Origin of the sequence: Kosakonia sp. CCTCC M2018092, from assembly GCF_003864115.1 — a bacterium.
Taxonomy (GTDB): Bacteria; Pseudomonadota; Gammaproteobacteria; order Enterobacterales; family Enterobacteriaceae; genus Kosakonia; species Kosakonia cowanii.
Window position 1 is genome coordinate 2747864 of record NZ_CP034225.1, and the last position, 55722, is coordinate 2803585.

General features: G+C 54.9%; 60 protein-coding genes (2 of these 60 only partly in view). 32 read left to right on the forward strand and 28 right to left on the reverse strand.

The window, feature by feature from the left end:
- Window positions 1-669, reverse strand: partial view of an aldo/keto reductase gene (locus tag EH164_RS13090; RefSeq protein WP_124968524.1) — the 5' portion only. The gene continues 186 nt to the left of window position 1, outside the view; 669 of the gene's 855 nt are visible here — the first part of the coding sequence; the start codon lies at window positions 667-669; its stop codon lies beyond the left edge, outside the window.
- A gap of 91 nt (window positions 670-760) precedes the next feature.
- The gene (locus EH164_RS13095; RefSeq protein ID WP_124968525.1) at window positions 761-1507 is read right to left on the reverse strand and encodes a MipA/OmpV family protein; all 747 of its coding nucleotides are present in this window, start codon (window positions 1505-1507) and stop codon (window positions 761-763) included.
- A 434-nt stretch (window positions 1508-1941) separates the two neighbouring features.
- Between EH164_RS13095 and yeaG the strand changes: the two genes are divergently transcribed.
- From yeaG to EH164_RS13110, 3 genes are all read left to right on the forward strand, one after another.
- Window positions 1942-3876, forward strand: a complete 1935-nt coding sequence (gene yeaG, locus EH164_RS13100; protein ID WP_042714617.1) for a protein kinase YeaG — start codon at window positions 1942-1944, stop codon at window positions 3874-3876.
- Between the two features lie 68 nt (window positions 3877-3944).
- The gene (locus EH164_RS13105) at window positions 3945-5219 is read left to right on the forward strand and encodes a YeaH/YhbH family protein (RefSeq protein ID WP_124968526.1); all 1275 of its coding nucleotides are present in this window, start codon (window positions 3945-3947) and stop codon (window positions 5217-5219) included.
- A 282-nt stretch (window positions 5220-5501) separates the two neighbouring features.
- Window positions 5502-5900, forward strand: a complete 399-nt coding sequence (locus EH164_RS13110; RefSeq protein ID WP_124968527.1) for a hypothetical protein — start codon at window positions 5502-5504, stop codon at window positions 5898-5900.
- 167 nt (window positions 5901-6067) lie between these two features.
- Here EH164_RS13110 and EH164_RS13115 read toward each other — a convergent pair whose 3' ends face one another.
- Window positions 6068-6586 (reverse strand): GrpB family protein, encoded by a 519-nt coding sequence (locus tag EH164_RS13115; protein WP_124968528.1) that lies wholly within the window; start codon window positions 6584-6586, stop codon window positions 6068-6070.
- Window positions 6587-7824: 1238 nt separating this feature from the next.
- On the opposite strand from EH164_RS13115, the gene EH164_RS13125 reads away from it, so the two are divergent.
- The 3 genes from EH164_RS13125 to EH164_RS13135 all read left to right on the forward strand — a co-directional run bounded on the left by EH164_RS13125 (window position 7825) and on the right by EH164_RS13135 (window position 11189).
- On the forward strand, window positions 7825-9369 hold the full coding sequence (locus EH164_RS13125; RefSeq protein WP_124968529.1) for a methyl-accepting chemotaxis protein: 1545 nt from the start codon (window positions 7825-7827) through the stop codon (window positions 9367-9369).
- A gap of 250 nt (window positions 9370-9619) precedes the next feature.
- The gene (locus EH164_RS13130) at window positions 9620-10114 is read left to right on the forward strand and encodes a MarR family winged helix-turn-helix transcriptional regulator (protein WP_124968530.1); all 495 of its coding nucleotides are present in this window, start codon (window positions 9620-9622) and stop codon (window positions 10112-10114) included.
- Between the two features lie 337 nt (window positions 10115-10451).
- Window positions 10452-11189 carry an ankyrin repeat domain-containing protein gene (locus tag EH164_RS13135; protein ID WP_241174962.1) on the forward strand — a complete coding sequence of 246 codons (738 nt, stop codon included), beginning with the start codon at window positions 10452-10454 and terminating at the stop codon, window positions 11187-11189.
- A gap of 55 nt (window positions 11190-11244) precedes the next feature.
- On the opposite strand, the gene EH164_RS13140 is transcribed toward EH164_RS13135, so the two are convergent.
- Complete coding sequence (locus EH164_RS13140) at window positions 11245-11571, reverse strand: four-helix bundle copper-binding protein (protein ID WP_124968531.1); 327 nt, start codon at window positions 11569-11571, stop codon at window positions 11245-11247.
- Window positions 11572-11799: 228 nt separating this feature from the next.
- Here EH164_RS13140 and EH164_RS13145 point away from each other — a divergent pair, with 228 nt between their 5' ends.
- From EH164_RS13145 to EH164_RS13155, 3 genes are all read left to right on the forward strand, one after another.
- Window positions 11800-12474 carry a class I SAM-dependent methyltransferase gene (locus EH164_RS13145; protein WP_124968532.1) on the forward strand — a complete coding sequence of 225 codons (675 nt, stop codon included), beginning with the start codon at window positions 11800-11802 and terminating at the stop codon, window positions 12472-12474.
- A gap of 124 nt (window positions 12475-12598) precedes the next feature.
- Complete coding sequence (locus tag EH164_RS13150) at window positions 12599-13105, forward strand: YbaK/prolyl-tRNA synthetase associated domain-containing protein (RefSeq protein WP_124968533.1); 507 nt, start codon at window positions 12599-12601, stop codon at window positions 13103-13105.
- An 11-nt stretch (window positions 13106-13116) separates the two neighbouring features.
- Window positions 13117-13563, forward strand: coding sequence for a DUF441 domain-containing protein (locus EH164_RS13155; RefSeq protein ID WP_054802901.1), 447 nt, complete (start codon window positions 13117-13119; stop codon window positions 13561-13563).
- Here the strand turns inward: EH164_RS13155 and EH164_RS13160 are convergent.
- From EH164_RS13160 to EH164_RS13180, 5 genes are all read right to left on the reverse strand, one after another.
- Complete coding sequence (locus tag EH164_RS13160; RefSeq protein ID WP_124968534.1) at window positions 13546-14238, reverse strand: amino acid ABC transporter permease; 693 nt, start codon at window positions 14236-14238, stop codon at window positions 13546-13548. The genes EH164_RS13155 and EH164_RS13160 overlap by 18 nt on opposite strands.
- Window positions 14228-14986, reverse strand: a complete 759-nt coding sequence (locus EH164_RS13165; protein ID WP_124968535.1) for an amino acid ABC transporter permease — start codon at window positions 14984-14986, stop codon at window positions 14228-14230. Before EH164_RS13165 ends, EH164_RS13160 begins: the two co-directional genes overlap by 11 nt.
- A complete protein-coding gene (locus tag EH164_RS13170) occupies window positions 14986-15807 on the reverse strand; it encodes an amino acid ABC transporter ATP-binding protein (RefSeq protein WP_124968536.1) in 822 nt (273 codons plus the stop codon). Before EH164_RS13170 ends, EH164_RS13165 begins: the two co-directional genes overlap by 1 nt.
- 2 nt (window positions 15808-15809) lie before the next feature.
- Complete coding sequence (locus EH164_RS13175; RefSeq protein WP_124968537.1) at window positions 15810-16634, reverse strand: ABC transporter substrate-binding protein; 825 nt, start codon at window positions 16632-16634, stop codon at window positions 15810-15812.
- 203 nt (window positions 16635-16837) lie between these two features.
- Complete coding sequence (locus tag EH164_RS13180) at window positions 16838-17623, reverse strand: helix-turn-helix transcriptional regulator (RefSeq protein ID WP_124968538.1); 786 nt, start codon at window positions 17621-17623, stop codon at window positions 16838-16840.
- Window positions 17624-17722: 99 nt separating this feature from the next.
- Between EH164_RS13180 and EH164_RS13185 the strand changes: the two genes are divergently transcribed.
- Window positions 17723-18907 carry a CynX/NimT family MFS transporter gene (locus tag EH164_RS13185; RefSeq protein WP_124968539.1) on the forward strand — a complete coding sequence of 395 codons (1185 nt, stop codon included), beginning with the start codon at window positions 17723-17725 and terminating at the stop codon, window positions 18905-18907.
- Window positions 18908-19180: 273 nt separating this feature from the next.
- Here the strand turns inward: EH164_RS13185 and EH164_RS13190 are convergent, their stop codons facing one another.
- Window positions 19181-19888, reverse strand: coding sequence for a CTP synthase (locus EH164_RS13190; protein ID WP_124968540.1), 708 nt, complete (start codon window positions 19886-19888; stop codon window positions 19181-19183).
- A 156-nt stretch (window positions 19889-20044) separates the two neighbouring features.
- Between EH164_RS13190 and EH164_RS13195 the strand changes: the two genes are divergently transcribed.
- Entirely contained in the window at window positions 20045-20392 is a 348-nt protein-coding gene (locus tag EH164_RS13195) for a DUF488 domain-containing protein (RefSeq protein ID WP_124968541.1), read from the forward strand.
- Here EH164_RS13195 and EH164_RS13200 read toward each other — a convergent pair.
- On the reverse strand, window positions 20389-20694 hold the full coding sequence (locus EH164_RS13200; RefSeq protein ID WP_124968542.1) for a hypothetical protein: 306 nt from the start codon (window positions 20692-20694) through the stop codon (window positions 20389-20391). The two genes, EH164_RS13195 and EH164_RS13200, sit on opposite strands and share 4 nt — an antisense overlap.
- Before the next feature lie 78 nt (window positions 20695-20772).
- Window positions 20773-21018: a DUF333 domain-containing protein gene (locus EH164_RS13205; protein WP_023481685.1), complete on the reverse strand. Its 246-nt coding sequence runs from the start codon at window positions 21016-21018 to the stop codon at window positions 20773-20775.
- A 302-nt stretch (window positions 21019-21320) separates the two neighbouring features.
- On the opposite strand from EH164_RS13205, the gene EH164_RS13210 reads away from it, so the two are divergent.
- The 7 genes from EH164_RS13210 (at window position 21321) to EH164_RS13240 (ending at window position 28333) form a co-directional block, all read left to right on the forward strand.
- A complete protein-coding gene (locus EH164_RS13210; RefSeq protein WP_124968543.1) occupies window positions 21321-22349 on the forward strand; it encodes a sensor domain-containing diguanylate cyclase in 1029 nt (342 codons plus the stop codon).
- Between the two features lie 120 nt (window positions 22350-22469).
- A complete protein-coding gene (locus tag EH164_RS22935; protein ID WP_367165960.1) occupies window positions 22470-22526 on the forward strand; it encodes a hypothetical protein in 57 nt (18 codons plus the stop codon).
- 96 nt (window positions 22527-22622) lie between these two features.
- Entirely contained in the window at window positions 22623-24443 is a 1821-nt protein-coding gene (locus tag EH164_RS13220) for a sensor domain-containing phosphodiesterase (RefSeq protein WP_124968544.1), read from the forward strand.
- 199 nt (window positions 24444-24642) lie between these two features.
- Window positions 24643-26211 (forward strand): methyl-accepting chemotaxis protein, encoded by a 1569-nt coding sequence (locus EH164_RS13225; RefSeq protein WP_124968545.1) that lies wholly within the window; start codon window positions 24643-24645, stop codon window positions 26209-26211.
- A 349-nt stretch (window positions 26212-26560) separates the two neighbouring features.
- Complete coding sequence (locus tag EH164_RS13230) at window positions 26561-26800, forward strand: DinI family protein (RefSeq protein WP_023481865.1); 240 nt, start codon at window positions 26561-26563, stop codon at window positions 26798-26800.
- A 183-nt stretch (window positions 26801-26983) separates the two neighbouring features.
- Window positions 26984-27559, forward strand: coding sequence for a YrbL family protein (locus tag EH164_RS13235; protein WP_023481439.1), 576 nt, complete (start codon window positions 26984-26986; stop codon window positions 27557-27559).
- Window positions 27560-27688: 129 nt separating this feature from the next.
- Window positions 27689-28333: a hypothetical protein gene (locus EH164_RS13240; RefSeq protein WP_124968546.1), complete on the forward strand. Its 645-nt coding sequence runs from the start codon at window positions 27689-27691 to the stop codon at window positions 28331-28333.
- On the opposite strand, the gene EH164_RS13245 is transcribed toward EH164_RS13240, so the two are convergent.
- Both EH164_RS13245 and EH164_RS13250 read right to left on the reverse strand, forming a co-directional pair.
- Window positions 28310-29518, reverse strand: coding sequence for an MFS transporter (locus EH164_RS13245; protein WP_124968547.1), 1209 nt, complete (start codon window positions 29516-29518; stop codon window positions 28310-28312). The genes EH164_RS13240 and EH164_RS13245 overlap by 24 nt on opposite strands.
- 115 nt (window positions 29519-29633) lie before the next feature.
- Complete coding sequence (locus EH164_RS13250) at window positions 29634-30167, reverse strand: hypothetical protein (RefSeq protein WP_124968548.1); 534 nt, start codon at window positions 30165-30167, stop codon at window positions 29634-29636.
- Window positions 30168-30489: 322 nt separating this feature from the next.
- On the opposite strand from EH164_RS13250, the gene yjbE reads away from it, so the two are divergent.
- On the forward strand, window positions 30490-30741 hold the full coding sequence (gene yjbE / locus EH164_RS13255) for an exopolysaccharide production protein YjbE (protein ID WP_124968549.1): 252 nt from the start codon (window positions 30490-30492) through the stop codon (window positions 30739-30741).
- Between the two features lie 101 nt (window positions 30742-30842).
- On the opposite strand, the gene EH164_RS13260 is transcribed toward yjbE, so the two are convergent.
- Window positions 30843-31229, reverse strand: coding sequence for a hypothetical protein (locus EH164_RS13260; RefSeq protein ID WP_124968550.1), 387 nt, complete (start codon window positions 31227-31229; stop codon window positions 30843-30845).
- Window positions 31230-31333: 104 nt separating this feature from the next.
- On the reverse strand, window positions 31334-31789 hold the full coding sequence (locus EH164_RS13265; protein ID WP_124968551.1) for a GNAT family N-acetyltransferase: 456 nt from the start codon (window positions 31787-31789) through the stop codon (window positions 31334-31336).
- A gap of 254 nt (window positions 31790-32043) precedes the next feature.
- Here EH164_RS13265 and EH164_RS13270 point away from each other — a divergent pair, with 254 nt between their 5' ends.
- Window positions 32044-33525 (forward strand): PLP-dependent aminotransferase family protein, encoded by a 1482-nt coding sequence (locus EH164_RS13270; protein ID WP_124968552.1) that lies wholly within the window; start codon window positions 32044-32046, stop codon window positions 33523-33525.
- Window positions 33526-33527: 2 nt separating this feature from the next.
- Here EH164_RS13270 and EH164_RS13275 read toward each other — a convergent pair whose 3' ends face one another.
- Window positions 33528-34733 carry an MFS transporter gene (locus EH164_RS13275; RefSeq protein ID WP_124968553.1) on the reverse strand — a complete coding sequence of 402 codons (1206 nt, stop codon included), beginning with the start codon at window positions 34731-34733 and terminating at the stop codon, window positions 33528-33530.
- Between the two features lie 131 nt (window positions 34734-34864).
- Between EH164_RS13275 and EH164_RS13280 the strand changes: the two genes are divergently transcribed.
- Window positions 34865-35326 (forward strand): helix-turn-helix domain-containing protein, encoded by a 462-nt coding sequence (locus EH164_RS13280; RefSeq protein ID WP_124968554.1) that lies wholly within the window; start codon window positions 34865-34867, stop codon window positions 35324-35326.
- Between the two features lie 19 nt (window positions 35327-35345).
- On the opposite strand, the gene EH164_RS13285 is transcribed toward EH164_RS13280, so the two are convergent.
- Window positions 35346-36242, reverse strand: a complete 897-nt coding sequence (locus EH164_RS13285) for a LysR family transcriptional regulator (protein ID WP_124971442.1) — start codon at window positions 36240-36242, stop codon at window positions 35346-35348.
- 100 nt (window positions 36243-36342) lie between these two features.
- Here EH164_RS13285 and EH164_RS13290 point away from each other — a divergent pair, with 100 nt between their 5' ends.
- Together EH164_RS13290 and EH164_RS13295 are read left to right on the forward strand one after the other, a co-directional pair.
- The gene (locus EH164_RS13290) at window positions 36343-37173 is read left to right on the forward strand and encodes an SDR family oxidoreductase (RefSeq protein WP_124968555.1); all 831 of its coding nucleotides are present in this window, start codon (window positions 36343-36345) and stop codon (window positions 37171-37173) included.
- Between the two features lie 90 nt (window positions 37174-37263).
- Window positions 37264-37749, forward strand: a complete 486-nt coding sequence (locus EH164_RS13295) for a cupin domain-containing protein (protein ID WP_124968556.1) — start codon at window positions 37264-37266, stop codon at window positions 37747-37749.
- A gap of 131 nt (window positions 37750-37880) precedes the next feature.
- Here EH164_RS13295 and EH164_RS13300 read toward each other — a convergent pair whose 3' ends face one another.
- The 4 genes from EH164_RS13300 to EH164_RS13315 form a co-directional block, all read right to left on the reverse strand.
- A complete protein-coding gene (locus EH164_RS13300; RefSeq protein ID WP_124968557.1) occupies window positions 37881-38279 on the reverse strand; it encodes a GFA family protein in 399 nt (132 codons plus the stop codon).
- A gap of 281 nt (window positions 38280-38560) precedes the next feature.
- On the reverse strand, window positions 38561-40051 hold the full coding sequence (locus EH164_RS13305; protein ID WP_124968558.1) for a hypothetical protein: 1491 nt from the start codon (window positions 40049-40051) through the stop codon (window positions 38561-38563).
- A complete protein-coding gene (locus EH164_RS13310) occupies window positions 40051-41703 on the reverse strand; it encodes a hypothetical protein (protein WP_124968559.1) in 1653 nt (550 codons plus the stop codon). Before EH164_RS13310 ends, EH164_RS13305 begins: the two co-directional genes overlap by 1 nt.
- Window positions 41704-42136: 433 nt before the next feature.
- Complete coding sequence (locus EH164_RS13315; protein WP_124968560.1) at window positions 42137-42619, reverse strand: glutathione peroxidase; 483 nt, start codon at window positions 42617-42619, stop codon at window positions 42137-42139.
- Between the two features lie 71 nt (window positions 42620-42690).
- On the opposite strand from EH164_RS13315, the gene EH164_RS13320 reads away from it, so the two are divergent.
- The 5 genes from EH164_RS13320 to EH164_RS13340 are packed head-to-tail and all read left to right on the forward strand — an operon-like array spanning window position 42691 to window position 45324.
- A complete protein-coding gene (locus EH164_RS13320; protein ID WP_124968561.1) occupies window positions 42691-42870 on the forward strand; it encodes a hypothetical protein in 180 nt (59 codons plus the stop codon).
- Complete coding sequence (locus tag EH164_RS13325) at window positions 42867-43445, forward strand: cytochrome b (RefSeq protein WP_124968562.1); 579 nt, start codon at window positions 42867-42869, stop codon at window positions 43443-43445. The genes EH164_RS13320 and EH164_RS13325 overlap by 4 nt, the downstream gene beginning before the upstream one ends.
- A 13-nt stretch (window positions 43446-43458) precedes the next feature.
- Window positions 43459-43992, forward strand: a complete 534-nt coding sequence (locus EH164_RS13330) for a tetratricopeptide repeat protein (RefSeq protein WP_124968563.1) — start codon at window positions 43459-43461, stop codon at window positions 43990-43992.
- A gap of 22 nt (window positions 43993-44014) precedes the next feature.
- A complete protein-coding gene (locus EH164_RS13335) occupies window positions 44015-44530 on the forward strand; it encodes a sigma-70 family RNA polymerase sigma factor (RefSeq protein WP_124968564.1) in 516 nt (171 codons plus the stop codon).
- Window positions 44527-45324 carry an anti-sigma factor gene (locus EH164_RS13340; RefSeq protein ID WP_124968565.1) on the forward strand — a complete coding sequence of 266 codons (798 nt, stop codon included), beginning with the start codon at window positions 44527-44529 and terminating at the stop codon, window positions 45322-45324. The genes EH164_RS13335 and EH164_RS13340 overlap by 4 nt, the downstream gene beginning before the upstream one ends.
- Before the next feature lie 12 nt (window positions 45325-45336).
- Here EH164_RS13340 and EH164_RS13345 read toward each other — a convergent pair whose 3' ends face one another.
- The 3 genes from EH164_RS13345 to EH164_RS13355 form a co-directional block, all read right to left on the reverse strand.
- A complete protein-coding gene (locus tag EH164_RS13345; RefSeq protein WP_124968566.1) occupies window positions 45337-45906 on the reverse strand; it encodes a YceI family protein in 570 nt (189 codons plus the stop codon).
- A gap of 82 nt (window positions 45907-45988) precedes the next feature.
- Window positions 45989-46726 (reverse strand): SDR family oxidoreductase, encoded by a 738-nt coding sequence (locus EH164_RS13350; protein ID WP_124968567.1) that lies wholly within the window; start codon window positions 46724-46726, stop codon window positions 45989-45991.
- Window positions 46727-46882: 156 nt separating this feature from the next.
- A complete protein-coding gene (locus EH164_RS13355) occupies window positions 46883-47866 on the reverse strand; it encodes a LysR family transcriptional regulator (RefSeq protein ID WP_206430676.1) in 984 nt (327 codons plus the stop codon).
- A gap of 100 nt (window positions 47867-47966) precedes the next feature.
- On the opposite strand from EH164_RS13355, the gene EH164_RS13360 reads away from it, so the two are divergent.
- The 3 genes from EH164_RS13360 (at window position 47967) to EH164_RS13370 (ending at window position 51380) form a co-directional block, all read left to right on the forward strand.
- Window positions 47967-49289 carry an amidohydrolase family protein gene (locus EH164_RS13360; protein WP_124968568.1) on the forward strand — a complete coding sequence of 441 codons (1323 nt, stop codon included), beginning with the start codon at window positions 47967-47969 and terminating at the stop codon, window positions 49287-49289.
- A gap of 65 nt (window positions 49290-49354) precedes the next feature.
- Complete coding sequence (locus tag EH164_RS13365) at window positions 49355-50554, forward strand: arabinose transporter (protein WP_124968569.1); 1200 nt, start codon at window positions 49355-49357, stop codon at window positions 50552-50554.
- A gap of 55 nt (window positions 50555-50609) precedes the next feature.
- The gene (locus EH164_RS13370) at window positions 50610-51380 is read left to right on the forward strand and encodes an SDR family NAD(P)-dependent oxidoreductase (protein WP_124968570.1); all 771 of its coding nucleotides are present in this window, start codon (window positions 50610-50612) and stop codon (window positions 51378-51380) included.
- A gap of 386 nt (window positions 51381-51766) precedes the next feature.
- On the opposite strand, the gene EH164_RS13375 is transcribed toward EH164_RS13370, so the two are convergent.
- Both EH164_RS13375 and EH164_RS13380 read right to left on the reverse strand, forming a co-directional pair.
- A complete protein-coding gene (locus EH164_RS13375) occupies window positions 51767-53155 on the reverse strand; it encodes a HAMP domain-containing sensor histidine kinase (RefSeq protein ID WP_124968571.1) in 1389 nt (462 codons plus the stop codon).
- Window positions 53155-53832: a response regulator transcription factor gene (locus EH164_RS13380; RefSeq protein WP_124968572.1), complete on the reverse strand. Its 678-nt coding sequence runs from the start codon at window positions 53830-53832 to the stop codon at window positions 53155-53157. Before EH164_RS13380 ends, EH164_RS13375 begins: the two co-directional genes overlap by 1 nt.
- Window positions 53833-54015: 183 nt before the next feature.
- Here EH164_RS13380 and EH164_RS13385 point away from each other — a divergent pair, with 183 nt between their 5' ends.
- Window positions 54016-54852 carry a MipA/OmpV family protein gene (locus EH164_RS13385; RefSeq protein ID WP_124968573.1) on the forward strand — a complete coding sequence of 279 codons (837 nt, stop codon included), beginning with the start codon at window positions 54016-54018 and terminating at the stop codon, window positions 54850-54852.
- 86 nt (window positions 54853-54938) lie between these two features.
- On the opposite strand, the gene cynR is transcribed toward EH164_RS13385, so the two are convergent.
- Window positions 54939-55722 carry the 3' portion of a transcriptional regulator CynR gene (gene cynR / locus EH164_RS13390; RefSeq protein ID WP_124968574.1) on the reverse strand. 104 nt of this gene lie beyond the right edge of the window, so the window shows 784 of its 888 coding nt (coding positions 105-888); the start codon falls outside the window, past its right edge — the gene reads right to left on this strand; its stop codon occupies window positions 54939-54941.

The window sequence follows — 55722 nt, forward strand, 5'->3', positions numbered from 1 at the left end:
CGCGCTGGCGCGATGCGCTTCGGCAATCTGCTGCACCACGCTGTTTTCCATCAGACCGTCGCGCAGCCGACCGGCCTGCGCCAGCGGGCAGTAGGCCATTACCGGCATCGCCTGCTGCTGACACCACGGCAGCAGATCGTATTCAATGCCGCGCGAAGCCAGGTGATAGAGCACCTGATTGGTGGCGCAGGCATCACCGCCGCTCACCTGCATCAGCTCCTGCATATCGCTGTAATCGAGATTGGAGACACCCCAGCGGCGAATTTTCCCCTGCTGGATAAGTTTCTCCATCACCTCAACGGTTTCCGCCAGCGAATAGTTCCCGCGCCAGTGCAGCAGATAGAGATCGAGCGCGTCGGTTTTCAGCCGTCGCAGGCTCGCTTCGCAAGCGGCAATCGCCTTCTCACCTCCCGCGTTCCACGGATAGACTTTCGATACCAGAAACACCTTATCGCGCAGGCCGCCCTGCAACGCTTCGCCAACCACCTCTTCTGCCGCGCCATCGGCGTACATCTCCGCGGTGTCGATAAGCGTCAGGCCAAGATCGATGCCCGCGCGTAGTGCAGAAACCTCCTGCTGCCGGGCGTGGGCGTTTTCACCCATATACCATGTGCCCTGCCCGATAGCGGGTAGAACCTTGCCGCCGAGCCGTACCGTTTTCTCTGCCATCTTCTCCTCCTCGGTTGAACGCACCACCATAAAACAAAACAGGGCCATAGGCCCTGTTGGATTGCACAACATGCACTGTAGACGTGCACAATCAGAAGCGGTAGGTCACCCCCGTTGAGAGCAGGCCGGACCAGGATTTATCCACCATCGGGCTGTCTTTGATCTCATCAGAGAGGTGCGAGTAGCGGCCGGTGCCGTAAATGCTCCAGTTGTCGGCAAAACGATAGCTGACGGTCAGCTCGAGGTACGGATCCCAGCTGCTGTCCGGATCGTAGCTCGACAGCCCGCTGCGGCGCGATTCTGAACGCGATACGCCGTAGTAGTATTCGTTCTGGTTATCGCTGCTCCACTCGACGCCGATACCCGGCGTCACGGTCAGACCGCCGTTGGTGTAGTTGTAGAGCCAGGCCAGATCCCACACCACGCCATTGCTGTTATCCAGCACGTCACCGGCAAGGGTGGTGCGCAGGAAGCCATACTGCGTGTTATGGATATAGCTTAAACCGGCCATTGCCGTCGATTTGCGGCGATCGAGCTGGCGCAGCTGAATGTTGTCGCTATCTTTCGGCTTGAACTGCCAGGGTGAATAGAAAGCCATCACCGACAGTTTGTCCGCTTCGTCATTCCATAAGTAGTAGCCGCCGCCGATGCCGCGGAACCAGAAGTCATCGCTCTCATAAGTCACAACCGGAAGCGGCGTTACGCGCGTGTCGTACTCCTTATAAGGAGACTCCATCACGCCCACACCCGCACCGAGAGAAAAATTGCTTTCTGCATTGGCCGCGCAGGCAGAGATCGCCGTCACTACGCCCAGTGCCAGGAGTTTGAATTTGGTCACAGTCCTTTCTTTCCTGTTCGTCAAATAATTGGCGGATGAAGTGTAGTCGCCCCGCGCACCCCGCCCAACTCTTTTTGTCTGAAGATTACAAAAAATTAACTTTCTACTCTGAAGCGGAGTTATGACACTCCCATTACAGCGTTATGAAACAACGATGAAAGCGCTGGCTGCGGCTTATGACAAAAACAGGATTTTTAGGATGAGTTATTGATATGCCATTGAAATTGGTTTTGGGGCGCATGCAAGATTTGCAAAGCCTTCTACGCTTAAATTAAGAAGATGATTTACCTGATCCGCGCTCAGTTGTTGGCATGCAACCTGGCACAAGGGTTGCTCGGTGACTAAAAGCGTCGTTCAGCTAACGCTTCCGGGAGCCTCCATTACTCATACGAACGGCTCTTAACCTGTGCTAAAAAACGAAAGGACGGCATGCCATGAATATATTCGATCACTATCGCCAGCGCTATGAAGCTGCCAAGGACGAAGAGTTCACACTGCAGGAGTTTCTTGCCATCTGTAAGCAAGATCGCAGTGCCTATGCTAACGCGGCAGAACGGCTATTGATGGCCATTGGTGAGCCCGTGATGGTTGACACCGCTCAGGAGCCACGGCTTTCCCGTCTCTTTTCGAACCGGGTTATCGGACGCTACCCGGCGTTTGAAGAGTTCTATGGTATGGAAGAAGCTATCGAGCAGATTGTCTCCTACCTCAAGCACGCCGCGCAGGGGCTTGAGGAGAAGAAACAGATCCTCTATCTGCTCGGCCCGGTCGGGGGCGGTAAATCCTCGCTGGCTGAACGCCTGAAATCCTTAATGCAGCGCGTGCCAATCTACGTGCTGAGCGCCAACGGCGAGCGCAGCCCGGTCAACGACCATCCCCTGTGCCTGTTTAACCCGCAGGAAGATGCGCAGATCCTCGAAAAAGAGTACAGCGTGCCGCGCCGCTATCTCGGCACCATTATGTCGCCGTGGGCGGCAAAACGGCTGCATGAGTTTGGCGGCGATATCAGTAAATTCCGCGTCGTCAAAGTGTGGCCGTCGATTCTGGAGCAGATCGCCATCGCCAAAACCGAACCGGGCGATGAGAACAACCAGGATATCTCCGCGCTGGTGGGTAAAGTCGACATTCGTAAACTGGAAAACCACGCGCAAAACGACCCGGACGCCTACGGTTACTCCGGCGCGCTCTGCCGCGCCAACCAGGGGGTGATGGAGTTCGTAGAGATGTTTAAAGCGCCGATCAAGGTGCTGCACCCGCTATTGACCGCCACCCAGGAGGGGAACTACAACGGCACCGAAGGGATCTCCGCCCTGCCGTTTAACGGCATCATTCTTGCTCACTCCAACGAATCGGAGTGGGTGCAGTTCCGTAACAACAAAAACAACGAGGCGTTCCTCGACCGTGTTTACATCGTCAAGGTGCCTTACTGCCTGCGCATCTCGGAAGAGATGAAGATTTACGAAAAGCTGCTCAACCACTCTGAGCTTTCCCATGCGCCGTGTGCGCCGGGGACGCTTGAAACGCTGGCGCGCTTCTCTATTCTCTCGCGCCTGAAAGAGCCGGAAAACTCCAGCATCTACTCCAAAATGCGCGTCTATGACGGCGAGAGTTTGAAAGATACCGATCCGAAAGCGAAATCCTATCAGGAGTACCGTGATTACGCCGGTGTCGATGAAGGGATGAACGGCCTTTCAACGCGTTTCGCCTTTAAGATCCTCTCGCGGGTGTTCAACTTCGACCATGTGGAAGTGGCGGCCAACCCGGTGCATCTCTTCTATGTGCTGGAGCAGCAGATTGAGCGCGAACAGTTCCCGCAGGAGCAGGCCGAGCGCTATCTCGAGTTCCTCAAAGGCTACCTGATCCCGAAATACGCCGAGTTTATCGGGAAAGAGATCCAGACCGCTTATCTCGAATCCTACTCGGAGTATGGGCAGAACATTTTCGACCGTTATGTCACCTATGCCGATTTCTGGATTCAGGATCAGGAGTACCGCGATCCCGATACCGGACAGCTGTTTGACCGTGAGTCCCTTAATGCGGAGCTAGAGAAGATTGAGAAACCGGCCGGGATCAGTAACCCGAAAGATTTCCGTAACGAGATCGTCAACTTCGTGCTGCGCGCCCGCGCCAATAATAGCGGCCGCAACCCGAACTGGACCAGTTACGAAAAACTGCGCACGGTTATCGAGAAGAAAATGTTCTCTAATACCGAAGAGTTGCTGCCGGTCATCTCCTTTAACGCCAAAACCTCGACCGACGAGCAGAAAAAACATGATGACTTTGTCGACCGCATGATGGAGAAAGGTTATACCCGCAAGCAGGTGCGCCTGCTGTGCGAATGGTATCTGCGGGTTCGTAAATCCTCATAACAGCACCACCCCGGCCGCGCCCCGTGCGCGGTCTGTTGCAAAGTTGGCATACGCAGCGGGAGGGAACTATGACCTGGTTCATTGACCGGCGTCTGAACGGCAAAAACAAGAGCGCGGTGAACCGCCAGCGCTTCTTACGCCGTTACAAAGCGCAAATAAAGCAGTCCATTTCCGGGGCGATCAACAAACGATCGGTCACGGATGTCGAGAGCGGCGAGTCTGTCTCAATCCCGACGGAAGATATTAGCGAACCGATGTTCCACCAGGGGCGCGGCGGCTTACGCCATCGCGTTCACCCGGGGAACGACCATTTTGTGCCCAACGATCGCATCGAACGTCCGCAGGGCGGCGGTGGTGGCGGAGGCAGCGGCCAGGGCGACGCCAGCCAGGATGGTGAAGGCCAGGATGAGTTTGTTTTTCAGATCTCGAAAGATGAGTATCTCGATCTGCTGTTTGAAGATCTCGCCCTGCCGAACCTGCAAAAAAACCAGCAGCGTCAGATGAACGAGTACAAAACGCACCGCGCCGGGTATACCGCCAACGGTGTACCGGCAAACATCAGCGTTGTGCGATCCCTGCAAAACTCCCTTGCTCGCCGCACGGCAATGACTGCCGGCAAGCGCCGCGAATTGCGCGAGCTGGAGAGCAATCTGGAGACCGTCGCCAAAAGCGAGCCAGCGCAACTGCTGGAGGAGGAGCGTCTGCGCAAAGAGATTGCCGAGCTACGGGCAAAAATCGAGCGCGTACCCTTTATCGACACCTTCGACTTACGCTACAAAAACTACGAAAAACGCCCGGAGCCCTCCAGCCAGGCGGTGATGTTCTGCCTGATGGATGTTTCCGGCTCGATGGATCAGGCCACCAAAGATATGGCCAAACGCTTCTATATCCTGCTCTATCTCTTCCTGAGCCGGACCTATAAAAACGTTGAAGTGGTCTATATCCGCCACCACACGCAGGCGAAAGAGGTGGATGAACATGAGTTCTTCTACTCGCAGGAGACGGGCGGCACTATTGTCTCCAGCGCCCTGAAACTGATGGATGAAGTGGTGAAGGAGCGCTACGACCCTGGGCAGTGGAATATCTACGCTGCGCAGGCCTCCGATGGTGATAACTGGGCGGATGACTCACCGCTGTGTCATGAAATTCTGGCGAAGAAGATCCTGCCGGTGGTGCGTTACTACAGCTATATCGAGATCACCCGTCGGGCGCACCAGACGCTCTGGCGCGAGTATGAACATCTGCAAACGATGTTTGATAATTTCGCCATCCAGCATATTCGCGACCAGGATGATATCTACCCGGTATTCCGTGAACTTTTCCATAAGCAAAATGCAAATTAAGGTATATCTCGCATACAAATCAGCCAGTTAAATAGCTTCCACTGGCTGGTTTCCTCATGTTTAAGCACCAAAAAAATGTCTAACAATATCAAAATCTTACTTGTTGATATGGGGGTTTTGGAATTAAACCGGGGATTTTAAACTATTGTGCATAAAATGCAGGAGTAACACTGGCATGGCTGATCAAACGGGGATAGGTCATCGTATCGGATTAGGAAATAGCGGTGTAATTTTACGTTGTGAGAAACGTTCAAAGATATTGGGTATTAAAGAATGACGGAAATGGACGATGGCTTTTTAGAAAATGATCTGGACTGGTTTTTATCCAGCCCGGATGGGTACCTGGCGCATTTTGCAACAGCAGGCCAGGGGCCGGTTCCTGAAAGGATCAAAGCCTCTGTCGAGGACTATAATTTTATCCTTGATTATGTTTACTCGCTGGCCCCCATGTCGGAGGTCTATGTTATAGAAGCCAATCTGCCTGCATTTTCAAATGAGCAGCAACGTGTTGGCTATCTACGTTCATTTGTTGAGATGTCAAGAAAAGGCGTGTTCAGTTACGATTATAAACAAGGTGGATATAAATTAATTGCTAAACCAAAAACACCGTTGAAATATGAGTCATTGCCAAATGAAGTGAAAGAGGTGATTTATGTTGCAGATGAAGGAATAGACTTATAGAAATGATGTGCTGATGCGACCTGCGCCCATTTTTGACATACAACAGTTCCATTTCTGGCACAAAACAGACCGTTCAATCTCTGACCCCAGTTAAAACAATCACATCCAACCCAGCTGCTGCATGCGGAGCAATGCATTGTATTTAAAAATAGATCGCAGTGACAAACTCAACATCTATCGTTCAAGCCATTCAACGCAAGTTGCAGATGATGCTCTATAAAGGGAGTTTTGAATGCGCTATAACCCTGTGCATCGTTCTTATATAGCAATTGTGCTGTACGCTTTACCTCAGCGTAAGCCATTGCAATATCAGTGTGTTTTCTCAGGTAATCACGAAAAGCAAGATGCCTAAGTACCTGTCTATCCCCTACTGAAAACGCATGCACTTGATGGCTACGCTGATTACCCTCTTTTATGAAGTACCGACGTCCCGCAATACCGTTTTCACCGCGAGCAACGTATCCGGCGTTGACCATTGCAGGGGTACATTGATCCAATTCATTGATATCTGAAACTTCCACCAGGACATCAATCACGGGCTTTGCTGAGAGGCCAGGCACTGACGTACTGCCAATATGATGAATATCCTTAGCCACCTCACCCAGCAGTCTCTTTATCAGAAAACTTTCAGCATTAAACAGCTCAGGCCATTTTTCATCATATGGCACCACAACTATTTCCCGCATAAATAACCTCTTCTTTTTCCAGAAGCTTTTAATATAAAAGTTCCTAAAGCATATTCATCGGAATTGCATGAGGCAAACAACTTATGCTCTCAGCCCAGAGAAGGGTCATAGGCGCAATGTTCGCCTTGAGTTGAATAAGTGAAAAGTTGATGCTGCGCAACGGATCATCCCATAAGGATTGAAAGGTCACGGTACCAGGCGTATCAAGAGAGACGGCAACTTTGCCATTCTTTTAGGAAACGCAAATATGGCTGACAGAAGACCACTTAATCCAGGCGTAGTTGTTCCTAAACCCGGCGGTGGTACACAGCCCCGCGATCGTAACAATGATGGTCGAGTTCGGGAAAAGCGCTCGGATGCTGGTAAACCACGGAAATAATGGCAAGCCGCCTCCGGGCGGCTTTTTCCAAAAATGAACGAGCTTTAGCAGGATTTACCTTTGTCGGCTTAGAGCGAGGAGCGGATATAAATTCTCGCAAGCCGATTGCGGTGCATTAAAGTGCAGACTTAACGATAAACTGAGCAACTTAGGATAGAGCGCTCTTATGTTGGGGCAGAACATGACCCCTTTCGAGCAGCTAAAAAGTGAATTATTCATGAGTAGACGACTTAGCAGAAAGCTTGTGCGCAAGCTTTAATTAATGCATGTTCAAACCTCATTACGGCCACTACTATTATCGAGGCTTCATAACTGAAGGTCGTTCTGAAAATGGTGCTTCCGTTTTGCTCGATGATCGTAGCCTTGCCGCTGAATGGTTCACGGGAGAACGCTTGTATTATGGCCAGGTAACTTAAGGGGGTTGCTTTCATTTAGTAAAAACCAAACTCCCATTTGCTGCAGTCGATGTCAATGTCACAAGCACCGCGAGTAGCAACACCCAAAACTTGATTTGCATCCTCTTCTCCTTTTGTTTGTTGGTTGCTCTGCTCTCCATTAATTAACACAAGCTGCTATTAGCAACGTCTTCTTCTGGCAAATCGCTACCCCCTATCACTTCGGTCTTTTGTTAGGAACGCTTAAAATTAACATCTAAATCAGCCAGTTAAATGAAAATAACCGGCTACTTCCCTGCCTGCCTACGCAGTAACTTAGCTTATTTAACCGCCCTCCATATTTGCAAAATCCGCAATTAACTAACGCACGACACAATTGAACACATTTTGATTGATTTCAACCCTAATGGTTTCTCGTCCTCTTGCCGATAGTGCTCCACACCATAAATATGATGAGAAAACTAATGAAAATTTCTACCCGTCTGAGCGTGGGTTTTGGCCTGCTTATTCTGTTATTTATCATTTGTGCCGCGACCGCCCTGCACGGTCTGTGGCAGGCGCGCGACAGCATGAACGACACCGTAAATTCTAAGATGAAGCGCTATGACCTGGTGCTGGATATGCGCAGCAACGTGCGTGATATGGCTATCGCCGTGCGTAACCTTGCCCTGCTGACAGATCCGGTGCAGATGCAGCCGGAGTGGAAGCGACTGAACGATCAGCGCGAACTCTATATCCACAATCGTGAATTGCTGGAACAGAGCATGGCCTCAAATGTCTCCGACGAAGGCAAAGCGGCGCTTTCACGCATTGTTGCCGCAGAGCCTGCGGCCCTGTCGACGCTGATGGAAGCGGGAAAACTGGGGCTGTCGAACCGTCAGGAGGAGACCACCACCTACCTGATGAACACCGCCCGACCGGCGCAAAAAGCGCTGCTGGATGCCCTTAACGCGCTGACGGATGTGCAGATGAAATTAAGCCGCGATACGCTGGCTGAGAACGGTGAAAATATCTCCCGCACGGCGCTGATCCTGATGGGGCTGGCAGTGCTGTCGATCTTACTGGCGGTGGCAACCTGTATGATTACGGTGCGCGTGCTGATGCGCCAGCTCGGCGGCGAACCCGCCCAGGCGCAGACCCTTGCGGCGGCAATTGCCGGGGGCGATCTCAGCTCGCCGGTAGCACTGCGTCGCAACGATACCAGCAGCCTGCTGGCTTCTCTTGCCGGTATGCAGTCCAATCTGCGCAGCCTGGTCTCTGATATCCGCGATGCCTCCGTCTCGGTGGCCTCGGCGGCCGATGAGATCTCACAGGGCAATACTGAACTCTCCTCCCGTACTGAGCAGCAGGCCGCTGCCTTGCAGGAGACGGCTGCCAGCATGGAGCAGCTGACCGCCACGGTAAAAAGCAATGCCGACGGCGCGCGCCAGACCGCAGATACTGCCCGTACCACCGCTACCCTTGCCCGCACCGGCGGCGAGGAGCTTGGGCGTATGTCGCAGACCATGAACGCCATCTCCCAGAGCGCGGTAAAAGTGCGCGAGATCACCAGCGTGATCGAAGGCATCGCCTTCCAGACCAACATCCTGGCGCTGAACGCCGCAGTCGAAGCGGCCCGCGCCGGTGACCAGGGGCGCGGGTTTGCCGTGGTCGCTGGCGAAGTGAGAACGCTGGCACAGCGCAGTGCCAGTGCGGCACTGGATATCAAAACGTTGATCGAACAGGCGGTTGCGCAGGTGGAAGATGGCGTGGCTGAAGCGGCTGACACCGGCGACAACATCCTGAAAGTGGTGGGCATGGTCGGCGATCTGGCAGACGCTATGGATAATCTCTCCCTCTCCTCCTCCGAGCAGATGCAGGGTATCAGCCAGGTCAGCCTGGCGGTCAGCCAGATGGACGGCGTGACGCAGAACAACGCCGCGCTGGTAGAGGAGTCCTCCAGCGCATCGCAGTCGCTCTCTGCCCAGGCGCACGCGCTGCGCGGGATGGTCGACACCTTCCGCCTGTAACCTGTCACAGCGCGCCGCTTTAAGAGAGCGTAAAGGCGGCGCGGTTTTGCCCGAGATTCATACATCAGCCTTAATTAGGTTGACGTCAACATAATTAGACTCAATACTTCGCCCAGACAACCGACGCGCAGGCCGTTTTTTCCTCTTCTCCTGCGTCTCTTTAACCCAAACGTGAACGTACCGGCCTCCCTGAATAGATTGCCGCTATTAAGAGAGAGAATTCTATCTTTCCAACAGGCCCAAATTGCTTATGTGTATCGACGCAAATAACGATAGCGATAAGAGTAATGACGTGCCGGCTCCTGGCGATGCGCCGGTGACGGTGGATCAGTTTCTCTGCTTCGCGCTCTACTCCGCCTCGCTGGCGATGACCCGGCTTTACCAGTCACGGCTGAAACCGCTCGGGCTGACCTACCCGCAGTACCTGGTGCTGCTGGCGCTGTGGGAAAAAGATAACGTGACGGTGTCGGAAGTGGGCGCGCGCGTCCAGCTGGACTCCGGTACGCTGAGCCAGCTGCTGAAAAGGCTTGAAGCCTCCGGTCTGGTCGCCAGAAAGCGCGATACGCAAGGCGACGAGCGGCGGGTGCTCATCACCCTGACCGAACAGGGGCAGCAGTTAAAGATCGATGCCGCCGGTGTGCCCGCCGATATGATCTCGGTAATGGACACACCGTTTGCAGAGTTATCTGACCTGGCAACCCGGGTTAGCGCGCTGCGTGAAAAACTTTTAAAAGCTCTGCCCTGATACATTTTTTTGTGCCTCAGGCGAGGCGACCAGTGGCTACGCACCATAAACACCGGCGCACAGATAAGCCACCAACTGGATTAGCATCCCGAGGAACAGAGCGTGACAATTTCCCACTCAGACGACAACGACGCCGTCCATGCCGCAATAGGCAACGCGGCACAAGCGCTGCTTCGCGCGGGGCGCACCCTGTGCAGGGGGAATCTTTTGGCGCACCTTATTAAGTGTGAACAGGAATCGGTGGGTGCCGCGAAGACGGTTTACGCACAGGCCGTCGCACGGTTACAGCCCAAAAAACACTCTTAGGAGCCGAACCCGGTTCGCAAAGAAAAACGCCATGAAAAAGTTTATCTCCACGCTCCTGCTCACTCTGCTGTGTATGCTGCTGCCAGGCTGCAAGAGCCTGAAAAAGATCGAGCCTGAAAAGCACTTTTCCGGCGCGCAGCTGGTGCTGGCGAAGGCGATTCAGGCGGGAGATCGCTACACCACTCTGCGTCTGGCAAAAAAGACGGACCTCAGCACACCGGGAAAAGAGGATCTGACGATCCTCTTTTTTGCCCTCAATGAGTCTTTCTATAATGGCAACCCGCCTGAGCGGTTGCAGATCGTCACGGATTTGGTGCGCCTGGGGGCAGACCCGTTGCAGCCGCAGCCGGATAAATCCTGGAGCCCCGCCGAAATGGTGGCGATGGGCGATAAGGATATCTGGCTGAAAGCGATGCTTGACGGCGGCCTCGATGCAAACGCCCGCGATAAGCGTTACGCTGAGCCGCTTATCTTCTCGACCATCAGGGCGAAAAACAACGCCACGCTGGCGCTACTGCTGGCACGCGGTGCGGATATAAACAGCCGCGACTCGCTGGGCAACACACTGCTGGCCGAGGCGTTTTTTGGCGCCGAGTTCGACAAGATCGCTCTTCTGCTGGATAAGGGGGCTAACCCGGATCTGCGCAATCATCAGGGGGACTCCTTCAGGCAGATGGTCAGTGAACGTCTGGCGGAAATTAAAAAAGAGGGCGAGTTCTACCACAATCTATTCAAGGTGAACGAGAGGCTTCAACGCCACGGGGCGTAGGGCGTGGCGCGTTGCTGATGCCACCCTCCCGTTCCATATTGCCCGCAAGGCGCTCTTAAGCGGTCATCTGCATACAGACCTCGGCACAGCGACGGCACTCTGCGGCGCACTGCTGACAGTGATCGTGCTGGTGCTTCGAGCACTCTTCGGCACAGGCGCGGCAGACATCCGCGCAAATGCGGCACACCTGCTTCGCTTGCTCGCTCTCAAGGCTTAATAGCTGCGCCGTCACGCGGCAGAGCGCCGCACACTCCATATCCGTTTTAATGCACGCTCTCATCATCTCAAGATGCGGCTCCTGCAAACAGGAGACCGCACAGCGATCGCAGGCTTCGGCGCATTGATAGCAGGCATCAATGCATGACTGATATACATTAGCCATAGTCACACTCCCGATGTGGATAAAGTGAATCTTTAAGTCTAGTTAAGCCACCTGAGATCGCCATTTAGTCTGGAATTATGCTGCTAATAGCTGAGTAAATTGGCGGTAAAAGCGAGAATTAGCCTCTAAAAGCATGGTTATTTAGCCTCTAACCGCAGGAAGTTTATGGCAAAGTAGTCTCATTAAATTTCGTCAGCTATGCCAACTGTATTGTTCAGGACTACGTTCATGATCGAGCTCAAAGATTTAAAGGTATTTTTAGAAGATCCGGAAATGACACGGAAGATCGATCAGGTGTGGAACGATCTGGGTGAGCAGTTTATTCAGGCGCAGGCCACTCTTCCGCCGGAAAAAGCGATGCCGCGACGCGAGCTCTCTTTTCATGACCAGGTCAAACTTCTGGGCTACCTCTGCTGGCTGGTGAATAACGCCCACTCAGAGGGCGACATTATTGAGATTGGCGTCTGGAAAGGTAAATCCAGCGCGTTTATGAATGTAATGTGTGAGCGCAAGCGCCGCATTATTAGCATCGATCCGATGGAGCTTCCTAATCAGCACCTGGAACTGGGCTTTTATCACGAGCATATCTTCCCGGAAATTACGCTGATACGCGGCTATTCAGAGCGCAGCATTGAACGTGTGCTGGCGCTGGAGCCAAAAACGATTTTACTGCATATCGACGGCGGTCACCTGAAAGAGCACGTTCTCGCCGACTTCCTGCTGTATGGCCCGACGGTGGTCAGCGGTGGATTTATTGTGTTCGATGATTATCGCGATCATCAATATTCACCGGAAGTCGGCCCGGCGGTCGACCTGCTGCGCGCAGGCGGTTTCTTTAGCGGCTACGATGTCATCGGCAGCGTTCCGGGTTTTGAAAACAGCTATCTTTTGCAGAAGCATTAACCGTACACACAAAGAATTGTTTGTAGTGCTTGTATTTTTTGGCCGCCCCCCGGGGCGGCATTTTTATTTTCAGCCCCCGTGATGTGCGGTAATGTAAACCTCTTTACATTTTCCGGGAGCGAACATGTCTGAGATTGCCAGCCGCGATATCCACGCGCATCTACTCCAACTTCTTACTGAGCAACAGGCACGCTTTCGCGTGGTTGAGCATGAGGCCGTCGGCAAGTGTGAAGCGGTGAGTGAAATTCGCGGTACCGCCCTCGGCCAGGGTGCCAAAGCGCTGGTGTGTAAAATCAAAGGCAACGGCGTGAAAAAACATGTGCTGGCGATCCTGGCCGCCGACCTGCAGGCCGATCTCAGCCGCTTAGCGCAACACTTTGGCGGCCTGAAAGCATCGCTGGCAAGCCCGGCGGAGGTCGATACCCTCACCGCCTGCGTCTTTGGTGCCATTCCCCCCTTCTCTTTTCACCCTGACCTTGAACTGGTTGCCGACCCGGTGCTGTTTCAGCGCTTCGATGAGATCGCCTTCAACGCCGGGCTGCTGGAAAAATCAGTGATCATGAATACCCACGACTATTTGCGCATCGCCCAGCCAGCGCTGGTCGATTTCAGGCGCGAGAGCGCAGAGTAAGGACGCTTTGCATGTTTGATACCACGCTGTTTATTCTGCTCGCCCTCGCCGCGCTCGGCTTTGTCAGCCATAACACCACCGTTGCGGTCTCGATCCTGGTGCTAATCATTGTGCGCGTCACACCGCTTAACACCTTCTTTCCGTGGATCGAAAAGCAGGGGCTGACGGTCGGCATTATTATTCTGACGATTGGCGTGATGGCACCGATTGCCAGCGGATCGCTGCCGCCCTCGACGCTGCTGCACTCCTTTGCCAACTGGAAATCGCTGGTGGCGATTGCCGTCGGGGTGTTTGTCTCATGGCTGGGTGGGCGCGGGGTTACGTTGATGAGTTCGCAGCCCTCGCTGGTTGCGGGGCTGCTGGTGGGAACCGTTTTAGGCGTGGCCCTGTTCCGGGGCGTGCCGGTCGGGCCACTGATTGCCGCAGGCCTGGTATCGCTGCTAATTGGCCGGCAGTGAAATCCGCCGCTGCCAGCGCTTCACGCCAAACTCCAGCGCGCTGCACAGCAGGTAGTAGACCAGCCCGGTGAAGATAAACAGCGCCGCCGGGTAAACCTGCACCCGGTTGTTCACCTGCCCGGCGACGGTGGTCAGCTCCGGGACGTTAACAATAAAGGCCAGAGAGGTATCTTTCAGCAGCGCGATGAGCAAGCCGATAAACGACGGTAGCGCGTTGCGTAACGCCTGCGGCAACAACACGCGGTGCAGGATCTGTGCGCTGGAAAAACCACTGCTCAGCGCCGCTTCATACTGCCCGCGCGGGAGTGCGCCGAGCGCCGCCAGCGTCGAATACATCACCGAGGCCGAGGTAAACCACGCCAGCGCCAGCGTAACCGTTACCGCGCCGGGCAGATCCGCCCCGGTTATCCACGGCAGTAAAAACCAGAGCCAGAAGATAACGAAAATCAGCGGGATACCGCGAATCAGCTCCGCCCACAGAAACAGCACCTTGCGCGGCCAGCCGCGAAAACGCCAGGCGCAGCACGCCAGCAGAATGCCGCCGGGAAACGCCAGTGCCGCCGCGCCAATAGTCATCAACAGCGACAGCAGCACACCGCCCGGCTCACCCTGCGCGGCTCTCCCCCACAGCAAGTAGTCGAGGTTATCAGTAATGACGGTGATATTAGCGATCACGCGGCACCTCCGTGGCGTGGCGCAGTGCCCGCCAGTGGCGCGGCAGGTTAAACAGCACGCTCATCAGCAACCCAAGCAGCAGATAGAGCGCGCTACCCACGGCAAAGGCTTCCAGCGCGTGGGCGTTAAAGCTCTCAATCTGCCGCGTCTGGTAAGTGAGTTCGCCCAGCCCAATCCCGGTCGCCAGCGAGGAGAGTTTCATCAGATTGAGATACTGCCCCACCACCGGCTGCCAGGCATTCTGCAACCCCTGCGGCAACAGCACCCAACGAAAGATCGCAAGCGGGCTGAAGCCCTGCGACTGCGCCGCCTCCACCTGACCGCGCGGCACGGCGAGCAGCCCGGCCTGGATCTCCTCCACCAGAAAGGCGGCGGTAAAGAGCCCAAGCGCCCAGGCAGAGGAGAGAAACTCTGGCGTAAACCACCAGACATCGCCCGGCAGAATGCTGAAGGCGTGCTCGTCATTCACGTACTGGCGAGCCGCCAGCGGCAAAACGTTCCACGCGGCGAAATACCAGAACAGCAGTTGCACCAGTAAAGGTGTGTTACGAAACAGCGATACCCATGCTGCCACCGCGCCTCGCCCCACGCGCCCGCCCGCCAGACGCAGCGCCAGCAGCAGCACGGTAAGCAGGGTGGCGAGGATCATGCCCACCAGCGTGACCCATACGGTTGTGAGAAAGCCGGAGAGGATCCACGCTGCGGGCTGGCCGCTGAGCACGCCCGCCCAGTCAAGATGCAGTGCCATTACAGCTCCTTGTTATCGGCATGCAGCGGGTTAAGCACCTTTTGCAGAAAACGCTGCGCGCGCGGATGCTGCGGCGCGGTAAAGAAGTCAGCGGGCGCGGCCTGCTCAAGAATTTCGCCGCCGTCGATAAAAATCACCCGGTCGGCGATCTCGCGCGCAAACTGCATCTCGTGCGTGACCACAATCAGGGTGATACCGCTGTGCGCCAGCGATTTCATCACCTGTAGCACTTCGCCAATCATCTCCGGATCGAGGGCTGAGGTCGGCTCATCAAACAGGATAATGTGCGGATCGGCCGCCAGTGTGCGTGCAATCGCTACCCGCTGCTGCTGCCCGCCGGAGAGCTGCGCCGGGTAGTGCTGCGCTTTCTCCTGCAAGCCAACGCGCGCCAGCAGCGCAAGTGCGATCTGCTGCGCTTCGGCGGCGCTTTTGCCGTGAATATGGCGCAGCGCGAGGGTGATATTCTCAAGCGCAGTGAGGTGGGCGTAGAGGTTGAACTGCTGGAAAACAAAGCCAACATGGCGGCGCAACTCGCGCAACTTCCGCCCGGTGAGCTGGCTGGTGGGCTGACCATCAACAAAAATCTCGCCGCTGGAGAGGTTTTCGAGCTGGTTAATCAGGCGGATCAGCGTCGATTTCCCGGAGCCGGAAGGGCCGCACACCGCCACCACTTCTCCCGCCGCAACCTGTAAATCAATCGCTTTCAGCACCACATTGTCGCCGAAGCGTTTGCTCGCCTGGCGAAACACTACCGTGCCTTTTTGCACGGGCAACGCCCCTGCGGCATCTGCCGCAGAGGGAGAAAAGAGACCTGCCAACATCGTTATTTCGCTTCTATGGTAAAGCTACGCGGAGCCGGAGTTTTAGTTTGCGGGCCAAACCAGGTGTCGTAAATTTTCGCTGCTTCACCGCTCTTTTCGAGGTTCACCAGCTCTTGGTTAACTTTGTTCAGCAGGGCGCTCTCCCCTTTGCTGACGCCGACGCCAATCTCCTCTTTCGACAGCAGATCGGGCAGGATCTTAAATTTCGCTTTGTCCGGCGCGCCCGCAAGCAGCCCCGCCAGAATGGTGCTGTCCTGGGTGATCGCCTGTACGTTGCCGTTACGCAGCGCGGTCAGCGCCAGCGGAATGTCGTCATAGGCCAGCACGCGCGATTGCGGGAAGCGCTGATGCAGCGCCTGCTCGCCGGTGGTGCCTTTCACCGCGCCGATACGCGCTTTGCTGTAGGCATCCAGCTTATCCGGGGACGAGGCCGGGACGAGGAACTGCTGGCCGGTAACGAAATAGGGAGTAGAAAAATCAATCACCTGCGCCCGCTCCGGGGTGATGGTGATATCTGCAACAATCAGGTCGACCTTGCCGGATTGCAGCAGCGGAATACGGTTCGCCGGGTTGGTGGCAACCAGTTGCAGCTTGACGCCGAGGCTTTTCGCCAGCGCTTTTGCAAAATCGACGTCGTAGCCGACAATATCGTGGGTTTTAGGGTCGATCGCGCCAAAGGGCGGGTTAGCGTCAAAGGTGGCGACTTTAACGACGCCTGCGGCTTTGATATCCGCCAGCTTATCTGCCTGCGCGGAGAAGGAGAGCGCCGAAAGCAGCGCCAGCGCGCTGAGCGCAACAATGTTTTTTGTCTGTAATGTGGTTGCCATGCTAATCCTTATGCCCGGTTATTGTGTTATTGCCGCGTTAAAGTCACATAAGGCTTTTCATCACACAAATATCAAAAAGTGCATTGAATATCTGAAAAAGTTATTAAAAACAGTTTTGCGATATTAATGACTTATCCTTTTGTTTCGGGCGCTATAAACGATTTAATTCCACACAACATAAGTGGACTTGGCAGGAAGAAATATTACCGCTCTCCAAGCGTTGCCAGATAGCGCCCCGGCGTCTGCCCTAACCCCTTTTTAAACATGGTGATAAACGCCGTGGTTGAGTCATACCCCAGCGTCTGGGCGATATGCTGCACGCTATGCCCCTCAATCAACAGACGCAGGGCGAGGATCAGCTGCAACTGGTGTCGCCAGCGGCGAAAGCTTAGCCCCGTCTCTTTCACCACCAGGCGCGCGAGGTTGCGCTCGCTCATGGCGAAACGCTGCGCCCACTGCGCCAGCGTCTGCCGCTCCGCCGGGACCTGCTCCATTGTCTCGACCATCTGACGGATCTTGTGGTGCATGGAGACGGGAAGCTGGAGCTGCATTTGCGGCTGATGGGGTAACTCATCGAACAGCACCTGGATCAGGCGCTGGGTCTGCGGCTCACGCCGTGCAGCGGTTGAACGGGCAGCAAGTTGCAGGATCAATTCGCGCACCAGCGGCGAGATCTTGAGGGTGCAGCAGTGCTCCGGCATCACCACCGCCCAGCTTTCAATAAACAGAAAGCAGAGTTGCGCATTGGCGGTGGCGTGATTGCTGTGCGGCACAAAACCCGGTAGCCACATGGCGTGGTGCGGCGGCACCATCCAGCGGGCATTCTCTACTTCACAGGTAATCGCCCCTTTTAAGGCGAGGATCAGCTGCCCTTTGCGGTGATGATGAGCGGGAATACGCTGTTCGTGCGCTGCCATGCGGATGTGAAAGGCGACGGCGGCTTCCTGCTGGCTGTCGGGATCGAAGCCCGCCAGGGCTAAGTCGTGCATAAAGTTGTCCGAATTTAGCGATAAAGTGTCATTTTAGCTTGATTCAAACAGCAGTGAAAAACGCTATCGTAATGCCCTCTGTTTATGAATGAGAACACCATGATTACTCCCTCCTCTGACGGCAAACAGCGCGTGCTGCTGATTGTCGGCATTCTGATGATTGCTACCACGCTTCGCGTTACCTTTACCGGCGCCGCGCCGCTGCTGGATGCCATTCGCGCCGAATATGGTTTAACCACGGCGCAAACCGGGATGCTCACTACGCTGCCGCTGCTGGCCTTCGCGCTGATTTCGCCGCTGGCGGCGGGCGTGGCGCGCCGGATTGGTATGGAGCGCAGCCTTTTTGTCGCGCTGCTGCTGATCTGCTCGGGCATCGCCCTGCGCTCGCTGCCCTCTTCTCTGCTGCTGTTTATCGGCACGGCGGTGATTGGTTGCGGCATTGCGCTCGGTAATGTGCTGCTGCCCGGCATGCTGAAGCGGGATTTTGCGCAGCATGTCGCCAAACTGACCGGGGCTTATTCCCTCACCATGGGCGCGGCGGCGGCACTCGGATCCACAGCGATGGTGCCGATTGCGCAGAGCGGCGCAGGCTGGCACGGCGCGTTATTGACGCTAATGATCTTCCCGCTGCTGGCACTGCTGCTCTGGCTCCCGCGGTTGCGCCACGGCGCACCTGCTGCGCTCAGTACCAGCAGCGCGCTTCACAGCCGCGGCATCTGGCGCTCGGCGCTGGCCTGGCAGGTGACGCTCTATCTCGGGATCAACTCGCTGATTTACTACATTGTGATTGGCTGGCTGCCATCGATTCTGATAAGCCAGGGTTTTAGCGAGGCGCAGGCTGGCTCGCTGCACGGCGTGCTGCAACTGGCTACGGCCGCACCCGGCCTACTGGTTCCGCTGGTGCTGCACCGCCTTCGCGATCAGCGGGCTATCGCGGCGCTGGTCGCACTGCTGTGTGCTGCGGGCGCGCTGGGGCTATGGCTGCAACCGGAGCACGCGGCGATCTGGACGGTGGTGTACGGATTTGGCTCCGGGGCGACGATGATCCTCGGCCTGACCTTTATTGGCCTGCGGGCAAGCTCGGCGCATCAGGCCGCCGCGCTGTCGGGGATGGCGCAATCAGTGGGTTATCTGCTCGCCGCCTGCGGACCGCCGCTGATGGGGAAAGTGCATGACGCCAGCGGCGACTGGCATCTGCCGCTGATCGCCTGTGCGCTCTTGTCGGTAGTGATGGCGCTGTGCGGCGCGTTTGCCGGACGTGACCGGGAGATTGTTTCCGTTTAGAGGCTTGATGCCGGTAAAAGCGGGATTGCGGGTAAATGCCGGATGGCGCGTAAACGCTTATCCGGCCTACAACAACCCGGTACCGCTTTGTAGGCCGGATAAGGCGCAAGCCGCCATCCGGCACAGCGTAAGTGTCACCCTCGAACCGGTACCGCTTTGTAGGCCGGATAAGGCGTCAGCCGCCATCCGGCACAGCGTAAGTGTCACCCTCGAACCGGTACCGCTTTGTAGGCCGGATAAGGCGCAAGCCGCCATCCGGCACAATCCACGGACTTATTCGCCTGCGGCGCGCAGCATTGCATGCACCAGCGGCACCGGACGTCCTTCCAGCGCACCGCGCTCGTGCTGGAACAGCGTGGCGACAAAGAACGGATGAGTGATCAACTCCACCGCCCGCACCTCACCCTCTTCATCCCAGCCGGTCACCCGCAGATCGCCGCGCTCGAGCTCGCTGGCAAACTCCGGGGAGACGCCAAAGCTACAGCGGTAGGCTTCATCAATCTCATTGCGCCCATAGGCGCGGGCAATCAGCGTATTGGGTCTTAACTCAATGGCACCGGTTTGATCCACCAGCGCGCAGGTCAACGGTGTAATCACCATTCGCCCTGCAGTTTGCGTTTCAGCATGGGCGGCATCCTCCCAGCCCAGCACATTGCGGGCGTACTCGATCACCGCATGCTGGAAACCGCCGCAGGTGCCGAGAAACGGAATGGCGTTTTCACGTGCATACTTGATGGCGATAAACGCCCCTTCTGCATTTTCATACGGGCTGCCCGGCACGACCCAGATGGCGTCATAACCGACCAGATCTTCAGGATTGTCGATCTCGCGGGTTGCCAGCCAGTCATAGTCAGCGGTGATCTCAAGGACAGCCGCGGCATCATCAATGGCAAGCGGGATCGCCTGATGCGCAACAGTGTCGTGGTTATAGTCGCCGATCAGCGCAATACGCAGTGTCTTTTTAGGCGGAATGTGATTCATGGAGAAGTGCCCCTATGCCGTGGTAGATAATGGCTAACATAAGGCGCATCACACTAGACGTCTTTAACGTTAATCACAACACCTTAAATCAGCAGGGCCGAATTACGAACAATTATGAAACAATAAGTTGCCAGTTTAAGAAAAGGAGAGAACGCGATGATCCAGTGTAAACGTGTTTACGACGCCGCCAGCAAAGAGGATGGCTACCGGGTGCTGGTCGACAGGCTGTGGCCGCGCGGCATAAAAAAAGTCGATCTGGCTTATGACGAATGGTGCAAAACGCTGGCTCCGTCAACGGAGCTGCGCAAAGCGTTTCACGGCGAGGCGATCGATTTTGCCGCCTTTAAGAAGAGCTACCGGGAAGAGCTTGAGGCGCAAAAAGAGGCAGGAGAACAGCTGGCGGCGCGGGGGAAAAACGGCACCGTCACGCTGTTATATGCGGCAAAAGATAGGGAGCAAAACCACGCCGTCGTGCTGGCGGAGTGGCTGCGCACGCTGCGTTAGCTCATCACCTGCGAGCGCTCGTCCTGCGGCGCGCTGTCCGGCTGCAGGGGCATCAGGTGCTCGGCGCGTACAAAGGCGAAACCGTGCTGACCGTCAAACGCGGTCACATCGCCCGTCACCAGCCAGAGCGCGCGCGCCACGGTGCGCGGCATTTCGGTAACCACGCCATTCACCGGATTGAGAAAGCGCTCACCCGGCTGGCAGAGACCAAATAACTCAACGGATTTACCGATATTGCTCCGCCCGCTGGCGGTCTGGGCGCCGATGACTAATGCCTGGCTGCCCGGTCGTAACTGAAACATGCTTCTCTCGCGTGATCTCGTTAAAGCTGAATATGAGATAATTCTGAAAGAGAAGTTTACCGGGCTTTTCTGCCGCTGTCACGATCCTGGTGTCGGATGATCGCGACGCCACAGCGCCCACTCGTCGATCACTTCGCCGCCCGGCAGTTTGCACTCGGTGCGCACACCCTGCGGGCTCTGCACCGGCACGCGCTCGCCGCCGCGCTGTTGGCAGTAGACTGCCGCCGGGTTGGCCATGCCGACCTGCGGATGGTCCGGCTTTTTAGCTGGCGATGAGGTGCAGGCAGAGACCAGCAACGGTAAAACGAGTAACCCATAACGCATCTTCTTTTCCTTACAGTGACCAACAACGCTCTTCAGAATAGCCGCGCAAACGGCATATCTCCATGATTTCTCCATCCTTAATGCACTTTTCGCCGTTATAGTCTGCCTTGTTCTCACCCATGACCAGAGAACATCATTCCGTAATCAATGAGTTTTTGCCCCGCCTCATCAGCGGGGCTTTTTTTTGTCCATTACACGATATATCAAATCTTTTTCGTTCATGTTTTAATGGCGCGCCGTCGAAATAGTCAGCAATAACGTGCCGGGTCAACGAGGTACCTACGCACCGGAGCCCAATATTCATGTCCGATTTCATTCTCGCCCGGGTATCGGAAACCCTGTCGAAAGAGCACTCGCTGGAAAGCTTAGTCCGCCAGTTTCTGGAAATGCTGGAGATGGTGACCGATATGGAATCGACCTATCTGACCAAAATCAGTGATGACCCCCGCCAGCAGCATATTGTCTACTCCCGCAACAGCAAGCAGCTTGAGATCCCGGAAGGGTTCTCCCTCCCCTTTGGCGACAGCCTGTGCAAACGCGCGCTGGATGATAACTGTCTGTTTGCCAATGATGTGGCAACCCGCTGGCGCGATTGCGAAGCCGCACAGGCGCTGGGGATCACCACCTATCTCAGCCAGCCGGTGCAGCTGGCGGACGGTTCGCTCTATGGCACGCTGTGTGCAGCCAGCAATCAGAAAAAGATGCTCAGCGTGCGCGGCGAGCAGGTGCTGCGCCTGTTTGCCGGCCTGATCGCGCAATACATTGAAAAAGAGCATCTGGTTGACCAGCTGCGCGAAGCCAACGCCGCGCTGATCGCCCACTCCTATACCGATGTGTTGACCGGCCTGCCAAATCGCCGTTCGCTGTTCGAGTCGCTATCGACGCTCTTCTCCCTCGCCCGCCATCTCAAAATCCACGTTATTATCGCCTTTATCGACCTCGATAATTTCAAAGGGATTAACGACCAGTTTGGCCATGAGACTGGCGATCGGTTCCTGATTGAAGTGGGCAAGCGGCTGACGCAGGATCGCGGTAAAGATGACATTATTGGTCGTCTCGGCGGCGATGAGTTTTTACTCGCCTGCCCCGGCGGCCCGCTCCAGCAGCCGCAGGGTGTGCTGCTCAGCGCGCTGAAAACGCGCCTTGATAAGCAGATTGCCGGCGAGTATCAGCTCGGTGATATTCATCTTTATTACCCCGGTGCCAGCGTCGGCGTGATTGAAATTAACCCTGACCAGTACGATGCGGACAGTGCCCTGCGCGCGGCCGATGAAATGATGTACCGGGTAAAGAAGAGCAAGACTAAAAAAGCGTTCCAGCAGCTCAATTAATGGCGTTATTTCCCGTTGCTGGCATGAGGCAAATCTTAATGGCCTCGCTTTCATATACACTTAACAGGGTCGGCGCGAGCCGCTGACCGAGGAGCTCCCATGAAAAAGACCACCATCATTATGTTGATCGTCGCGATTATCGCCGTGGTCGGCACCCAGCTTGGCTGGTGGAAATAGTGATACACGGCTGCATCGGGTAGCCCGAAGCCTGTCACGCTGATGGCGTTCTCAGACTAAGACACCCTGTTTTAACTTGTTGGGCAGGAGCGCACCATGTTTACGGGTCTTAATAAAAGTGAAAGCAGACAGCTGGCCGCGCTTGAATTATTGAGTAAGGCAGACACCGCCCGCGATGCGGCGCTGGCGGAATTTGCGCGTCTGGCAAGCGAAGTGATGGGCGTAGCAGGCTGTTTTATTACCACCTTTGATGATGAGTTTCAGTACATCAAGTTCGTCGAAAAGGTGCCGATTGAGCACGACAAAATCGCCATCGATCGCACCATGTGCCAGTATTCGCTGGCCGAAGGTCAGACGATTGTGTGTGCCGATACCCGCCTCGACGCCCGCTTTTCCCATCAGCCGCTGGTGCAGAGCGGCGATATACTCTTTTACGCCTCGGCACCGCTGATCGCCAAAGAGGGAGCAGTGCTCGGCACGCTGTGCGTCACCCATCCGGATATTCACCAACCCACAGCCCGGCAACTCGCCACTTTTGAGCGCATCGCCGCGCTCGCCACCCTCTACCTTGAATCCTGCTACAACATCGGCCTCGTCGATGCGCTGACCGGCTTGCCGAACCGCCCCTGTTTAATCAAAGAGATGACGCGCCTGAAGCAGAACGCAACCGGTGACTATGCGCTGATCATTTTTGACTGTATTGATATTCCCCGTGCCTATGAATTGACCCGCTATCTCGGCGTTGAAGCGCTGGAGACGCTGCTGCGCAGCTTTGGCCCGCTGTTGCAGATGCGCCTGCGGCTTAATAAGGCAACAACGCTTTATGCCTTTGCCACCGGACGCTTTGCGGTGCTGACCGAGCGTAACGCGGCGCTCAGGCTGGCTAAGCGGGTTGAAAGAGTACACGCTTTCCAGGCAACCATTGGTGCCGATATCAATATCAATCTCTCTATTCACGCCGGTTATGTGCCCTTTATGCCGCAAAGGGACGGCGTGCAGGAGGTGGTGCGTCAGGCGATCAGCGCCCTGCATGAGGCGATCCGCGAGAATATTCCGGTACTGCACTTCAACCAGGTGCTTGATGAGCAGCGTAATACTGATTTCCGCCTGCTTTACGATCTGAGCCAGGCGATCAAATCGGGCGCGCTGCATATGGCTTATCAACCGAAAATTTCTCTGCGCACGGGAAAGACCGAGGGCGTGGAGGCGCTGCTGCGCTGGACCCACCCCGAGCTTGGGCCGATTTCGCCAGCGGTGATCGTCACGCTGGCGGAAAAAACGACCCTGATGGCGGATATCACCCACTGGGTAATCAAAACGGTGATCGCCCAGGTCAAAGCCTGGAAGGCGATCGGCATCGATCTTCCTGTCTCCATTAACGTCACGGTGAGTGATTTCTCGCGCAGCGGTTTTGCCGATGAACTGGCGCAGCACATTATCGACGCCGGGCTTACGCCTGCCGATATTCATATTGAGTGTCTGGAAACGGAAAAAGTGCTGGAGAGCGATGCCGCCCTGCGCGAGCTTAACCGCCTCGACGCGCTCGGTTTTACCATCCTGCTTGATGATTTTGGCGCAGGCTACAGCAATATCAGCTACCTGCGGCGCATTCCCATTGACATGATCAAGCTTGACCGCTCGCTGGTCAGCCAGATCGCCACCGACAACGACAGCCGCATCATCGCGCGCAATGTGATCATGATGCTGAAAGAGTTGAACTACGAGGTGCTGGCGGAAGGCGTGGAAGATGTGGAAACCGCGCGCATGCTTGAAGAGTATGGCTGCGATGAGGCGCAAGGTTATCTTTTTGCCCGCCCGCTTCTGGCGGCAGATATTCCCGCCTGGCTTCTGGACAGCAAACCCTGGCGCCTGCTGGCGAAGATCCATGCCGATCCCAGGCATCATTTGAAGGGTTAACCCCTCTGCGCACACGGTAAGTTGAGCAGTAATACAGCGTCACGAAAATGTCATAAAAATGACATCTGTATATATATCAAAATATTAAGCTAAAAATGCTCTGTTTCTGTTCAGATCGACATTAAAGCCCTGCTTAAGTAGGTCGATAGTGCTGGCGTGTGCGCCATTTGCGCCTCATCACCAGGGGAAGTGACACAGCATGAAAATTAACCATCTTACTATCGGGCAGCGTCTGGGTTTGCTGGCGACGTTATTGTTATTGGCAACGCTGTTTATGGGGATACGCGGTCTCGCCATTAACGCCGGCGCACTCGCGCAAAACAAACAGATCATGACAACCGAAGGCGAAGTTGCGCAGAGCATCGACACCGCGCGTAATGCGCAAGTGCAGTTCAAAATTCAGGTGCAGGAGTGGAAAAACACGCTGCTGCGCGGGACGCAAAATCAGGAAACCTTCGTTAAATATAAAAACGCCTTTGTTGAACAGAGCCAGAAAACGCAGGCGCTGTTAAAAACCCTGAGCGTGCTGCTTCCAAAGATTGGTGTCGCGAACAATGAGGTTGTCAAAACTATCGACTTGCATGCAAAGCTGGAAAGAGAGTATCTGGATGCCTTGCAGCACTACGATATTACTGATGCCAGCAGCGCACAGCGGGTCGACCATATGGTGACCGGTATCGATCGGGAACCGACTAAAATGATCGATACGGTGGTGGCGAGCACGTTGCAACATGCGGCGCATATCCGCCAGCAGACCGAGGCGCACAATAACACCCTGTTTGAAGAGACGCGTCTGATGCTGACGCTGGTGATGGCCTTTACGCTGATTGTCGGCATGCTGATCACCTGGTGGTTAATTCGCAGTATTACGCGTCCGCTGGCACAGGCCGTCTCCGTTGCCCGCACCGTCGCCGCGGGCGATCTGCAATCCTCCTTCGTCATTTCCGGGCGCGATGAGACCGCCGAACTGATGCGCGCCATGCAGGAGATGAACCGGAACCTGACGCGCGTCGTCTCCGGGGTTCGCTCCGGCACTGAAACGATCGCCGGCGCCTCACAGCAGATTGCCAGCGGCAGCCGAGAGTTCTCCGCACGCAATGAAGCGCAGGCCAGCGCGATTGAACAAACCGCCGCCTCGATGGAAGAGCTGACGTCGGTGGTGAAGAACAATGCTGATAATTCACGCATCGCCAGTGATATTACCCGTGAAGCCACGCGGGTAGCTAACCAGGGCGGTGAGGTCGTGGAGCGCGTCGTCACCACCATGAGCGAGATCAATCACCTTTCGACCGAGATCAGCAGCATTATCGGCGTGATCGACAGCATTGCGTTTCAGACCAATATCCTGGCGCTCAATGCGGCGGTAGAAGCGGCGCGCGCAGGGACTGAGGGCCGCGGTTTTGCCGTGGTAGCATCGGAAGTGCGCGCCCTCGCCCAGCGCTCCGCTACGGCGGCGAAAGAGATCAGTGAACTGATCCAGCGTTCGGTGAATCGCATTGATGAAGGCAACAAACTGGTGAGAAACGCCGGCAGCGCGATGACCGAAATCATGCAGAGCGTTGAGCGCGTAAGCCAACTTGTCGATACCATTTCGCTGGCCAGCAACGAGCAGAGTGTGGGCATCGATCAGGTACATGTCGCCATCACGCACATGGACGCCGCAACGCAGCAGAACGCCACGCTCTCACAAGAGTCCTCCGCCGCCGCGCAGGCGATGCAGCAGCAGGCGGAACAGCGCATCTTCAAACTTCAGCGCGAACCGGTATAAGCACATTTTCGCCAGGGGAATTACAAAGGCTGATGATTAATACACTGATCATCAATTTTATGAATCCCTCCAGCGAAAAATTTGCGTTTGTGCACTTTTGGCCGACAGGTTATAAAGTGCACAAGTGACGGATATACGCTTTAACAATTTGTACTCTCTTCGCTGGCAGTTTTGATGTCGAAACTGCCATCCTTTATTTCTTCTCCCTGCCTCCCCTGCTGCGCCCAATATGCCCGGTTTATGGGCTTGTACGCAGAATGCGCCCCTGTTACACGCTTTAGTCTTGAATACTGATTTTTTATCCAGTATAAATGCTGCACGAAAAATTCAGACTGAATAGGACGACCCTGTGTTTGTTGAACTGGTTTACGACAAGCGTAACGTTGAAGGTTTACCCGGCGCGAGAGAGATTATCCTCACTGAACTGACAAAGCGCGTACACCGCATCTTCCCGGACGCCGATGTGCGGGTGAAACCGATGCAGGCTAACGGCCTTAACAGCGATGCCAGCAAAAGCGATCGCGAAAAGCTGAACCGCATGCTGGAAGAGATGTTTGAAGAGGCGGATATGTGGATGGTTCAGGAGTAAACGTCAATGACGTGATACGCGCAGCGCGTGGTTTCAGGGTCGCTCCTTACCCCCACCGGGCGACCAAATTTAACATGTGGTGCGCTTATTCCCTGGCTTCCAGGCAAATGTATCAAAGCATTTCTCTCGTTTAGGAAATATTTAACCGCGCAATCTCATAGTATCCGGCAAGGAGAGTAAACCATGCTGATACTAAAAGAGAATATAGGTAGCGGCCGCCACCGCCGGTGTTACCAGCACCCGTTTGATAGTCAAAAATGTGTCAAAACCCTCTATAACCCCGATGACGGTGGGTTAAAAGAGGTGAAGCGCGAAACGCGCTACTACCGCAAAAAATCAGGTTCTATTCAGGCATGCCAGGCCATTCCAAACTACTACGGTAAAATCCAGACCAATTTTGGCACCGGCCATGTTTTCGATCTGGTCACCGATTACGATGGGAAAATTTCCAAAAGCCTGGCCTTCTACCTGAAGAACAAGCGTCTTTCTCTGCCTCTGCTCGAGGAGAAACTCGCTGAGTTGCGCAGCAATCTCATTGAGTACGGCATCTCGACCATGACGCTGAAAGAGTACAATGTGCTGGTGCGTAAAACCGCGCCACAAGAGTATGAACTGGTCGTTATCGATAATATTGGTGAAGCCGAATTTGTTCCGCTCTCATCTTATTTCCGCTTTCTTCATCGCCGGAAAATAGACAGGTCAATTAAGCGCTTCAAACAACGCATCCATAAGATTATCAATACCGTTCAGGCCGCCTGAAAATAACGCAACCGGCTTTTTTGCCGGTGCGTTTCCCACCCTGATAAGTCAATAAGCCACTAATCGCAAAGCAGCACAAACCCTCATCCGCTATGTTAGCCCGCTAATTATTATCAACGTGGCAATATTATGAAATTCGATAAACGCCTGACGCCCACCACCGTGATTCTGGCGGTTTTCGCCTGCATCATTCCTTTTTTCGCCGACTTTTCTCTGCCCCTTTATCACGGGCTGTCGGTATCAGTGATAGAAAATGTCCAGGCACTCTGGCTGCTGTTTGCTTTTGTTTTTACCTTGCGCTTCGCGCTCACCACTCCGCTGACGCCAGAGCGCAAACGTTTCTGGATCTGGGCTGCGATGTGGTGGCTGGTATTGCTTGGACGCAGCGTCAGCTGGGGCCGCGACTATTTTCCGCATGAACCGCGCCTGCTCTTTCGTGCCATCTCGGTGTTACTGATTGGCGCGCTGGTACTGTTTCCCCTCTTTTCCCATGCGCTACGCCAGCAGATTAGTGACCGATTGCGCCATCAAACCCTGCTTGTCTGGAGTTTTGCGTTGGTGGTCGTCACCTTCCTGATTTCTGACAGCGTGGAGCACCACCGCGCAATCGCCTACTTCTTCCTGCACAAGCGCGACTATCAGGATCTGATTGAAGAGCTGTATGAGTTTCCTTTTATGATTGGGCTCTTTTATGTCTGCCGCGATCTGATGCGCCGGGAACCGTTAACAGCGCATCAGCCGCAGGAGAGGTCACTCGCGAAGGGGTTGCGTTGATCCTTTTTTGGCGAAGCCGAGCCAGATGAGCAGCGCCGTCAGGGCAATGCTCGCCAGCGTGATAAAAGCCGTGCGCCACGAATAGTGCGTTGCCACGGTACCGGCAAGCGAGGGGCTGATGGCGGCACCGAAGCCCTGCATCAGCATCACCAGCGCCTGCCCGGCGTTAACGTGCCCCGTGCCGTTTAACAGCGAGGCGATAAAGCCGGGCACCGCCACGCCGAGAATACCGGCGCTCATCCCATCAAAAACCTGCACCGGGATCGCCGCCCATGGCGAGGGCCATAGCGCGGCGGTCATTGCGCGAACCGGCAGGATAATCAGCGCGATCAAAATCAGTTTTTCATAGCCATATCGCTGGGCGTAGCGCGAGACCATCAGCGCCACCGGGATCATCACGCCCTGCGCTATCACCACCGTCATTGCGGCATATGCGCCGGGGTTAAACAGCGCGGCGTTATGGCCTGAGGCTACCTGCATACTCAGCATCGGCAGCTGTGCGGCATTCGACAGATGGAACAGCATCAGGGTCAGCCCGGTAATGGTGAGCGCCGGGATTTTGAGCAGCGTAAAGAGCGACGGGATCTCACCGAGCGTCTCTTCAGGATTGAGCCCGCGCGCGACGCGGTGATCGATATCTTTTTCGCGGATCGCCAGCACCGCCATCAGCGCGCCAAAGGCCATCACCAGCATCAGCAGGAAGACCGCGCCAATGCCCCAGTACCAGCTGGCAACACCGGCCAGCAGCGCCGAGAGCATATTGCCGCCGTGGTTGTAAGCTTCATTGCGTCCCAGCTGATGGGCAAAGCGTTGCTGCCCCACCAGCCCCAGCGTCAGGCCCGCCATTGCCGGGCCGATAAATGCCGCCGAAATGCCCGTTGCCACCTGGCTTGCATAAACCATCAACGAGCCGGGGAAGAACCATAGCAGCAGCGTACCCGCCATGATCAGCAGCGCCGCCACGGCGATAATCGCCCGTTTGCGCGCCGAGGCATCAACCACAATCCCGGAGGGCAGCGTCGCCAGAAGCCCGGCGATACCGCCTGCGGTCATCGCGTAGCCGATCGCTTCCGCACTCCAGTGATAGTGAATCAGGAAGATCCCCAGAAAGGGCCCCAGACCATCCCGCACATCCGCCATAAAGAAGCTGAGTAAACACAACGCCTGAATCGAACGTAATGGCATCTTAAAGTTCTCTTTTTTCCATATTCAATGAGCAGGCAGAGTCTACCCTGGCGAAGCGCTACCAGGGTGCGATGAAAGTGTTACAAAAATGTGATTAGTTACGCGACGGTCGGAATTAGCAGGGCCAGCCGAGCTGCTCGCGAATCGCCCTGCGGTAGGGCGTGTCGAACACGGCGGGAACCCGGCAGAGGTAGTCCTGCGCGTGGTTGAGGGTGTCGCCTGATAATGAGCGCAGGTAAGCGAGCGCATCATCGACACAGGGGATCCGCCCTTCAATGCCATTGAAACGCGGTGGCAACGCGGTCCAGATCACCGCATCAAGCTGTCTTGCCGCCGCCCAGGTGGCGAGAGTACCGTCCATATTACCCGCCAGCACCAACGAGCCGACGCCATCGTCCCGTGAATCCGGGATCTGCTCACGCTTGCGCAGGGCCGCGGTCGCAAGCTCGAGATCGCCGGTATTGAGAAACGCCCAGTGAACCGGAAGCGCCGGCGCGTTAATGCAGATCGCCGTTGCCAGCTCGCCCCCATCACCGACGCGGGAAAACTCAATGGGTAAACGCGGGCCATCGGCATGCCAGCGGCTGGCCAGCGGTAAACCATCCGCTTTCCAAATCAGCGATCCCCATCCAAGACAGGCAATGTTCATTCTTGCTCCTTTGTCATTTTTTCCATTCACGACAGCTATAGCGCAGCCCTGTTGCAGGCCGCTGCGTCGCACCTTTTAAGCGTAGGCCGCGCCGCTAAAAGCGCCAGCAGCACGCAGGCATGCATGCGGATCGTCTGAAAATACTCACTGAGATTAAAAACGAGGCGTCGGTAAATCAGTCACTTGATAACCAGAGCATGGAAAAAAAATTCATATTTAACAAACAGATACAGTTATAAATCCCGCTTTGGCAACAATAAAAATAGTGTATGGGTGGGTGTCATCGCCCTGATGGAAGTAACGCTAAATGGAGAAAAGAAAGATGAAAATGACAATTGCTGCCCTGGTTTTGATGATAGCGGCGGGTAACGCTGTTGCTGCGCCGGGCTCTGCCCTGGCGCTCAATAGCGGTGAAGCGGCTGGCGCAAACGCCTCTGAATTTGCAGTGGGGTCTTCCGCCATTGCAGGGGTGACCGTCGCCACGGCCATAACCGGCCTCGCACTACTGGCGGCTGGCGGCAATAACGGTTCGAATACCGGCACCACAACGACGACAACCACGTCGACACAGTAAGTTGCGCTTCGCCTCCGATTCAGGCGGCTGGCATTGTACGCAAAACGGGAACCTTAGGGTTCCCGTTTTATTTTGTCCGCGAAACAGCGTCAGGCACGGTATTAAACCGGCATAGAGAATGTCGTGACTTTATCCGTTTGCGGATCGATGGCAATGACGCAGATGGCATAGTTACCGCCAAGGCGATCTTTCCTGTCGGATATTTTCAAATTGTAGGTTTGCGAAAAAGAGGTATAGCTGGACGAGTTGGACTCATTCAGCCTGAAGCCAATAAGCTGTTCGAAATAGCTGCGGCTCTTGCCGATGCTGGTTTTGCACTGCTCGTTTGTGATGGTGCCCACCTTGCTGGCAGAGGCGCTCTGCGGCGCGTTTGTGCCTTTAGGTGTGAGCGCAGCGTTCACCGCGTTCATCCGATCCTGCATACTTTTCTGGAAATCAGCGCATGACGCAGAGGCCAGTATCAGGCCACACAAAAGTATCTTCTTCACTATTTTATCCATCCTGTTCAGGTTAAAACGGCCGCGACGCGTCGCTTGCTGAGAAGCCCTGCTTTTTATTTTTTAAGGCGTATGAAAGGTGCAAAAAAATATCGTTATCTCACCTGCATGCGATATTCGATCATGCCGCTTTTCTTCGCCACCCAGTCATATAAACGCTGCCCGCGATAATTAGTTTCGTGGGTGTGCCAGTAGAGATGGCTGGCGTGACGCTTTCTGCTCTCGCGCTGCACATATTCAATCAACTGCTTGCCCGCCTGCTGACCGCGAACGGATTCGCAAACATAGAGATCTTCAAGATAGCAATAATCGCTCTCCGCCCAGGTTGAGCGGTGAAAGAGATAATGAGCAAACCCCACCACCTTGCCGTTATATTTCGCCACCACGCAAAATACCGGCTCAACCGGGCTGAAAAATCGTTGCCACGTGCGTTGAGTCACCGCCTCGGGAATATCCACCTTATAAAACTCCTGATATTTCTCCCACAGCGGCAACCAGCCCTCATAATCACTCTCGACCACTGCTGCAATAGTAAAAATGTTATTACTCATAGTCATGACCTCACTTTTTTATATATCAGTTATGTGCCCGGCAGGCGCAAATAAGCTGCACCGAAATAGATCCCGGCGGTAATTTCCTACCCAATGAATGGAAATAGCTCATTACGCTTGCGAAATGATTATAAGCAGGCAATGGCACGTTTAGCCCCACCAATTTTGGCGTGCAGAGCAGACCAATTTAGGTTCGGCATTTTCCCCTGTTGCTTTAGACTGGCGGTTAAGATGCGTCATGGCGGAGAGAGCCAATGTTTAAGCATGCACAACTTGAAACGGTAAAAGCGTGGATGATCGATCCTGCCAACGGATCATTGCCGCTGCATGAGAGGATCCAGCGGGCGATACGCACGCTTATCCTCGACGGGATCTTGTCTGAGGGGAAAGCGCTTCCCGCCTCCCGCGCGCTGGCAGCATCGCTTACGGTCTCGCGGGATACCATTGAAGCCGCCTACAGTCGCCTGCATGCGGAGGGGTTTATTGAACGGCACACCGGAAAAGGGAGCTTCGTCTCGCCCCGTACCCGGCTGCTGAAATCGCAGGCCAGGCAGCGCCGTTCAAGCGCTGGAGTGTGCAAACCCGCGCTCAGCGCCCGGGGAGAGGTCATCTATCAAAGCGGAGGGGTGCGCGAATTTTCCCGCCCTCGCCCGCTGGCTCCCGGTATTCCTGAAACACGGTTATTCCCGATCCCTACCTGGGAGCGCCTGCAACGCCAGGTGCTGAAAGAGTATCGTCACCAGGCTCTCGATCAAAGCCCGCCCCAGGGTATGGAGCGGTTACGACGGGCCATCGCTGAGTATGTCAACCTGGAGCGCGGCGCGCACGCTACCGCAGATCGCATCATCATTGTCACCAGTTCCCAGCAGGCACTCACACTCTGCGCAAACGTGCTGATGGACAACAACGATGGCGTGGTGATTGAAGATCCCGCCTATCAGGGAGCGCATAAAGCCTTCAAAGCGGCCGGGCTGAACACCCTGCCAGTTGCGCTGGATGATAACGGCCTGTCGATTGAGCAGCTTAACGCCCTGAGCGAACCGGCCAGGGCGATCTATCTCACCCCTTCTCATCAGTACCCTACTGGCGCCACGCTCTCACTCGATCGGCGGCTGGCGGTTATCGACTGGGCAAACCGGCACCAGGCGTGGATCATTGAGGATGATTACGACAGTGAATTTCACTATGAAGGCAAACCGATGGCCTGCGTACAGGGGCTGGATGGCTCTGATCGGACGATCTATATCGGCACCTTCACAAAGTCACTGTTTCCGGGGCTGCGCCTCGCCTATCTGATCGTTCCCGATGAGCTGGTAGAACCGCTGACGGTCGCGCGCACATTAATGGATGGTCATACCGCCTCCATTCCCCAGTTGACGCTGGCTAAATTTATCGAGGGCGGGCACTTTGGTGCCTATGTGCGGATGATGCGGGGCGTCTATGTTGCGCGGCGTGACAAACTGGCCAGCCTGATCGAGCAGCACCTCGCTGATTTCGTCACCTGGGTGACGCCGGCGGGCGGTATGCAGATGCCCTGCCACCTTAAAGAGGGGATCGCAGAAGCTGAGATCGCCCTCGCCGCCCGCCGCGCGGATGTCGATATGCTCGGGCTGACCGCGTTATATGCAGGCCAACCTGCCTCAACGGGATTTCTGATGGGCTTTGCCGCCTACAATGAGCGGGAAATGGAGTCCGCAGTGTTGAAGCTTGCGGCGATTTTTCGCGCGCGCGGATGAAACTATCTCTTTATGCACCAGAGCAGAAACGCGCAGGCGCTGACCCCTGCCCCGGTTATGCAGACCGCGCTCCAGCCAAAGTGTGCGTAGAGCTGAGTGGCAACAATTGCGCCCGTTGCACTGCCCGTCGAGTAAAAACACATATACGCGCCAACCAGGCGGCTTGCGGCCTCTGGCCTGGCAGCGATGAGTGTGCTCTGGTTGATTACGTGCACCGTCTGCACGGCGAAGTCCAGCATAATAATGCCAACAACCAGCCACAGCAGAGAAGATTCGATGCCAGCGATGGGCAACCACGAGAAGGTCAGCACGACCAGCGCGGCACCGCAGGCGCTGCGCCCCCAGCCTCTGTCAGCCCAGGCACCCGCCTTCGCTGCCGCCAGTGCACCGGCCACCCCTGCCAGGCCAAACAAGCCGATTTCAGTATGGGATAACGACAGCGCGGTGAGCGGCAACACCATTGCGCTCCACAACATGCTGAACGCAGCGAAGATAAGCAGCGCGAACGCACCGTTTCTTCGTAACTGTGGCTCGGTGATAAAGAGCCTGAAAACCGAGCGCAGCAGAGAGAGATAAGTCGCGGTGCGCTTCTCAACGGATGGCGCGGGTGCCGTTTTCGCCACCAGGCAAGCCATCAGCATTATCAGACAGGCGGAGGTCAGGTAAACCGCCCGCCAGCCAGCAATATCCGCCAGACTGCCAGCGACAACGCGGGAGAGCAAAATACCCAACACAATACCGCTGGTCACCGTGCCGACAATCTTCCCGCGTTGCTCCGGTGCCGCCAGGGTGGCGGCCCAGGCCACCACCAGCTGCACCACCACCGCCAGCAGGCCAATAAAGAATAGCGCACACAACAGAGTGACAAAATTGGGCGCTAATCCCGCCGCCAGCAGTGCCGTAGCCGAGAGCGACAGCAGCGTGATGGTGAGGGTTTTTCGGTTAATCCCATCCCCGAGCGGCACAAGAAAAATCAACCCGAGCGCGTAGCCCGCCTGGGTGGCTGTTACCACGCTGCCAATCACCCCCTGGGGAATATTGAGCGTCAGCGCGATGGATTCCAGTAAAGGCTGTGACGCGTAAACATTTGCCACCGACAGCGCGCTTATCAGCGAGAACAAAAAGACCATGCCCGGTTTTAGCACCAGATCAGCGCCAGATCCTGCATCCTGCGTGATACCCGCCTCTAAACTCAATTTACGCCTCATCGCGCCCGCCTATTCTGGTTGCTTTTTAAAACCACAAGAGCGACAGAGATAGCATTCGAGGTTTTCTTTTGCAACCAGTTTGCGCGGAACTTATACTCATCTTCCTCAAAAGAGATGCCGGGAGTGAAGAAATGGCGAAACAGGAATCCCTCAGAACCAGTGAATGCCCGGTGGCCCGAACCCTCGAGTCGATTGGTGAGCGCTGGTGTCTGATGATTATCCGGGAAGCGTTTGACGATGTGCGCAGGTTCAGTGAGTTTCAAAAAAATCTGGGGCTGGCAAAAAACATTCTCGCCGCTCGCCTCAAACTGTTAGTTGAGCACGGCATCTTTGAGATCTGCCCGGCTTCCGATGGCAGCGCCTACAGTGAATATGTCCTGACCGACAAAGGCCGCGCGGTGTTTCCCATTGTGGTGGCGATGCGGCAATGGGGTGAGCGCTATCTCTTTAACGAGGGAGAGGTTCACTCAGTGCTGGTGGATAACACCAGCGGTCAGCCTTTGCAGCCGTTACGTGTCTGCTCCGCAGAGGGGAAAAAAGTGGAACCGGCGGATTGCCACCGCCAGCGGATGACATCAGGCGGCAAAGGGTAGTCGTTACATCGGTTACCGCTCATCCTCGATGCATCGCTTTGGCCCCGTCGACAAAAAGCCTCAATGCAACGGTCATATGGCGATGTTGCGGAAAGTAGAGTGCGATTCCTGCTGACGCCACCGCCCAGTCGTCAAGCAGCATCACCAGCTGACCGGCGTCCAGATGCTGGCGGGCATAGCGCTCCGGCACGTAGGCGATGCCCAGACCGGCGACGGCGGCTTCGATCATCAACGCGCTGTTATTCAGCGTCAGGCTACCCGGCACATCCAGCTCGAACTGCGCGTCACCCTGCTGATACTCCCAGTGATAGCGTTTTCCGCCCGGTAAACGCTGGCGCAAACAGCGGTGTTGCATCAGGTCTTGCGGATGCGCAATTGTCGGCCGCCCTGCCAGATAACCGGGCGAGGCCACCGTCACAAAACGCAGCGGCCCGCTGAGAGGAATGGCGACCATATCGCCCGGCACATCTTCAATCAGACGAATGCCGGCATCAAATCCCTGCTCGACGATATCGACCAGTTGCCCCTGCGCCACCAAATCAATTTCAATTCCCGGCTTTTGCTGGATAAAGTCCGGCAATACCGTTTCCAGCAGCAGGCTTATGGCCGTATCGCTGGCGCTGATGCGCAGCGTGCCATAAGGCTGCTGCGCATTAGCGCTCACATTATTTAGCAACTCATCCATTTCAGCCAGCAGCGGCGACAGGCGCGCCATCAGCATTTCCCCTGCCTCGGTGAGCGCAACGCTGCGGGTGGTGCGCAGGAAGAGCTGCACACCGAGCGTCTTTTCCAGCCCTTTGATCGTGTGACTCAGTGACGAGCGTTTAAGCCCAAGCAGATCGGCCGCGCGGCTAAAGCTACGCTGTTCGGCAACGGTTTTTACCGCTAACAGTTCGTTCCAGGAGGGACGCTTCATTGTTGAATATTCCACACCAGCTCATTCCAGTTCAGGGCGATTATGGCATCAATCATTCGTTTTATGATTGTTTCCACTTTATCAAACGGAGATAAGCATAATGAAAACCTGGCTAATAACCGGCGCATCCAGCGGTCTGGGTCGCCTGATATGTGAAACACTGCTGGCGCGCGGCGATCTCGTGGTTGCAAGTGTGCGCAAGAGAGCAGTGCTGGAAGAGATGGCGGCGAAGTATGGCGACCTTTTGCAGGTCATCGTGCTCGATCTGAGCCAGTCGGCAACGATAAAACCAACCGTCGAGGCGGCTTTTTCTCAGGCGGGACGCATCGATGTGGTGGTCAGTAATGCCGCCTACGGCCTGTTTGGTGCCGCCGAGGAGTTGAGTGATGCCCAGATTGAGCGGCAGATCGCCACCAATCTTACCGGCTCCATTCAGCTGATCCGCGCCGCAATCCCGCTGTTACGGCAACAGGGCGGCGGGCGCATTGTGCAAGTTTCGTCAGAAGGGGGGCAGATCGCCTATCCTAATTTCAGTCTCTATCATGCGACCAAGTGGGGAATTGAAGGCTTTGTCGAAGCGGTTCGCCAGGAAGTGGCAGCGTTCGGCATTGACTTCTTGCTGGTCGAGCCGGGTCCGACGGCGACGCAATTCGGTGCAGGTCTGGATATTGCCGATGCCCTGCCCGCCTACCGTAATACGCCAGCGGGGGCCCTGCGCTCCGCGCTATTTTCGGGCGAGTTTGCAATTAAGGGAGATGCTGAAAAATGTGTGGCGGCGATGATTGCGGCGGCGGATGCTGCCAGCCCCCCGCTTCGCCTGCCGCTCGGCAGCACGGCTTATGAGAATATCAACGCCGCGCTGGAAACACGCCTTGAAGCGTTGCAGAAGATGAAAGCGGTAGCGTACAGCGCCGATCGTGTACAGAAGTAAGCGGATAAGGCGAAGAGATTAACGGATCGGGTAAGGTGGCATTGTCGTTAAGAAACTGAGCCTGAACTCAGATAACTATGGAGTGACGTTATGAGCGATACATTCACCATAAAAAACTTCAATAAAGTAAATGACGTACGTTTTGAGCGAAAGCCACTTTATGCCTCAGAGGGAGGTTCGCTCACCTCCGGCACGCTGGCCAAAAAGCTTGGTGCTTCTGTGGATACGCTTCCTCCGGGGAAAAGATCGACGCCCTTCCATTTCCATCACGTTCAGGAGGAGATGTTTATCATTCTGAAGGGGAACGGCACGCTGCGGATCGCCGAACGGATGGTTGCCATTGAAGAGGGAGACGTTATCACAATTCCGCCCGGGAAAGCGTGGCCGCATCAGATTATCAATACCTCCTCCCTGCCGCTGATGTACATGTCTGTCAGCACCATGGAGTTGCCCGAAGTGTGCGAATACCCGGATTCGGATAAATATTTAGTGAAATCAACAAACCAGAAAGATGATGGCTTCAGGGTGGTCGATTTCAGGGGCAAAGGCGTCGATTACTGGGAAGGCGAGCCGTGAGGTAGGGAATGTAGCGTATCGGATTGGCAGGAGTCATGCCCGCTTTGCGCAACCAGCCGGCATGCTCCTGGAACTGAAGGTCTGCTATGAGCGAACAGCGGACCTCGCTGTTAATTTAACATCGGTTATCATCAGCGGCTTTTCTGCCATTCATCGTAATATGGTGTGTCCTGATTTTCATTGAGCCATGGAACGTCATGAGAGCACCATATATGTGCAATTGCCGCAGAAGAAGGTGGCTCATCCAGTGTTGCCACACGTACTATTACATGGCTTTGATGAGGCCTTTCTGCCATCAGGTGAGAGCCGCAGATTGAACAGAAATGACGAAGTTTATCCGGAGAAGAAGCATAAGAGCTAAGGTGTTCACTTCCTTTTAGCCATCTGAAATTTTCGCGTTTAACACCAGCTGTTGGCGCATACGGGGCGGCGTGTGCTTTTCTGCAGGTGTGACAGTGGCAGTTGACTATTGCACCTTCCAGCTCATCACATTCATACTGGATTTTCTTACACAGACAGCTTCCCTTCATAATTGCTCCTGACAGCATCTGGACATTTCCCGGTATTCCATACTTAACACAGGACTACTTACCTGGCCAGAAGACCTTAATTTATTGTTCAGGTTGATAGCGTTTGATAGCCTGAATACCTGTTTCTGGCACTTAACTGCCATAGGACGGTCAAGCAACTCACCTGACATTTCTGTTTCGCAATGAAGGCGCCTTTTCTGCATTGCGTCGACAGATACGCCATTGCCTGGCTTCTTACAGCCAGGCACCCAAACGTAATGTTATTCAACAAGGCCGTAACGCTACCCCGCTTTTAGCATTCGCCGAAGTTCATGATCCATATATTCATCTACAGCATTGGCATCAATTCCGCCTGCTTTATACCAGACATGGAGTTCTTTAATCGCTAGAATTCCAAACCTCGCCCAGCCGATGAGGTTCGTTCTCAGGAAGAACTGAATCATTTCGCCTCCTGAACGAAGTGCCGCATCTCCTGCATCCATCAGACACAAGGTTCCATGCGCCACAAGCAACATTCGCCTGAGTTCAGGGTTATTTGCAGAAGGAATACATTCACCCCAGGCCTTCTTATGATAGCAATGTTGTTTAACCGTCCAGGTGATTCGCACAAGCAACTCAGTAATCATGACGGGGATCGCCATCGCTAATCCATGCCGTAAGTCATACCCTTTCTCAAAAACCTGGACGGCGACGGTTGCGAAAGACTGGCGATGCTGGCCAAATTCACCCACATTAATAAACTGAAGTAATGAAAAGAAAGGAATGGGGATACCGGAGCCTCTGCCTGCTGCACCGGAAGAACCTGCCATATCAGAGAAAAGGTGGCCCAGCCAGTTTACGAAACCACTAAATACCTTAGAAACAACGTTATTCCCTTTAAGCTCAAAAGTCTCGGTATCTACGGAAACCAATTTTCCGTCTGCCACAAAATGTGCCGTGCTGGTAAATTGATCCAGGATCGAGAAAAATAAACCGACTAAGTCCGGGGAGTGGGCGAGACTTTTAATATGGTGATTCTTCGTGTTCATCCTGAACAAACCGTCAACATCTCCGCCATGCCGATGGTCATAGTTGACTTTGAATTTTCTCTCCAGAAAACCGATAGCGCTTTTTGTCGAATCGCTTGCTTCTGAACTGCCCTTCCATCCAAAGGCTGAAGCGAATTTCTCAACGGCACCGTCCACTGCATTATCTGCAAGCTGGGTCAGTTTTCCTGCACCAGGTGCGCCTACCAGAAAAATATCGATAAGTCCGCCAATAACGCCACAGGTGCCAGCAATCATGTAATCATATTTGTCGCAGCGGGCAGTCTTTAAGGTAAAGTCTTCCTGAATACGTTTTTCCAGAGCAATTCTTTGGGTTGGAGACATCAGGGTGCTAAACGGATCGACTGTTAAATCGATATTGTGTTTATGAGCATACTGCGATATGGACTGGGAATACGTTTCCCAGTCCATATCGCTGGTGAACGCTATTGTTTCTATCATCGACAGTTTACTGATACTGGACGATGACGTGGTCAAACCGGATTCAAGGTAATCGCTGAATTCACTGGAAACAGTTGTGTGGATATCCTCATCAAACGTGATACCTGAGTGTTCCAGAACACCATCCATAGCCAAAATCATTTCATCTAAAGCAGCATCGTTATCGGTTTGCAAAGCGTTAAGCGCTTCTAGAGCAGCATCAAGGTCACCCAATTGATGCTCGCTTTGTTCAAGCTGGTGCTTCTGCACCAGCAAGGCCGATACCTGAGTATCCGTTTTTTTCATTATGAGAATAGCCCAGTCAGTTTGCCTTTAATAACATCCCCCGCTCTGAAATAGCCGATGCCTTCAAAGATCGCGGCAAGTTTTTCTAATTGCTGAGTGGAAGCGTTTTCTTTGATCTTAAGTTTTTTCACTTCAACACTCTTCCCATCGTTTTGCTCTTCAACAATACATTCTTCATAGAATGAAAGAACAACATCATGGAATTGTTTTTTGATGGGCTCTCGGGTCAGCGAACTGAGTTTGGCCTCATCAAGATAAACAGGGCACTTAAGTTTGAGTGCACTGTTTTGCATTTTATTAGACTTCTTATTCAATTCATTTGCCGCACCGGTCAATGCATTCATCATCTTCTGGAGTTTTAGAATTTTTTCTCCTTGCCGATTATGCGCATCCAGGGCGTCGTTAAACTTTCCAGAAATATAATTTAGATCATTAATTAGCGCGGACAATGTGGATTGTGTCTGCTTGATGACTTCATTAAGCATGAGTTCCCGGCGCTTGGTTTTATCCAGTTCATTGGCACCTGTAAGATGACGAATCCCTTTATAGGCACCTACGCCTAATAACACCGCAACACCGATACCTGTTGCCATACTTGAAAAACCCAGCACGCCACCAAGTCCAAGTGTTGCAAGGCCAGAAGTGATGCCCGCTGCGGACATACCGATGACAGAGCCAGAGAGATAGACAGCAGCGAGTGGCACACCTACCGCACCTGCTTTTGCCGTAAGTTCTTTCATACTGCGTTTCAGCGCATCATCGGAAAAATCTTCCCGTAACATCTTAAAATCTTGCTGAATAGCCATTACCGCGAGTTCTATTTCTTCATCAGTTATGCTCAGCAAGGGTTGCACTTGCTGAAGAAACGGGAATTTTTTATATTCACCGTCATTAACACTCATGAAAATGCTAATCAGGTCTTTAACAAGAGAGACTTTTATTGATTTGTTATGGCTTGGGACACATTCCCGGTCAATGATCGCAATTAATTCTTCAACCGGTATCGGACTGGATTCTGAACCGACATAGCTACGCAGCGTAAACCGGGATTCAGTCGTTAACTCAAGTCGGGTCATCAACAAGAGAATTTCGGCAAATTCTTTTTTATCAACCTGACCATCATCTGAGAACGCCATGTTCACAATGACTTTGACATAAGCCACTTTGAGAGCTTCTGACATTTCGGCAAGTGTGATGAGCTGATCTTCTTCTTTGAACTCATCAAAGTCACTGATGGTATGCTTAAGAACGTCGCTCAGCTTCTTATAGTTGCACTCCATCAAACCTTTGATTTGTTTTACCTCGCCATTTTTTAGTATGAGGGAAACAGATTCTGTTCGCTTCTCCTTGCCTTTATCATTTATCGTGACATCTTCTATATATTCTACTGCTTCAATATTGCTGTAGAACAAGTCACAAGGACTTTCAAAAGCTTCTTTTATGACCAGTTTTTCACCGGTAAAAACGATGCCATCTTTTGCGCTACCAAATACCGTATTGTCATAAATGGCTAGCACAGTATTCAAGTTATCCGCAACATTGAATGCTTTAGCGACGTTATTCAGTTTTTTTTCAGGGATACCAGGAGCCACAAAAACATTCTTGCTTACTGAAGATAAATTTTCCTTAAGGAAAGTGTTGACGTTACTCACAAATTTCTCCTTATTCGTTGCAGTGGGTCGAAGAGTAATTGACCCGTTTTTTTTTCAAAGCGTGATTATATCCACCAGGAGTGTCACATCTTGTCATTAGCACATAGATATATGATTGAAATATAAAAAGGAGTATGCCATTTAAGCAAGTAAATCATTCACGAAATACTAAAAGGATACATGAGGCTGTTCTATCTCTTGAGTGAAATAAAATATAACCCGCTATTAACTAAAGAACTTAAGTAAAACACCATAAAATCACAACGAGATGCAACGTGCTGGACGCTGTGAACTATGTGACGATTAACACTTAAAAAGGAACTCAACGCATCGTCCACTTCTGGCATATAGCGGAAGCTTTTCTCGCCCCTCGCCTGCCTCCCCTCCCTGTGCCCCCGCACACTAAAATGACACCGTCAACTAAGCGCTAAACTCAGCTTTCAAGCGCAGCAACAATGGCGGCTTCTATTTTCTCCGGCTTGGTAAACGGCGCAAAGCGCTTAATCGGTTTGCCATCGCGGCCGATCAGGAACTTGGTGAAGTTCCACTTAATTCGCTCTCCCAGCACGCCGGGCAGCGCCTTTTTCAGATAACGAAACAGCGGATGCGCGGCGGCGCCATTAACCTCGATTTTTGCAAACATCGGAAAGCTGACGCCGTAGTTAATGTGGCAGGTCTGCGCGATGTCATCCGCGCTGCCGGGCTCCTGTTTACCAAACTGGTTGCAGGGAAAACCGAGCACCACCAGCCCCTGCGCGGCATATTTCTGGTAGAGCGTTTCGAGGCCGGCATATTGTGGCGTGAAGCCGCAATGGCTGGCGGTATTGACGACCAGCACCACCTTCCCCGCGTAGTCGGCCATCGGAACAGGCTGTCCGCCAAGGCTGGTGGCGGTAAGTTGATGAAAAGTGCTCATATGAGGTCCTCGTAACAGAACAGGTCGGCATTACCGCTCAGCGCGTTGCAACAGCAGGTATCTGGAGGCACATGGTGGCAAAGTTGGCGCTAAACAACAACAAACTGCACCGCTTCGCTGTTTTGCTGCGTGACAGCCGCCTCTTTTTAGCGCCGCTCGTCTGGGTAAAAGCAAAAAACATTTTTTATCGAATAGATCCACAGGGTGTGGCGTTTACCCATCATCAACAGACTGATGGAATCGCTTTATGACCGCAACAACACCGGCGCTGACACGACAGCGCTACGATAGTTTTACCCTGATACTGCACTGGATCACCGCAGCCAGCGTCATTTTCCTCTTTGCCAGCGCACATATCTGGGAGCTGCTGGAGCGCGGGACGCCGCTGCGAAAAGGGTTGCAGGCCGTGCATATCTCCTGTGGCATCCTGCTGGCGTTGGTGATGGTTGTTCGCCCGCTCTGGCGGCTATTCAGCCAACGCTCTCGCCAGTTTTCGATGCCGCCGCTTGAAGGCTCTACTCTGGCGAAAGGGCTCGCGCATGGCATGCACGGCGCGCTCTATCTGCTTCTTTTTACCCAAATCGTGCTCGGGTTTCTTTTCCGCTGGTCGCAGCACGAGCCTTTCCAGTTTTTTGGTCTGTTCGACCTGACAGGCTGGGTGGAGATCACCCCCACCCTGCGGCATACCCTTACTGAGTGGCACGACACGGTGGCGTGGGCGCTGATCTCACTGGCACTTGTGCATGCGCTCGCCGCGCTTTTCCATCACTACCTGTTACGGGACGGCGTACTGCGTCGCATGCTGCCCGGCCGTGCTTTTCGTTAACCTGGAGTCCACCATGAAATTACCTATCGCGATGATTCAACGCCTGCTGCCTGTGGCCTTTGTTCTGTTAAGCGCGCCGGTTTTTGCCGCCGGGGACGATAGCAGCAACAGCAAAACGCCCGATTGCCCAACCGGGCAGGTGTATGACAGTTCGACAAAGCAGTGCGTGCCCGAAAAAACAAGCCAGCTCAGTGATGAAGATAAAACCCGTTACGCCTATCATCTGGCAAAAAAAGGCGAGTATCAGGCCGCGCTGAATCTGCTCAACACGCTGAAAAATGGCGATACGGCTGAAGCGTGGAATTATCGCGGCTACGCCACGCGCAAACTGGGGCGTACGGATGAGGGGATCGGCTATTATCAGCGCGCTATCGCCCTCGATCCCACTTATGCCAAAGTGCGCGAATATCTGGGTGAAGCGTGGCTTATCAAAGGGCGTCGTGACCTGGCGAAAGCGCAATTGAAAACCATCGCCACACTCTGCGGGCAGAGTTGCGAGGAGTATCGGGATCTCGAGGCGGCGATTAACGGCAATGCTGAATCCTGAGTAAAGGTATGAGGATAAAAAAATCACTAGCAGTGACGTCCGCCAGCATCTTGCTGAATATCTGACACGCCTGTGGCGCTATGGGCTGGTTCTGTCGCGTAATCGTGAGGTTGCCGAAGAGCTGGTGCAGTCTACCTGTGTGCGCGCGCTGGAAAAAAGCGCGCAGTTCACCCCCGGCACGCGCATCGACAGCTGGTTATTCACCATCCTGCACTCCATCTGGATTTCAGATGTGCGTGCCCGCCGGGTGCGCCTCGGGCAGGGCTTCGTCGAAAGTGATGAACTGCTGGCGCCGGATACCCATGAGCAGGATGAAGCTCGCCTGCACTATGGAAAAATCATGCAGCACGTCAGCGACCTGCCGGAAGCGCAGCGCAACGCGGTCTTTTTGGTCTATGTCGAAGGTTTTACCTATCAGGAAGCGGCAGATACCTTGTCTGTGCCGATTGGCACCATCATGAGTCGGCTGGCGACGGCGCGGGCGAAACTCGCCCAGCTTGTTCACGCCCCGCGACCTGTACAGGAGAAGCGAGAGTGAAATCCATCAGATTTACAGCACCCTACAGCGATGAGGCGATCGTCGCCTGGCTGGATGGCGAAATGGAGGCAAGCGATGCCCGGCGCTTCGAGGCCGCACTGGCTGAGGATGCAAAGCTCACCGCACGCACTGACGCGTTAAGGCCCAATCAGCAAGAGATTGCCAGCGCTTTTGCGCCACTGCTGAATGAAGCACCGCAGTCACGTATGGAAGCACAACTCGCCACCCTGCTCGCCGGGCCCGCGGCAACTGAACCGAAGACCAATGGCGTCAGCCGACGGGCGCTAATCGCAGCCTCGCTCAGTTTTCTGGTGATCGGTTCCGGGCTGGGCTATCTGGCGCGTCCTGCAACGAAGAGGTTGGGAGAGAGCGAAAAAATTCGTGACCTTGAGGCGCAATATATGTCGCTCTACAGCGCAGAGACGCTGCTTGATGCAGACAGCTCGCCCACCGCATTGCAGCGCGGGCTGGCACGCACTGCGCAGGACATCGGTTTACGGGCGAATGAGCAACAACTTGAACTGCATGGAGCAGAGCTAAAAATGGTGCGCATCCTGCGCTATGACACCACCTCCATTGCGCAGATCGCCTGGATGCATGCCGATTATGGCCCGATGGCACTCTGTATTTCCCCGGACAGCCAGCCCGCGCACACGGAGCTGAATCACGAGCAGCGTCACCAGATGAACCTCGTCTGGTGGCATGCAGACGGTTACCAGTTTGTGTTGATTGGCCGCAACCCCACGTCCCAACTGAAGCAAAACGCGCTCACCCTGCAGGCGGCGCTTTCATAGTCAAAGGCGTGCTCAGACGGCCCGGTGCAGGCGGGCCTGAATCGCAATAGTGATTGTTACGTTGTCATCAACCAGCGCAGAGAAACGGGTCATGTTGAACGCCGAGCGTGAAATCGTAGTTGTTGCATGCAGGGAAAGGCTCTCTGGCCCGCTGGTTTTATCACTCAGTAAGGCATCCAGAATCACCGGGCGCGCGATGTCCTTCACCGCCAGAGTGCCCAGGATCCGATAATGGCCCTGCCCCACAGCCACCACGCGGCTGCTGGTGAAAGTAATGTTCGGGTAGCGTTCAGCATCAAAAAAGAGGCTGCTTTTCATCTGCCAGGTTAACAGCTGATTAGAAGCATTCAGCGTCGCCACCGGAATGGCAACATGGACAGTGTCGTCTCTGTCGTTGTTGGCATTGAGGGCAATATCCCCGCTGACATTTCCCAGCCTGGCCTGTGACATATCGCCAAATGCCTGCCAGGAGAGAGTAATGGTGGTCTTCTGCGAATTAATACGGTAGTCAGCCGTGCTGGCATATACCGAAAAGGTGCTGAGCAGAAATCCGAGAGCGATGGCAGGCACGATACGCGTCATGTTGATAATCCCAGGGGTGTTTAGCGTATAAACGTGCCAACCCGGTTTTTTATTCGATTCCCTTTTGCATAGCGTGAAAGCGCTACGGTTGCAGCGCTTCGCGGGTTGGGCCCTGGAAGTAAATCTGGCCGATATGGCAACTCCGCGGCTGCGTCAGCACAAAACGCATCGTCTCCCAGACCGAACGCCCATTCAGCAGACGCTCGCCCATTTTCGCCTGACTCCCGGCAAGCGCGTCTAATCCTGTCACTTCAAAATCGGGTGGATAGAGCCCGGTAACGCGTATATTTTCTTCGCTAAGCTGCTGCGACAGTTTAGTGATAAAGCCGCTAAGCCCATGTTTGCTGGCGAAAAACGCGGGGTGGGCAATGGAGTCCGTAAAGTTCGGGATGCCGCATGAGGAGATGATGGCGACGATATCCGCGCTCTCTGATCGCCGAAGCCCCGGCAGCAACGCCTGCGTCAGCAGAATCGACCCGGTCACGCCAGAATTGATAGTCGTGATAATGTCTGCCGCAGGCTGCTCGTCTAAGGTGCCTGACAACCACTGCGCAGCATTGAGGATCAACATGTCGATAGGCTTGTCTGACCCTAACAGCCGATCAGAAAAGTGAGAGAGGGATTCAGGCTGGGCTAAATCACACAGATACCCTCTGGCGATGCCGCCCTCCGCGGTAATGATGTCGCAGGTTTTTTGAATATCCTCAGCCCGCCGCGCGGAAAAATCGACCTCAACGCCCTCTCGCGCCAGCCATACGCAGAGCGCCTGGCCAAATCCGCCACCACCGCCGGTAATAACCGCTCTTTTACCTTTCAGCATCTTCATCTCCTCTTTTTTCTGTGAAGGGAGATATACATGAGGAGGCGGGGTGGCATCTTTCCGTTCGTGCCATTTTTACAGGGGTGATAAATGGGCTGTGCTGCAAGTTTTCACAACCTGCACTTTATCTCCAGAGATTAACCTGACAGAGCAGAATCAGGTTGCATCCAGGTTTGAACATATTTCAGTACAAAAATCGAGAAATGCCTCAACTGTTGCAGGTGCCAGACGACGCGAGGGCCTGGTGACATAGAGCGGATAGGTTTCGCCAGGCCATTGCGGAAATAGTTCAACAAGCACTCCGTCATTAATCAGTTGCCCGACACTTAGTGAAAGCACTTGCGCAATACCTGTGCCACTTACACAAGCCTGCACCATGAGATCGACATCTGTTGTAATCAGATGGCCTTGAGTTTCTACTGTAAGCCTTTCCCTGCCGCGTCTGAATTCCCAACCGAAGGGCTTGCCGCTGCGTGGATCGATATACTGGATGCACTCATGATTGACGAGTTCTTCCGGCCTGTCCGGTCGCCCACGCCGTGCCAGATATTCCGGCGATGCTACAGTCAGCACACGAGTCTTAAGAAGCAGTTTTGAAGTGATGGTTGAAGGGGGTTGGGGACCAAAACGCAAGGCAATATCAATTCCCTCGGTAACGAGATCCCCTACATCCGGTTGTTGCACAACCGTCAGTTCAAGCTCCGGATGGCGTTGTTGTAAAAGAGGCAGGTTTGGTGCCAGAACATAGCGGGCAAATATCGGGTTTACACTAACTCTTAATGCACCTCGCACCGCGACTGCGGCTCCAGATACATAGCTCGCAGCCACCTCAATACCGTCCAGGTGTGGCGCCGCGCGCTCATATAGATTTCTTCCTTCATGCGTCAGATGCAAGGTACGCGTCGTGCGATTGAGCAAGCGTACACCGATCCTTTCTTCGAGCCTGTCTATCGACCTGCTAACGCCAGAAGCGGACAGGCCCAGCACTTCACCCGCACGGCTAAAGCTACCAGCTTCTACTACAGCAGCTAACACACTCAATCCTGACAGCAGTCGTCCGTCAAAGCTCATATGACACCATCTTTGATTTTTAGCAAAAATAATTTGAGTGAGAGTACCTTTATCAAAGGTGGTGCGCAATCTATCGTGTCGGCCATGTCGTTACGAATCGCCCTGATCCCGGGTCACCCGCTTATCGGAGCCGCAACGACAACTATTTATTAACCCTAAGGAACACGATATGACAACGAAACGTACTCTTTTCAAAGGCGGCATCATCCTTACGCTGGATGACAATGTCCCCAATCTCGCTGTGGGCGATGTTCTGGTCCAGGGTGACCAAATAGCTGCTGTTGGCCCGTCTCTGGAGGCGGATGACGCCCACATTATCGACGCCGCCGACCATATTGTTATGCCTGGCCTGGTTGATGCTCACCACCATATGTGGCTTGGTGTAATGCGCCGCATGATGCCCAACGTGGATGATCTGTTTTCCTACATTGATGTTGTCGCAGATCAGCTGGGCGCGCACTACCGTCCGCTGGACATGTACCTGAGCACAAAGCTCACTGCAGCTGCGTCACTGGACGCAGGTATAACCACCATTATTGATGCCTGCCACAACTCGCGCAGCCCGGAGCACACCGATGCTGCCCTTGATGCCCTTAAAGAGAGCGGCATCCGCGCATTACACATGGTCGGCGCGGCGATGGACAAGAAAGCTTCAGCTGCACATCTGCCGGGCGATTTGTATCGGCTCGCACAAAACTGGAATAAATCAGACAGCCTTGTGCATGTTGGTCTGTTTGGTCAGCTCAAACTGGACTGGTGGGGGGTCGCGCGCGAGCTTGACATGCGCATTCTGACTGAGTTCATCGGCGATCTCGCGAAGCTCGGTCCTGAGTTTGCAGAACCGGGAGTGCTTGGCGCGCATAACATTTTTAATCACTGCTCACGGGTTCCGCAGGAGACATGGAAGCTTCTGGCCGGGGCTGGAGTCAACGTCACGGTCAATCCCCGTTCGGATGCCTTATTCGGCTTCGACGACGAGAGCTTTGCTTACCAACAGGCCATTGACCATGGTCTGACACCGGCGCTGGGTATCGACCTGGATACCGCATTTGGCAGCGATCTGTTTGGAGAAATGCACGCACTGTTCGGACAACAGCGATCGGCAATGCGTTATCGACGCTTCCATGGCGAAGAGAGCGTGCCAGCACCTATCACGGTCGAGGCAGTACTTGAGGCGGCTACCATCAATGGCGCACGCGCAGCCGGACTAGAGGATCGGATTGGCACGCTTACACCAGGTAAGCAGGCCGACATCATTATGGTACGAACCAAAGGGGTTGCTGTTTTCCCGGTAACCAACGTAACCGGAACGGTGGTGCAGGCTATTGAACGCTCTGATGTTGACACCGTGATGGTGGCAGGTGAGTTGCGCAAGCGTGGGGGGCAGTTGATTAACGTAGATTTGGCGGCGCTTAACGCTGATATCACCGCTTCCCGTGACTATCTGCTCGAAGCCAGCGGCTATCAAATCGATCGTTTTACCGCATCCTGATAACAGAGCGGCCCGTCGTACCGGGCCGTTCCACACCCTTACGTCTTATTTCACAGGAGACTTTCATGCCAGCCGTCGCCGTAAAGCGGATTGCGAAGGATAACACCCCACCAGCGCTTCTTCCGCGCCCCGCATCGGGCGTTATCGCCGCACTGTTCTTTGGTTATCTGGCAGTCGGACTGCCATTGCCAGTGATCCCATTGTTCATCCATGGTCATCTTGACTTCAGTAACCTCGTAGTGGGACTGGTGATCGGCGTCCAGTTCCTGGCTACGGTGCTCACCCGCGGCTACGCCGGACGTGTAACAGACCAGCAGGGTGGCAAGCGTTCTGCACTGCAGGGCGCAACCCTCTCGACGCTGGCAGGCGCGTTGTATCTGGTGGCTTCCGCTACAGATATGTCGCCTACCGCCAGCCTCTGCCTCGTCATTGCCGGTCGTTTGATGGCCGGTTTTGGTGAAAGTCAGTTCGTGACGGGATGTGTGTCCTGGTCGATTGCCTCGGTGGGTCCTCAGCGCGCCGGGATGTCAATGTCCTGGACCGGTATTGCCATGTTCGCGGCGTTGTCAATTGGCGCTCCCATTGGCATGGCGCTGTATCAGCATTACAGCCTCGCGGTGGCGATGATGGCCTGCATCGCTTCACCGGTTATTGCTGCGCTGATTGCTCTGGGTTCTGTCTCGTATATATCGCCGGGCGGCGCACGATTGCCCTTCTATCGCGTGGTCGGACGCATCTGGCGCGAAGGGCTGGGGCTGATGCTCCAGGGCGTCGGGTTGTCCGGGCTCACTGCCTTTGCCTCGTTGTACTTTTCTGCACATCACTGGCAGAACGCAGGAGTGGTGATGACGGCCTTCGGTCTCGGATTTATTTTCGTCCGTCTCGTCTTCGGACATCTACCTGATCGGATTGGCGGCTATCGCGTTGCGATTTGGTCCCTGGTGGTTGAAGCCATCGGACAGGCGATGTTGTGGCTGGGATCAAATGAATGGATAGCGCTTGCTGGTGCTCTGGTGACCGGCCTGGGCTGTGCGCTGGTTTTCCCGGCATTGGGTGTCGAAGCGCTCAGGCGAGTGCCACCAGCCAACCGCGGCAGCGCGATGGGTGCTTTCGTGGCCTTTCTTGATATTGCCTATGGTATCTCCGGCCCAGCAGCCGGTCTGATCGCCGGCCAATTCAGTTATGCCGCCGTTTATCTCTCTGGCGCGGTTTGTGCGCTGCTGGGCGCGCTGCTCGCGAGCGTTTCCCGTCGTCCGCACTTCTGAACATCACTTAATGCCGTCAGTTGAGTCTGGCGGCGCAATAATCTGGAGAAGTCATATGTCTCGTATTTTCATTTCCGGCTCGTCCACGGGCCTGGGTCTGATGGCTGCCGAACTGCTGGCCCAACAGGGACACCGGGTTGTACTACACGCACGTAATGCTTCCCGTGCGGAAGATGCCCGACGCGCTTTACCCCAGGCCGAAGCGATCGTCGTCGGTGACCTTGAAACGATCGCAGGGGCGAAGGAAACAGCATCACGTGTCAACGAACTGGGGCGATTCGATGCGGTGATCCATAACGCTGCGGTTGGCTACCGTGAAGCCAGTAGAGTGACCAGCGACCGGCTACCGCATGTTTTCGCGATCAACACACTCTCGACTTACATTCTCACCGCGTTGATCGAACGTCCGCAGCGCCTCGTATATCTCAGTTCCGGTATGCATCATCATGTGGGAGCCAACCTTGAAGACATACTCTGGCGCAAGCGTCGTTGGAATGGATCTGATGCCTATGCAGAGAGCAAACTGCATGACGCTATGCTGGCCTTTGCCGTAGCCCGTCGCTGGCGGGACGTGCGCGTCAACTGTCTTGAACCCGGATGGGTGCCGACAAAGATGGGCGGCCCGGGAGCCCCTGATGATATGAACCAGGCACATCTTACTCAGGCCTGGCTTGCCGCCAGTCATGATCCGCAGGCCGATGTGACCGGGAAATATTTCTACCATCTGAAACGTATGACCGCCAATCCACAGGCGCACAATGCTGCATTGCAGGATCGTCTGCTCCATATCTGTGCTGAGCTTTCAGGGATAATGCTTCCAGAGTAATTAGCGGAGCGGCGACAACTTTAAGTATGGACAGTTTGTCTACGTGAAGGGCAAGCAGTAAGACATTAAGGGGAGATTGCGGGTGCTTAGTTGCAGGCTGATGCTCAGGTGAGGAGTGCATTCTGGTATCCGGGTGCAGGAGTTTAAATTCTCTTCTACCGAACAAAATTCGCTCACTAAACCAGCCATATACGGCTGGTTTTTTATGCCTGAGTGCTTACGTCTCACACTTCACAAAAAGCCAGCCAGATCCAGTGGGAGTTAATGGCGTGTAGATGGTGATAATGTTCAGTTTCCCGACATCATTTTGACAGGTGTGAGCGTGAGCACTTCAGCGATAGATGAATGGCGTATGCATGATTTTCTGTGAAGCAGCTCCCTTTTTTTCAGGCGACGGTGTGGCCGGGAAACTCAACGGTCACTACCAATCCGCCCTCTTCAGAGGTGCTTAAGCTAACGCGGCTGTTGTGTTGCTGCGCCACCGCCCTGACGATGGAGAGCCCTAACCCGCTGCCGCTCTGCATCTGATTGGGATCGCGGAAAAAGCGGTCGAAGACGCGCTCGCGCAGCTCGACGGGGATGCCGGGGCCGGCATCAGAGACGCGAAGCTGCGTGAATGCCTCGCACGTACTCACCGCGACCTCAACCCGCCCGCCCTCCGGGCTATATTTGATCGCATTTTCAATAACGTTATCAATCAGCGACATCAGGCGCTCCCTGACACCCTCAATGCAGAACTCCTCATCGGCGTAAAACTCCAGCTCGATCCGCCGCTCAGCCGCCAGCGGCGACAGCGCCGCCATGCGATCCTGGATCAGCGAGGTCAGCGGCACGGGGGCCATCACCGTGTCGGTGCGCGCTTCGCTGTGCATCAGCAGAAGAAGCTGATTGACGAGACGTGCCGCACGGCTGTTGCTACGAATAATCCCGGCCAGCAACGCCTGTTGACGCTCGCTGCTGATATAGCCCTGCAACGCTTCAACGTTGATGCGCATCGCCGCCAGCGGAGTGCGCAGTTCGTGAGCGGCATCGGCAATAAACACCCGCTCCCTCTCCGTGCTTTCCCGCAATCGCGCCAGAAAGTCATTGATTGCATCCACCATCTGGCGAAGCTCTTTATGTTTTGGCACGGCGTTTAAGGGCGAGTGATCCTCCGGCGTGCGTAAGGCAATCTCGCTGACCACCCTGTTCCAGGGGCGCATGGCGATGCGGATCGACAGCCAGGCGGGAAAGAGCAGAAACGGGATGCAGACCAGCAGCGGCAGGATGTAGTAGCCGCGCGAGTTGAGGTAGATAAAGAAGTTCCAGCTACCGGCAGGCGTGACCAGAGTAACCTCCGTATTGCCATTTGCCGATTTCAGGGTACGGCTGGTCCAGCTGCGCCCTTCGCTCTCGATTTTTTGCAGCTTGCCATAGCTGCTGTTGGTCACCCCGGTTGGCGCGCCTTCTGAGGCGTAAATAATCGCGCGATCCCTGCGCACAATAAGGCTGATGGAGAGCGCGGGATCGTCACCGCCGCCATACCCCTCGCGCAACGCCCGGCTGAACGCTTCCAGCATTTCGGTTCGTTCCCGCGGGCGATCGTCCAGATGATCGACCATGGTAAAGATGGTTTCGTAAGTCTCACTCCCGGTGAGGATCGGCGGGCTGCGTAAGTCCTCCCATAAAATGAAGGTGAGAAAGAGGCACCACAGCAGCGTAAGCAGCAGCATCTGGGCGATGATAACTCGGCGTACCAGCGTCGGAGCCTTCAGGCTGCGCCAGAAATTTCCCATCACCCTTCCCTCTTCTCGATCGGGACGGTATCAATGACATAGCCTACGCCGCGCACCGTGCGCACATACCCTTCGCCAATTTTGCGCCGCAGATTGCCCATATGCACATCGAGGGTGTTGCTCATATTCTCTTTTTCACCAAAGACGCGCTCTTCCAGAAAGCGGCGCGTCACCACGCGATCGGGGCGCAACAGTAGCGTCTCAAGCAGCGCGTACTCGCTTGCCGTCAACTCAATCGTGCGTGCGCTTACCGTCACGCGCCGCGTCGGCACATGAAGAGACAACCCGCGAATGTCGATCACCTCATTGTCAAAACCGTAACTGCGCCGCGCAAGGGCTCTCACCCGCGCCAGCAGCTCGGCGAGCACAAAGGGTTTAACCAGATAGTCGTCGGCTCCGGCATCCAGCCCGCTCAGGCGATCCTGCAGCGTGCCTCGCGCAGTCAGAATGATGACCGGGATGCCTTTAAGCCGCTGGCGCAAGTACGCCATCACGCTCATTCCATCGCCGTCGGGCAGCCCGAGATCCAGCAGCACCAGCTCCGGCACGCAGAGATCGAGCTGATGCAGCGCATCCGCTTTGCGGCGAACCCATATGACGTCTAGCCCTTGATCGGCAAGCGCAATGCGCACGCCGTTGCCAAGATCGAGGTCGTCTTCGATAAGTAGAATTTTCACAATAGTTACGTTACCAGGCGTGAATGAAGAACGTCTGAAGAAAAAACGGTTGCTGAAATCTATCAGGTTTATCTCACCGTTACGCGCTTCAGGCTTTCTTCATTTTCGGCTCATGAGAACTTTAGGGTGGGTATGCAAACTAGGCGTGACTCGTAATCAGATGACTCCATAAGGACGTATTTAATGAGAAACACCGAACCGCGTCGTAAGTTCCTCCCTGCATTCCTCGGACGCCCGCTGAAAAACATCGTGCCGGGCGCGCTGCTGGCGCTGCTCGCCACCCCAACCCTGGCGGCAGAACCGCCCCAGGGTACCACCTTAACGCTGGGGGGCGGTGTGGGTGTTGCGCCGCGCTATTCCGGTTCCGATGAAAACCGCGTCTCGACGGCGCTGGTGCTCGATTACTCAATGCGTAACGGCTTCTTTGTCAGCTCGACGCGCGGCCTCGGTTATGGCAACAGCCTTGGCAACCTCGATTACAGCGCGGCGCTGAGCTATCGCACTGGCCGTAAGGATCACAATGTCGACAGCGATACCATGAGCGACGGCAGCGACTATTTGCGCGGAATGGGTAATGTGAAAGGCTCGGCGCTCGGTGTGGTTGGGCTCGGGTATAAGTTGACCAACTGGCTGAGTGCGCAATTGCAGGCTGAGGTGCCCTTTTCCCAGCGCGACAATGGCGCGGCGCTGCATTTTGGTATCGTCAGCCCGCTTTATCACTCGCCGAAAAATAGCGTGACGCTGGGGCTGACCAGCAGCTGGGGGACAAATGATTATATGCAGACTTACTACGGGGTCAGTGCCGCGCAATCCGCCGCATCGGGTTTTACGCAATACACCGCCGGTTCGGGGATCTATGCCTGTTCACTCAATCTCGACTGGACGCACAACTTCACCGAAAGCTGGAGCGTGGTCGCCGATGCAGGCTATACGCAACTGGCGGGTGATGCGCGTAATAGCCCCATCGTACAACGCAAAGCGTCCCCCACCGGAAGCCTGACTGTGACATATCGCTTCTGATGAATATTCGCCCCGGCGGCTGGCGTTTATCTGCCATGACGATGCAGAAATTCTATCCGCCGGGTTCGCGATAAACGGGCTGCGTTTCAGGCCGTTAGCCCGGCGGAAATCTCTATTGCCAGTTCAGTGAAGGCACGGGCGGAGAAGCTTTGATAGCCGTCTCTTCGCCGCAGTAAAACAGCCGTACGCTGCAGGCGCTCGGGCTCAAGCGCGATAGCCACCAGATCGTCCTGGGCAAATGCCGTCTTCGCAGGCAATAACGTTGATAGCGGCGTCCAGCGGACAATCTCTATCACCGCACCAAGGGCGTTGGCTTCCATCAGCACCTGTGGAGTGATGTGATGCTTGCGAAAGTAACGATCGATCTGCTCGCGCGTCGCGAACTCGGTACTGAGTAACACAAGCGACTCGTCACCAAGCCTTTGCAACTCAACACATTTCTCTTTCGACAAGGGATGTCTGGGGCTAACCACCAGCGCAAGCGTCTCCTCCAGCAACGGCACCGATTCAATATCGGGACTGTGCACCGGCGCAAAAGCGATACCCACGTCCAGCTCCCCTGCCAGAAGCCGCTCCTCGATATGCTCCTGGGCGATCTCCTGCACGCTGAGAGTGATTTTTGGATAGCGGGCGTGAAAAGCTTCGACCAGCGGCCCCAGAAGATAGGTCGTAAAGGTGGGCGTCACCGCCACGCGTAATGATCCGCGGCTGAGATTGCTTACGTCATGAATGGCGCGGGTGGCTTCACGCAACTCCTGTGACGCGCGACGGGCATATTGCAGATAGATCTTTCCGCTGTCGGTCAGACGCGTCGAGCGCCCTGAGCGATCGAACAGCTGAGCGCCAAGACTCTCCTCCAGTAACTTTACC

Excerpts from the sequence above, each read along its gene's own strand:
- EH164_RS13135 (WP_241174962.1), top strand. The coding sequence starts at position 10,452 with ATGAAAAAGTTTATCTCCACGCTCCTGCTCACTCTGCTGTGTATGCTG.
- EH164_RS13330 (WP_124968563.1), top strand. The coding sequence starts at position 43,459 with ATGAAATTACCTATCGCGATGATTCAACGCCTGCTGCCTGTGGCCTTT.
- EH164_RS13170 (WP_124968536.1), bottom strand. The coding sequence starts at position 15,807 with ATGTTGGCAGGTCTCTTTTCTCCCTCTGCGGCAGATGCCGCAGGGGCG.
- EH164_RS13325 (WP_124968562.1), top strand. The coding sequence starts at position 42,867 with ATGACCGCAACAACACCGGCGCTGACACGACAGCGCTACGATAGTTTT.
- EH164_RS13105 (WP_124968526.1), top strand. The coding sequence starts at position 3,945 with ATGACCTGGTTCATTGACCGGCGTCTGAACGGCAAAAACAAGAGCGCG.
- EH164_RS13165 (WP_124968535.1), bottom strand. The coding sequence starts at position 14,986 with ATGGCACTGCATCTTGACTGGGCGGGCGTGCTCAGCGGCCAGCCCGCA.
- yeaG (WP_042714617.1), top strand. The coding sequence starts at position 1,942 with ATGAATATATTCGATCACTATCGCCAGCGCTATGAAGCTGCCAAGGAC.
- EH164_RS13190 (WP_124968540.1), bottom strand. The coding sequence starts at position 19,888 with ATGAATCACATTCCGCCTAAAAAGACACTGCGTATTGCGCTGATCGGC.
- EH164_RS13285 (WP_124971442.1), bottom strand. The coding sequence starts at position 36,242 with ATGAAGCGTCCCTCCTGGAACGAACTGTTAGCGGTAAAAACCGTTGCC.
- EH164_RS13195 (WP_124968541.1), top strand. The coding sequence starts at position 20,045 with ATGATCCAGTGTAAACGTGTTTACGACGCCGCCAGCAAAGAGGATGGC.
- EH164_RS13145 (WP_124968532.1), top strand. The coding sequence starts at position 11,800 with ATGATCGAGCTCAAAGATTTAAAGGTATTTTTAGAAGATCCGGAAATG.
- EH164_RS13240 (WP_124968546.1), top strand. The coding sequence starts at position 27,689 with ATGAAATTCGATAAACGCCTGACGCCCACCACCGTGATTCTGGCGGTT.
- EH164_RS13140 (WP_124968531.1), bottom strand. The coding sequence starts at position 11,571 with ATGGCTAATGTATATCAGTCATGCATTGATGCCTGCTATCAATGCGCC.
- yjbE (WP_124968549.1), top strand. The coding sequence starts at position 30,490 with ATGAAAATGACAATTGCTGCCCTGGTTTTGATGATAGCGGCGGGTAAC.
- EH164_RS13220 (WP_124968544.1), top strand. The coding sequence starts at position 22,623 with ATGTTTACGGGTCTTAATAAAAGTGAAAGCAGACAGCTGGCCGCGCTT.
- EH164_RS13175 (WP_124968537.1), bottom strand. The coding sequence starts at position 16,634 with ATGGCAACCACATTACAGACAAAAAACATTGTTGCGCTCAGCGCGCTG.
- EH164_RS13290 (WP_124968555.1), top strand. The coding sequence starts at position 36,343 with ATGAAAACCTGGCTAATAACCGGCGCATCCAGCGGTCTGGGTCGCCTG.
- EH164_RS13210 (WP_124968543.1), top strand. The coding sequence starts at position 21,321 with ATGTCCGATTTCATTCTCGCCCGGGTATCGGAAACCCTGTCGAAAGAG.
- EH164_RS13315 (WP_124968560.1), bottom strand. The coding sequence starts at position 42,619 with ATGAGCACTTTTCATCAACTTACCGCCACCAGCCTTGGCGGACAGCCT.
- EH164_RS13320 (WP_124968561.1), top strand. The coding sequence starts at position 42,691 with ATGGTGGCAAAGTTGGCGCTAAACAACAACAAACTGCACCGCTTCGCT.
- EH164_RS13280 (WP_124968554.1), top strand. The coding sequence starts at position 34,865 with ATGGCGAAACAGGAATCCCTCAGAACCAGTGAATGCCCGGTGGCCCGA.
- EH164_RS13360 (WP_124968568.1), top strand. The coding sequence starts at position 47,967 with ATGACAACGAAACGTACTCTTTTCAAAGGCGGCATCATCCTTACGCTG.
- EH164_RS13295 (WP_124968556.1), top strand. The coding sequence starts at position 37,264 with ATGAGCGATACATTCACCATAAAAAACTTCAATAAAGTAAATGACGTA.
- EH164_RS13345 (WP_124968566.1), bottom strand. The coding sequence starts at position 45,906 with ATGACGCGTATCGTGCCTGCCATCGCTCTCGGATTTCTGCTCAGCACC.
- EH164_RS13235 (WP_023481439.1), top strand. The coding sequence starts at position 26,984 with ATGCTGATACTAAAAGAGAATATAGGTAGCGGCCGCCACCGCCGGTGT.
- EH164_RS13115 (WP_124968528.1), bottom strand. The coding sequence starts at position 6,586 with ATGCGGGAAATAGTTGTGGTGCCATATGATGAAAAATGGCCTGAGCTG.
- EH164_RS13225 (WP_124968545.1), top strand. The coding sequence starts at position 24,643 with ATGAAAATTAACCATCTTACTATCGGGCAGCGTCTGGGTTTGCTGGCG.
- EH164_RS13110 (WP_124968527.1), top strand. The coding sequence starts at position 5,502 with ATGGACGATGGCTTTTTAGAAAATGATCTGGACTGGTTTTTATCCAGC.
- EH164_RS13130 (WP_124968530.1), top strand. The coding sequence starts at position 9,620 with ATGTGTATCGACGCAAATAACGATAGCGATAAGAGTAATGACGTGCCG.
- EH164_RS13350 (WP_124968567.1), bottom strand. The coding sequence starts at position 46,726 with ATGCTGAAAGGTAAAAGAGCGGTTATTACCGGCGGTGGTGGCGGATTT.
- EH164_RS13185 (WP_124968539.1), top strand. The coding sequence starts at position 17,723 with ATGATTACTCCCTCCTCTGACGGCAAACAGCGCGTGCTGCTGATTGTC.
- EH164_RS13275 (WP_124968553.1), bottom strand. The coding sequence starts at position 34,733 with ATGAGGCGTAAATTGAGTTTAGAGGCGGGTATCACGCAGGATGCAGGA.
- EH164_RS13370 (WP_124968570.1), top strand. The coding sequence starts at position 50,610 with ATGTCTCGTATTTTCATTTCCGGCTCGTCCACGGGCCTGGGTCTGATG.
- EH164_RS13250 (WP_124968548.1), bottom strand. The coding sequence starts at position 30,167 with ATGAACATTGCCTGTCTTGGATGGGGATCGCTGATTTGGAAAGCGGAT.
- EH164_RS13180 (WP_124968538.1), bottom strand. The coding sequence starts at position 17,623 with ATGCACGACTTAGCCCTGGCGGGCTTCGATCCCGACAGCCAGCAGGAA.
- EH164_RS13155 (WP_054802901.1), top strand. The coding sequence starts at position 13,117 with ATGTTTGATACCACGCTGTTTATTCTGCTCGCCCTCGCCGCGCTCGGC.
- EH164_RS13305 (WP_124968558.1), bottom strand. The coding sequence starts at position 40,051 with ATGAAAAAAACGGATACTCAGGTATCGGCCTTGCTGGTGCAGAAGCAC.
- EH164_RS13125 (WP_124968529.1), top strand. The coding sequence starts at position 7,825 with ATGAAAATTTCTACCCGTCTGAGCGTGGGTTTTGGCCTGCTTATTCTG.
- EH164_RS13200 (WP_124968542.1), bottom strand. The coding sequence starts at position 20,694 with ATGTTTCAGTTACGACCGGGCAGCCAGGCATTAGTCATCGGCGCCCAG.
- EH164_RS13375 (WP_124968571.1), bottom strand. The coding sequence starts at position 53,155 with ATGGGAAATTTCTGGCGCAGCCTGAAGGCTCCGACGCTGGTACGCCGA.
- EH164_RS13270 (WP_124968552.1), top strand. The coding sequence starts at position 32,044 with ATGTTTAAGCATGCACAACTTGAAACGGTAAAAGCGTGGATGATCGAT.
- EH164_RS13300 (WP_124968557.1), bottom strand. The coding sequence starts at position 38,279 with ATGAAGGGAAGCTGTCTGTGTAAGAAAATCCAGTATGAATGTGATGAG.
- EH164_RS13365 (WP_124968569.1), top strand. The coding sequence starts at position 49,355 with ATGCCAGCCGTCGCCGTAAAGCGGATTGCGAAGGATAACACCCCACCA.
- EH164_RS13265 (WP_124968551.1), bottom strand. The coding sequence starts at position 31,789 with ATGAGTAATAACATTTTTACTATTGCAGCAGTGGTCGAGAGTGATTAT.
- EH164_RS13150 (WP_124968533.1), top strand. The coding sequence starts at position 12,599 with ATGTCTGAGATTGCCAGCCGCGATATCCACGCGCATCTACTCCAACTT.
- EH164_RS13205 (WP_023481685.1), bottom strand. The coding sequence starts at position 21,018 with ATGCGTTATGGGTTACTCGTTTTACCGTTGCTGGTCTCTGCCTGCACC.
- EH164_RS13385 (WP_124968573.1), top strand. The coding sequence starts at position 54,016 with ATGAGAAACACCGAACCGCGTCGTAAGTTCCTCCCTGCATTCCTCGGA.
- EH164_RS13245 (WP_124968547.1), bottom strand. The coding sequence starts at position 29,518 with ATGCCATTACGTTCGATTCAGGCGTTGTGTTTACTCAGCTTCTTTATG.